The organism is Pseudomonas sp. 2,4-D, from assembly GCF_030418155.1.
GTDB classification, from domain to species: domain Bacteria; phylum Pseudomonadota; class Gammaproteobacteria; order Pseudomonadales; family Pseudomonadaceae; genus Aquipseudomonas; species Aquipseudomonas alloputida.
Genome location: NZ_JAUHUI010000016.1, coordinates 55112 through 110852, shown reverse-complemented (window position 1 = coordinate 110852; position 55741 = coordinate 55112). Strand labels below are relative to the sequence as shown.

Annotated in this window: 54 protein-coding genes and 3 pseudogenes (1 of these 57 only partly in view); 39 read left to right on the top strand and 18 right to left on the bottom strand. The window is 56.8% G+C overall.

The window, feature by feature from the left end:
- From QYE47_RS14075 to QYE47_RS14060, 4 genes are all read left to right on the top strand, one after another.
- On the top strand, nt 1-60 hold the 3' portion of the coding sequence (locus QYE47_RS14075) for a GFA family protein (protein WP_014590177.1). 348 nt of this gene lie to the left of the window's left edge; only the last 60 of its 408 coding nucleotides appear in the window; its start codon lies off the left edge, out of view; its stop codon occupies nt 58-60.
- 128 nt (nt 61-188) lie between these two features.
- The gene (locus QYE47_RS14070; protein ID WP_003254365.1) at nt 189-527 is read left to right on the top strand and encodes an FKBP-type peptidyl-prolyl cis-trans isomerase; all 339 of its coding nucleotides are present in this window, start codon (nt 189-191) and stop codon (nt 525-527) included.
- Nucleotides 528-759: 232 nt separating this feature from the next.
- Complete coding sequence (locus tag QYE47_RS14065; RefSeq protein ID WP_014590179.1) at nt 760-1422, top strand: histidine phosphatase family protein; 663 nt, start codon at nt 760-762, stop codon at nt 1420-1422.
- A 44-nt stretch (nt 1423-1466) separates the two neighbouring features.
- On the top strand, nt 1467-2660 hold the full coding sequence (locus tag QYE47_RS14060) for a D-amino acid dehydrogenase (protein WP_070383581.1): 1194 nt from the start codon (nt 1467-1469) through the stop codon (nt 2658-2660).
- Nucleotides 2661-2780: 120 nt separating this feature from the next.
- On the opposite strand, the gene QYE47_RS14055 is transcribed toward QYE47_RS14060, so the two are convergent.
- The 3 genes from QYE47_RS14055 to QYE47_RS14045 form a co-directional block, all read right to left on the bottom strand.
- Nucleotides 2781-3509: an aspartate/glutamate racemase family protein gene (locus QYE47_RS14055; protein ID WP_014590181.1), complete on the bottom strand. Its 729-nt coding sequence runs from the start codon at nt 3507-3509 to the stop codon at nt 2781-2783.
- A 16-nt stretch (nt 3510-3525) separates the two neighbouring features.
- The gene (locus tag QYE47_RS14050; RefSeq protein ID WP_110160108.1) at nt 3526-5058 is read right to left on the bottom strand and encodes an NCS1 family nucleobase:cation symporter-1; all 1533 of its coding nucleotides are present in this window, start codon (nt 5056-5058) and stop codon (nt 3526-3528) included.
- 495 nt (nt 5059-5553) lie between these two features.
- Nucleotides 5554-5991, bottom strand: coding sequence for an Lrp/AsnC family transcriptional regulator (locus QYE47_RS14045; protein WP_003254357.1), 438 nt, complete (start codon nt 5989-5991; stop codon nt 5554-5556).
- Between the two features lie 133 nt (nt 5992-6124).
- Between QYE47_RS14045 and QYE47_RS14040 the strand changes: the two genes are divergently transcribed.
- Nucleotides 6125-7048, top strand: coding sequence for a DMT family transporter (locus QYE47_RS14040; protein WP_070383583.1), 924 nt, complete (start codon nt 6125-6127; stop codon nt 7046-7048).
- A 1-nt stretch (nt 7049) separates the two neighbouring features.
- Nucleotides 7050-8006 (top strand): class I SAM-dependent methyltransferase, encoded by a 957-nt coding sequence (locus QYE47_RS14035; RefSeq protein ID WP_070383584.1) that lies wholly within the window; start codon nt 7050-7052, stop codon nt 8004-8006.
- 58 nt (nt 8007-8064) lie between these two features.
- Here QYE47_RS14035 and QYE47_RS14030 read toward each other — a convergent pair.
- A pseudogene (locus QYE47_RS14030) lies at nt 8065-8872 on the bottom strand (mechanosensitive ion channel family protein); the annotation flags it as partial.
- A gap of 90 nt (nt 8873-8962) precedes the next feature.
- Between QYE47_RS14030 and QYE47_RS14025 the strand changes: the two are divergent.
- Nucleotides 8963-9115 (top strand): annotated as a pseudogene (locus tag QYE47_RS14025) (class I SAM-dependent methyltransferase); the annotation flags it as partial.
- Nucleotides 9116-9326: 211 nt separating this feature from the next.
- Complete coding sequence (locus QYE47_RS14020; protein WP_070383586.1) at nt 9327-10838, top strand: MFS transporter; 1512 nt, start codon at nt 9327-9329, stop codon at nt 10836-10838.
- A 326-nt stretch (nt 10839-11164) separates the two neighbouring features.
- On the opposite strand, the gene QYE47_RS14015 is transcribed toward QYE47_RS14020, so the two are convergent.
- Nucleotides 11165-12163: a sulfate ABC transporter substrate-binding protein gene (locus tag QYE47_RS14015; protein WP_014590189.1), complete on the bottom strand. Its 999-nt coding sequence runs from the start codon at nt 12161-12163 to the stop codon at nt 11165-11167.
- A 217-nt stretch (nt 12164-12380) separates the two neighbouring features.
- Nucleotides 12381-13199 carry an ion transporter gene (locus QYE47_RS14010; RefSeq protein WP_014590190.1) on the bottom strand — a complete coding sequence of 273 codons (819 nt, stop codon included), beginning with the start codon at nt 13197-13199 and terminating at the stop codon, nt 12381-12383.
- Between the two features lie 154 nt (nt 13200-13353).
- On the opposite strand from QYE47_RS14010, the gene QYE47_RS14005 reads away from it, so the two are divergent.
- Complete coding sequence (locus QYE47_RS14005) at nt 13354-14283, top strand: RHS repeat-associated core domain-containing protein (RefSeq protein ID WP_080557773.1); 930 nt, start codon at nt 13354-13356, stop codon at nt 14281-14283.
- 72 nt (nt 14284-14355) lie between these two features.
- Here the strand turns inward: QYE47_RS14005 and QYE47_RS14000 are convergent, their stop codons facing one another.
- From QYE47_RS14000 to gcl, 6 genes are all read right to left on the bottom strand, one after another.
- On the bottom strand, nt 14356-15243 hold the full coding sequence (locus tag QYE47_RS14000) for an urea transporter (RefSeq protein WP_070383587.1): 888 nt from the start codon (nt 15241-15243) through the stop codon (nt 14356-14358).
- 113 nt (nt 15244-15356) lie between these two features.
- Nucleotides 15357-16772: a pyruvate kinase gene (pyk, locus tag QYE47_RS13995; RefSeq protein WP_014590192.1), complete on the bottom strand. Its 1416-nt coding sequence runs from the start codon at nt 16770-16772 to the stop codon at nt 15357-15359.
- Nucleotides 16769-18043 (bottom strand): glycerate kinase, encoded by a 1275-nt coding sequence (locus QYE47_RS13990; protein WP_014590193.1) that lies wholly within the window; start codon nt 18041-18043, stop codon nt 16769-16771. The genes pyk and QYE47_RS13990 overlap by 4 nt, the downstream gene beginning before the upstream one ends.
- Nucleotides 18044-18281: 238 nt before the next feature.
- Complete coding sequence (locus QYE47_RS13985; protein ID WP_014590194.1) at nt 18282-19175, bottom strand: 2-hydroxy-3-oxopropionate reductase; 894 nt, start codon at nt 19173-19175, stop codon at nt 18282-18284.
- Nucleotides 19176-19327: 152 nt separating this feature from the next.
- A complete protein-coding gene (gene hyi, locus QYE47_RS13980; RefSeq protein WP_010955039.1) occupies nt 19328-20110 on the bottom strand; it encodes a hydroxypyruvate isomerase in 783 nt (260 codons plus the stop codon).
- Nucleotides 20111-20164: 54 nt separating this feature from the next.
- The gene (gene gcl, locus QYE47_RS13975) at nt 20165-21940 is read right to left on the bottom strand and encodes a glyoxylate carboligase (RefSeq protein ID WP_014590196.1); all 1776 of its coding nucleotides are present in this window, start codon (nt 21938-21940) and stop codon (nt 20165-20167) included.
- Nucleotides 21941-22197: 257 nt separating this feature from the next.
- Here gcl and QYE47_RS13970 point away from each other — a divergent pair, with 257 nt between their 5' ends.
- Nucleotides 22198-22638, top strand: coding sequence for a heme-binding protein (locus QYE47_RS13970; protein ID WP_070383588.1), 441 nt, complete (start codon nt 22198-22200; stop codon nt 22636-22638).
- 100 nt (nt 22639-22738) lie between these two features.
- Here QYE47_RS13970 and QYE47_RS13965 read toward each other — a convergent pair whose 3' ends face one another.
- Nucleotides 22739-23350 (bottom strand): TetR/AcrR family transcriptional regulator, encoded by a 612-nt coding sequence (locus tag QYE47_RS13965; protein WP_014590197.1) that lies wholly within the window; start codon nt 23348-23350, stop codon nt 22739-22741.
- 132 nt (nt 23351-23482) lie between these two features.
- Between QYE47_RS13965 and QYE47_RS13960 the strand changes: the two are divergent.
- From QYE47_RS13960 to QYE47_RS13940, 5 genes and pseudogenes are all read left to right on the top strand, one after another.
- Nucleotides 23483-23941, top strand: a pseudogene (locus tag QYE47_RS13960) (DUF808 family protein); the annotation flags it as partial.
- 442 nt (nt 23942-24383) lie between these two features.
- The gene (locus QYE47_RS13955; RefSeq protein WP_081741864.1) at nt 24384-25487 is read left to right on the top strand and encodes a tyrosine-type recombinase/integrase; all 1104 of its coding nucleotides are present in this window, start codon (nt 24384-24386) and stop codon (nt 25485-25487) included.
- Between the two features lie 3 nt (nt 25488-25490).
- Nucleotides 25491-27308: a site-specific integrase gene (locus QYE47_RS13950; protein WP_301159091.1), complete on the top strand. Its 1818-nt coding sequence runs from the start codon at nt 25491-25493 to the stop codon at nt 27306-27308.
- Nucleotides 27295-29178 (top strand): hypothetical protein, encoded by a 1884-nt coding sequence (locus tag QYE47_RS13945; RefSeq protein ID WP_154211523.1) that lies wholly within the window; start codon nt 27295-27297, stop codon nt 29176-29178. The genes QYE47_RS13950 and QYE47_RS13945 overlap by 14 nt, the downstream gene beginning before the upstream one ends.
- A 4-nt stretch (nt 29179-29182) precedes the next feature.
- Nucleotides 29183-29650, top strand: a complete 468-nt coding sequence (locus QYE47_RS13940) for a hypothetical protein (protein WP_027615280.1) — start codon at nt 29183-29185, stop codon at nt 29648-29650.
- Nucleotides 29651-29920: 270 nt separating this feature from the next.
- Here the strand turns inward: QYE47_RS13940 and QYE47_RS13935 are convergent, their stop codons facing one another.
- Nucleotides 29921-30382 (bottom strand): helix-turn-helix domain-containing protein, encoded by a 462-nt coding sequence (locus QYE47_RS13935; protein ID WP_027615279.1) that lies wholly within the window; start codon nt 30380-30382, stop codon nt 29921-29923.
- A 119-nt stretch (nt 30383-30501) separates the two neighbouring features.
- Here QYE47_RS13935 and QYE47_RS13930 point away from each other — a divergent pair, with 119 nt between their 5' ends.
- The 14 genes from QYE47_RS13930 (at nt 30502) to QYE47_RS13865 (ending at nt 40634) form a co-directional block, all read left to right on the top strand.
- Complete coding sequence (locus QYE47_RS13930) at nt 30502-30906, top strand: hypothetical protein (protein WP_097156141.1); 405 nt, start codon at nt 30502-30504, stop codon at nt 30904-30906.
- A gap of 49 nt (nt 30907-30955) precedes the next feature.
- A complete protein-coding gene (locus tag QYE47_RS13925) occupies nt 30956-31423 on the top strand; it encodes a hypothetical protein (protein ID WP_206405760.1) in 468 nt (155 codons plus the stop codon).
- A gap of 2 nt (nt 31424-31425) precedes the next feature.
- Nucleotides 31426-31809 carry a hypothetical protein gene (locus QYE47_RS13920; protein ID WP_206405761.1) on the top strand — a complete coding sequence of 128 codons (384 nt, stop codon included), beginning with the start codon at nt 31426-31428 and terminating at the stop codon, nt 31807-31809.
- Nucleotides 31810-31980: 171 nt separating this feature from the next.
- On the top strand, nt 31981-32469 hold the full coding sequence (locus QYE47_RS13915) for a hypothetical protein (protein ID WP_143133043.1): 489 nt from the start codon (nt 31981-31983) through the stop codon (nt 32467-32469).
- A gap of 337 nt (nt 32470-32806) precedes the next feature.
- Nucleotides 32807-33172, top strand: a complete 366-nt coding sequence (locus QYE47_RS13910; protein WP_039612624.1) for a histone-like nucleoid-structuring protein, MvaT/MvaU family — start codon at nt 32807-32809, stop codon at nt 33170-33172.
- A 411-nt stretch (nt 33173-33583) separates the two neighbouring features.
- On the top strand, nt 33584-34369 hold the full coding sequence (locus QYE47_RS13905) for an SDR family NAD(P)-dependent oxidoreductase (RefSeq protein ID WP_039612625.1): 786 nt from the start codon (nt 33584-33586) through the stop codon (nt 34367-34369).
- Between the two features lie 58 nt (nt 34370-34427).
- On the top strand, nt 34428-34988 hold the full coding sequence (locus QYE47_RS13900; protein ID WP_009681454.1) for a TetR/AcrR family transcriptional regulator: 561 nt from the start codon (nt 34428-34430) through the stop codon (nt 34986-34988).
- 94 nt (nt 34989-35082) lie between these two features.
- The gene (locus tag QYE47_RS13895; RefSeq protein WP_009681453.1) at nt 35083-35415 is read left to right on the top strand and encodes a carboxymuconolactone decarboxylase family protein; all 333 of its coding nucleotides are present in this window, start codon (nt 35083-35085) and stop codon (nt 35413-35415) included.
- A 45-nt stretch (nt 35416-35460) separates the two neighbouring features.
- Nucleotides 35461-36132, top strand: a complete 672-nt coding sequence (locus tag QYE47_RS13890; protein WP_039612627.1) for a DsbA family oxidoreductase — start codon at nt 35461-35463, stop codon at nt 36130-36132.
- A 67-nt stretch (nt 36133-36199) separates the two neighbouring features.
- Nucleotides 36200-36766 (top strand): OsmC family protein, encoded by a 567-nt coding sequence (locus QYE47_RS13885; protein ID WP_046784311.1) that lies wholly within the window; start codon nt 36200-36202, stop codon nt 36764-36766.
- A 28-nt stretch (nt 36767-36794) separates the two neighbouring features.
- Nucleotides 36795-37892: an alkene reductase gene (locus QYE47_RS13880; protein ID WP_206405762.1), complete on the top strand. Its 1098-nt coding sequence runs from the start codon at nt 36795-36797 to the stop codon at nt 37890-37892.
- A gap of 48 nt (nt 37893-37940) precedes the next feature.
- Entirely contained in the window at nt 37941-38156 is a 216-nt protein-coding gene (locus QYE47_RS13875; RefSeq protein WP_206405763.1) for a 4-oxalocrotonate tautomerase family protein, read from the top strand.
- A 252-nt stretch (nt 38157-38408) separates the two neighbouring features.
- Nucleotides 38409-39248: a class II aldolase/adducin family protein gene (locus QYE47_RS13870; protein ID WP_009681448.1), complete on the top strand. Its 840-nt coding sequence runs from the start codon at nt 38409-38411 to the stop codon at nt 39246-39248.
- Between the two features lie 72 nt (nt 39249-39320).
- Nucleotides 39321-40634, top strand: coding sequence for an MFS transporter (locus tag QYE47_RS13865; RefSeq protein ID WP_206405764.1), 1314 nt, complete (start codon nt 39321-39323; stop codon nt 40632-40634).
- 28 nt (nt 40635-40662) lie between these two features.
- Here QYE47_RS13865 and QYE47_RS13860 read toward each other — a convergent pair whose 3' ends face one another.
- Complete coding sequence (locus QYE47_RS13860; RefSeq protein ID WP_206405765.1) at nt 40663-41550, bottom strand: LysR family transcriptional regulator; 888 nt, start codon at nt 41548-41550, stop codon at nt 40663-40665.
- A gap of 103 nt (nt 41551-41653) precedes the next feature.
- On the opposite strand from QYE47_RS13860, the gene QYE47_RS13855 reads away from it, so the two are divergent.
- A complete protein-coding gene (locus QYE47_RS13855; RefSeq protein WP_206405766.1) occupies nt 41654-42607 on the top strand; it encodes an AEC family transporter in 954 nt (317 codons plus the stop codon).
- Between the two features lie 43 nt (nt 42608-42650).
- Here the strand turns inward: QYE47_RS13855 and QYE47_RS13850 are convergent, their stop codons facing one another.
- Nucleotides 42651-43544: a LysR substrate-binding domain-containing protein gene (locus tag QYE47_RS13850; RefSeq protein WP_206405767.1), complete on the bottom strand. Its 894-nt coding sequence runs from the start codon at nt 43542-43544 to the stop codon at nt 42651-42653.
- Nucleotides 43545-43661: 117 nt separating this feature from the next.
- On the opposite strand from QYE47_RS13850, the gene QYE47_RS13845 reads away from it, so the two are divergent.
- The gene (locus QYE47_RS13845; protein WP_046784304.1) at nt 43662-44501 is read left to right on the top strand and encodes a class II aldolase/adducin family protein; all 840 of its coding nucleotides are present in this window, start codon (nt 43662-43664) and stop codon (nt 44499-44501) included.
- Nucleotides 44502-44587: 86 nt separating this feature from the next.
- Nucleotides 44588-45895: an MFS transporter gene (locus QYE47_RS13840; RefSeq protein WP_033690039.1), complete on the top strand. Its 1308-nt coding sequence runs from the start codon at nt 44588-44590 to the stop codon at nt 45893-45895.
- 49 nt (nt 45896-45944) lie between these two features.
- Here QYE47_RS13840 and QYE47_RS13835 read toward each other — a convergent pair whose 3' ends face one another.
- Both QYE47_RS13835 and QYE47_RS13830 read right to left on the bottom strand, forming a co-directional pair.
- Nucleotides 45945-47954, bottom strand: coding sequence for an AAA family ATPase (locus QYE47_RS13835; protein ID WP_301159090.1), 2010 nt, complete (start codon nt 47952-47954; stop codon nt 45945-45947).
- Nucleotides 47955-48279: 325 nt separating this feature from the next.
- The gene (locus tag QYE47_RS13830) at nt 48280-48945 is read right to left on the bottom strand and encodes a GntR family transcriptional regulator (RefSeq protein WP_033690048.1); all 666 of its coding nucleotides are present in this window, start codon (nt 48943-48945) and stop codon (nt 48280-48282) included.
- A 173-nt stretch (nt 48946-49118) separates the two neighbouring features.
- Between QYE47_RS13830 and ilvC the strand changes: the two genes are divergently transcribed.
- The 7 genes from ilvC (at nt 49119) to umuC (ending at nt 55447) form a co-directional block, all read left to right on the top strand.
- The gene (ilvC, locus tag QYE47_RS13825; RefSeq protein WP_301159089.1) at nt 49119-50135 is read left to right on the top strand and encodes a ketol-acid reductoisomerase; all 1017 of its coding nucleotides are present in this window, start codon (nt 49119-49121) and stop codon (nt 50133-50135) included.
- A gap of 109 nt (nt 50136-50244) precedes the next feature.
- Complete coding sequence (locus QYE47_RS13820; RefSeq protein ID WP_009681437.1) at nt 50245-51795, top strand: Rieske 2Fe-2S domain-containing protein; 1551 nt, start codon at nt 50245-50247, stop codon at nt 51793-51795.
- A gap of 54 nt (nt 51796-51849) precedes the next feature.
- Nucleotides 51850-52842 (top strand): PDR/VanB family oxidoreductase, encoded by a 993-nt coding sequence (locus tag QYE47_RS13815; protein ID WP_009681436.1) that lies wholly within the window; start codon nt 51850-51852, stop codon nt 52840-52842.
- 14 nt (nt 52843-52856) lie between these two features.
- Nucleotides 52857-53123: a LysR family transcriptional regulator gene (locus QYE47_RS13810; protein ID WP_021783614.1), complete on the top strand. Its 267-nt coding sequence runs from the start codon at nt 52857-52859 to the stop codon at nt 53121-53123.
- A gap of 267 nt (nt 53124-53390) precedes the next feature.
- Entirely contained in the window at nt 53391-53624 is a 234-nt protein-coding gene (locus tag QYE47_RS13805; RefSeq protein ID WP_301159088.1) for a hypothetical protein, read from the top strand.
- 127 nt (nt 53625-53751) lie between these two features.
- Complete coding sequence (locus tag QYE47_RS13800) at nt 53752-54180, top strand: LexA family transcriptional regulator (protein ID WP_301159087.1); 429 nt, start codon at nt 53752-53754, stop codon at nt 54178-54180.
- Nucleotides 54167-55447 carry a translesion error-prone DNA polymerase V subunit UmuC gene (gene umuC / locus QYE47_RS13795; RefSeq protein WP_301159086.1) on the top strand — a complete coding sequence of 427 codons (1281 nt, stop codon included), beginning with the start codon at nt 54167-54169 and terminating at the stop codon, nt 55445-55447. The genes QYE47_RS13800 and umuC overlap by 14 nt, the downstream gene beginning before the upstream one ends.
- Nucleotides 55448-55741: the final 294 nt, after the last annotated feature.

Genomic DNA, 55741 nt, shown 5'->3' with positions numbered 1-55741 from the left:
TGCTTCGCCAATCAGACCAAAGAGCTGTCCGGCCAAGAGGTGTTCGAGCAGAACAGCTGATTCAACGTCATGTCTGTACGGAGGCATTCCGTCGGCGAATGCCTCCGTACAATTCTGCGTGAACTTGCCAAACCGGTGCATTCCTGAGAAAAGGGCGGTCTTGTTTTTCAGCGTTTTGGAGTGTACCCGTGAGCCAAGAACTGCAGATCATCGACCTGGTCGAGGGAGACGGCAAAGCCGCCGTCAAAGGTGCCCTGATCACCACCCAGTACACCGGCTGGCTGGCCGATGGCAGCGAGTTCGACTCGTCCTGGTCGCGCGGTAAGCCGTTCCAGTGCGTGATCGGTACCGGCAGGGTAATCAAAGGCTGGGACCAAGGCCTGATGGGCATGCGCGTAGGCGGTAAGCGCAAGCTGCTGGTACCGGCGCACCTGGGGTATGGCGAACGCAGCGTGGGGGCGATCCCGCCAAATTCGGACCTGACCTTCGAGATTGAACTGCTGGAAGTGCTCACGCGGGATGATTGAGTGTTCGCGTTGCAACTCGAGGTTCTTGCACCTTACACAATTGCGCAACACCCAGCCCCTAACCTAGGCCTTGCCCAGGGAACGGCATTCACCTCCAGGGAGGAACCAAACGGGTTCAGGGCACTCTGACCCTCACTCGTGCCAAGGATGGCATTCACTACAAGGATGCCCTCTAGCGGATGGGCGATGTGGCGGGTAAACCCGATTTTCTCTGCCACACGAGCCTGCCTTTATGAAGTTGCCAACATTCTTTCGCCGTCGCCGTCACTTGCTGCTGAGCCTGGTGCTCACTGCCATCGCCGCGCCGCTGGCGCTGGAGGCTGTCGAAAGCCGGGCACAACCGGTGGATGGCACCCAGACCCTGGTGTTTCTGCGTCATGGCGAGAAGCCGGGCGAGGGGCTCGGGCAGTTGAACTGCCAAGGCCTCAACCGTGCGCTGGACCTGGCCACTGTACTGCCCGAGCGCTTCGGCAAGGCCGACTATGTGTTTGCCGCCAACCCCACGCGGCATGTCGAGGAAGGCAGCAGGGATGAAAGCTACAGCTACATCCGCCCATTGATGACCATCACCCCCAGTGCCATCCGCCTCGGCTTGCCGGTGAATATCGACTACGGCGCCAACGATACCGCTGAACTGGCCGATGAGTTGCTGAGCAACAAATACCGCAATGCGACCATCTATACCGCCTGGTCCCACGGCTACCTGCCGGAACTGATCAACACGGTGGCCGGCAAGGCCCTGGGGGAGGAGCGGGTGATCACCGAGGACTGGAGCGGCGAAGACTTCGACACCCTCTACGTACTGACCCTGACCTGGCACGATGGCAAGGCCAGCCTGCTGAGCCGCAATGTGCGTCAGGGCCTGAATGACGGTGCGCATAGCTGCCCGACCTGATCCGCTGGTACTGTTTGGCAAGGAAGCCGGAACAGGGATGAGCAATGAAGCAGCGGGTAACGGTGATCGGTGGCGGAGTGGTGGGCCTGGCGACGGCTTACGCGCTGGTGAGGGAAGGGGGGTCGGTTGATCTGATCGAGGCCCGCGACAGCCTGGCGTCGGCCACCAGCTTTGCCAATGGCGGGCAATTGTCTTATCGCTATGTGGCGCCGCTGGCTGATGCCGGGGTGCCGTGGCAGGCGCTGGGCTGGCTGTTGCAGGGCGAGTCGCCATTGCGCTTGCGCTTGCGCATGGACCCGGCCCAGTGGCGCTGGCTGCTGGCATTCACCCTGGCTTGCAGGCGTAGCGTCAATCGCCGTAATGCCGGGCAATTGCTTGAGCTCGCGCTTTACAGCCAGGCCGTTCTGGCGCAGTGGCGTGAACACCAGAACCTGGGGGATTTCGCCTGGCGGCGCAATGGCAAGTTGGTGGCTTTTCGCAGTGAACGGGCCTTTGCCCAAGGCCGGGAACAGTTGACGGACCCGTCCAGTCAACAGGTGCTGGCGGCTGCCGAGCTGCGCGGGTTGGAGCCTGCCCTGGATGGCGCACCGTTTGTGGGTGGCGTGTTCACGGCGGGCGAAGAGGTTGGCGATTGTCACCTGTTTTGCTTGCGGCTGGAGGCGCTATTGCGCGCGTCGGGCCAGTGCCGTTTCCTGCTTGGCCGGCCGGTGACGCAATTGGTTCAGCGCCAGGGCCAGGTCGTGGCACTGCAACTGGGTGATCAGCAGCTGGACGTGGAGCAGTTGGTGCTGTGTGCCGGGCATCGCGGTCCAGGCTTGGCATTACCGGGAGTGCATATACCGGTTTACCCGCTGAAGGGCTACAGCCTGACCGCACCGATCAGCGCCGGGCACCTGCCCCCGGAGGTGAGCCTTACCGACTATGAGCGCAAGATCGTCTATGCACGCCTGGGGCAGCAGCTGCGGGTAGCGGCGATGGTGGACATTGTCGGGTTCGACGAGTCGGTGGACATGCGCCGTTTGCAGAGCATGCGGCGGCTGGCGCTGGAGACGCTGCCGAGGGCGGCGGATTATGGCCAGGCGGTGGAGTGGGCGGGGATGCGACCAGCGACACCGACCGGGGTGCCGATCATAGGTGGGACGGTGTATCGCAACCTGTGGCTGAACCTGGGGCATGGGGCGTTGGGGTTCACCTTGGCCTGTGGCAGTGCGCAGCGTTTGGCCCGGATGATGCGTTAACCGGGCCGGCCTCTTCGCGGCTAAAGCCGCTCCTACGAGGACCCCAACGGTATTCAGGCGTGTGGGTGGTCCTGTAGGAGCGGCTTTAGCCGCGAAGAGGCCGGTACAGGCGAAGAATATCTAGCGGCCAAAGCGCATCGGCCAGCCCACCACTTTCTTCGCCCGTGGCGTCGCATAGGTGCGCACTTTGGACGTGCTCAAACCCATGCGCACCAGCGATTCGGCAATGGTCACCGCTGCACTCACACCATCCACCACCGGCACGCCGGTGCGTTGGCGAATCTGCTCGTCCAGCCCGGCCATGCCGCCACAACCCAGGCAAATCACCTCGGCCTTGTCGTCACGCACGGCGCGTTCGGCCTGCCCGACAATCGCCTCCACCGCCCGCAGCGGGTCGGCTTCCAGTTCCAGCACCGCCAGCCCGCTGGCTCGCACCGAGGCGCAGCGGTCATACAGGCCCGAGAGCTTCAGGCGGTCCTCGATCAGTGGCACGGTGCGGTCGAGCGTGGTTACTACGGAATAGGCGTGGCCCAAATACATTGCCGTGCTGGCGGCGGCGTCGGTAATGTCCACCACAGGCACGTTGAGCAGTTCCTGCAGGCCTTCGCGGCCATGTTCGCCATAACCGGCCTGGATCACGGCATCGTAGGGCCCTTCAAAGGCCAGGACCCGGTCCATCACCGCGATGGCCGCCAGGTAGCTCTCGAAGTTGCCCTCCACCGATTCGGCGCCGAACCAGGGTGTGAGGCCGACGATTTCGGTACCGGGTGCGGCCACCGCACGGGCCTGTTCGGCAATGGCGTGGGTGATGGCTTCGGTAGTGTTGACGTTGGCGATCAGAATGCGCATGGGCAGTCCTCCCTGACTAATGGCTGCTGTGGTCGACGGCGATGCACTCGCCGCTGATGTCGTGGTATTGGCGGTTGCGTGGGGCGATCAACAGATAGAGGGCGGCGGCGATGCCGGCACCGATCAGCCAGGAGAACGGCGCGATACCCTGGAAGTTGGGCACCAGTGCCAGCACGATGGCCAGCAGTGCGGCCGGCACGAAGGCGGCCACGGCACGCAGGTTGATGCCCTTGCTGTAGTGATAGGCGCCGGCCGGGTGCTCGGTATACAGCTCTGGCACGTTGATGCAGCCTTTGCGCAGCAACCAGTAGTCGGACATGATCACGCCGTACAGCGGGCCGAGCAGGGCGCCCAGGCCCGATAGGAAGTACACGATCACCAGCGGGCTGTTGTACAGGTTCCACGGCAAAATCAGCACCGCCAGGGTGGCGCTGATCAGCCCGGCACGGCGGAAGTTGAGATGGCGCGGCGCCAGGTTGCTGAGTACGAAGGCCGGGGCGACGAAGTTGGCCATGATGTTCACCGCCACGGTGACGATCAGGAAGGCCAGGCAGCCGAGCACCAGGAATGGCGTGCTGGGTATGGCGGCAACGATCTGCGTCGGGCTGTCGATGATCTGGCCGTTGATCTGGAATTGCGCGCCGCACAGCACCACGGTGATCACGGCGAACACCAGGATGTTCACCGGCAGGCCCCAGAAGTTGCCGACGCGGATGGTCTTGCGGCAAGGCGAGGAGCGGGCGAAGTCACAGAAGTTCAGCACCAGGGTGCCGTAGATCGCCAGCCACAGTGCGCCGCCGGCGAAGATGTTGCGCCACATCTCGTAGCCGGTCAGCGGGATAGCCACCGACCAGGCAATGCGCGCGTCGGCCTTGAAGTACATGAACACCGCCAGGGCGGCGACGGTCAGCAGGATCACTGGCCCGGCAAAGGCCTCGTAACGGCGCACCATCTCCATGCCGTAGGCCAGGATCACCAGCTGTACCAGCCAGATCGATACGAAACATACCCAGCCCAGGCTCGACAGGCCGAGGATGCTGTCGTGGTCGTAGGCTGCAAGTTGCGGCCACACGGCGGTGAGCAGCACCCGCAGCACCACCGATGCCAGGTAGGTCTGGATGCCGAACCAGGCGATGGCGATGACGGCACGGATCAGCGCCGGGATCTGCGCGCCGTGGATGCCGAAAGCAATGCGGCTGATGACCGGGAACGGTACCCCGGTTTTCTGCCCCATATAACCCGACAGGTTCATGAAGAAGTACACCAGTGCCGCGCCGATGGCCAGCGACAGCAGAATTTGCCAGCCGCCCAGGCCGAGGGCGAACAAGCCCATGGCGAACGAATAGTTGGCGATATTGTGCACATCGTTTGTCCACAACGCGAAGATGCTGTAGCCGCCCCAGCGACGGCCTTCCATACGCGTGGGCGCCAGGTCGCGGTTATGCAGGCGCGGGCTGAGAACAAGGTCCGGCTGGTGGCCGGCAAGCGTGGACGCGGGGTGTGTGCTGGCGACGGATTGTTCAGGGGCAAGGTCGAGGCTGCTACTCATTCCGGCGGGCTCCTGATGCACATGGACTGCGATGAGCGGGCATGCGCACGGGCTCGCCATCTCGTCGGTGCAGCGTTGGCATCACAGGGTTGTGGGCGCGGCGGCTGACATTGGGTCGGCGTCGCGGATTCTTGTGTACCTATGTTTTGTTTAAGTTGTATACAAAACACGAACACACAAAAGCGAGTTCCATGCCAAAGGAAGAGCAGGTTTCAACAGGCGATCATTTCTAACTTATCTTTTTGAAAGGTAAGTTGATGAAATACAGAGAATATAAGTTGACCAAACGAACAAGTTTAAATTTTTGAAAGATTGATTAGTTGATCATTTGGTCAAAATAACGGGTGGAAAGTGTGTAACGAATTGGGGCGCTACTGAAGAAAGTGCACACAAAAATGGCACCTATGGTTACGTTTTTGTGTACAAAAAATAGTCAACTTTTCTGTGTTGACCTCTTCGCGGGCACCCCTGCAAGGAGGCCAGTACAGAGGCCAATCAATCCATTGGCGGCAACCGCCGCTTGACCGGGGTCTTCTTGATGATCGCGGTATTGGTCTCAGCCAGCACATTCATGAGGTCGAGCAGCGTGTCCAGCTGCTCCATCGAGCGCACATGCAGTCGGGCGACGAAGCAGTCTTCGCCAATGACCTTGTCGCATTCGGTGAACTCAGGGATGGCAATGATCTGGCGCTCCACTTCTTGCAGCTTCCCCGGTAGCGGACGGATGCGCACGATCGCCTGCAACTGGTAGCCAAAGGCGCGTGGGTCGACCTCCACGGTATAGCCGCGCAGCACACCACGCTCTTCCAGCCGGCGCAGGCGCTCGCTGACGCTGGGTGCGGACAGCCCGCTGACCTGCGCCAGAGCCTTGAGCGAGCGGCGCGAGTCCTCCATCAGTGCGTTGATCAATAATTGGTCAATGGCATCGGTCATGCTCACCTCATCAGGTAATTCGTGTTATCTGCCTTGATAGTAAAGGTAGGTTGGCGAAAATGCCTTGGTTATCCGCTGGATGGCCAGCCTGCAGCCTTTGCATACTGTTGCCATTATCAAAGGGAGGTTTGAGATGGACAGTTCATTGCGCCGTGGCTCGCTGGAAATGGTGGCCGCCATGCTGATTTCCGGGACCATTGGCTGGTTCGTGCTGGTGTCCGGCCAGCCGGTGCTGGATGTGGTGTTCTGGCGCTGCGTGTTCGGTGCCGTGACCTTGCTGGCGATTTGCGCCGCGTTTGGCTTTCTGCGCCCAGGCGTGATCAGCCGCACGGCATTTTTGCTGGCGATTGCCAGCGGGGTGGCCATTGTCGGCAACTGGCTGCTGTTGTTCGCTTCGTACGCACGGGCGTCGATTGCCATCGGCACGGCGGTTTACAACGTGCAGCCATTCATTCTGGTGGGGCTGGCGGCGCTGTTTCTGGGCGAAAAGATCACCTTGGCCAAGGTGACCTGGCTGAGTGTGGCGTTCCTCGGCATGCTGGCCATCGTCAGTGCCCATGGTGCTGGGCAAAGTAATGGCGAGGACTATCTGCTGGGGATTGCCCTGGCGCTGGGGGCGGCGTTTCTGTATGCAATCGCGGCCTTGATCATCAAGCGCCTGAGTGGCACGCCCCCGCACCTGATTGCGCTGATTCAGGTAACCACGGGTGTGTTGCTGCTGGCGCCATGGGTCACGCTTGGCGGGTTGCCGGTCGAAGTGCCGGCGTTGGCCAGCTTGTTGACACTGGGGATGGTGCACACCGGCCTGATGTATGTGCTGTTGTACAGCGCCATCCAGCGTTTGCCCACGGCGTTGACCGGTGCGCTGTCGTTCATTTACCCGATTGCGGCAATTCTGGTGGACTGGGTGGCGTTCGGGCACCGCCTGGCGCCGCTGCAGTGGCTGGGCGTGGGGTTGATCCTGCTGGCGGCGGCGGGCATGCAGCAGGGGTGGTGGTTCCGCTCGGCGCGGCATCCTGTAGGCGCGGGTTTACCCGCGAAGAGGCCCGCAAGGTAGAATGCCGCTTTTTGCCAGCCTGCGATCCGCCATGACCTCGCCCATCGACACCCTTGAGCAACACCTGCTTGCCGCCCTCGACCCTGCCCCACAGGAAACCCGCCGCCTGTTTCACGGGCGCGGCCGCTGCTGGCAGGGCCTGGAGCAGGTCACCGTCGACTGGCTGCAGGGCGTGCTGTCGGTCGCCTTGTTCCGTGAGCCGCCCGAAGGCCAGCTCGCCGAACTGGAAGCCATGCTGCGCAGCTTGGCCGAGCGCCCGCAGTGGACGGGGCAGGCAGTCATCATCCAGCACCGCTACCTGCCCGACAGCCCGGGCCAGTGGCTGCTGGGCGAGCCGTGCCAGCAACGCGAAGTGATCGAGGACGGCCTGACCTACCTACTGGACTTGGGCGTGCGGCAAAACAACGGCCTGTTCCTCGACATGCGCTATGGCCGCCGCTGGGTGCGCGAGCAGGCGGCGGGCAAGCGCGTGCTCAACCTGTTCGCCTATACCTGCGGCTTTTCCGTGGCAGCGATTGCCGGTGGCGCTGAGCAGGTGGTGAACCTGGACATGGCCAAGTCGGCCCTGTCGCGGGGCCGGGACAACCATCGCCTCAATGGCCACGATGCATCGCGGGTGGCGTACCTGGGGCATGAACTATTCAAGTCGTGGGGCAAGGTGCGCAAGTACGGGCCTTATGACCTGATCATCATCGACCCGCCGACCTTCCAGCGTGGCAGCTTTGTGCTGACCCAGGATTACGCAAAGATCCTGCGGCGTTTGCCGGAGTTGTTGAGCGAAGGCGGGACGGTGCTGGCGTGTGTCAACGACCCGGGCATCGGGCCGGAATTCCTGATCGAGGGAATGGCAGAGCAGGCGCCTTCGCTGGCGTTTGTCGAGCGGTTGGAAAACCCGCCGGAGTTTCCGGATGTGGACCCGGCTGGCGGGCTGAAGGCCTTGGTATTCCGTCAGGTTTGATGCTGCCCTTGCTGGAAGCTTCGCGGGCGAGCCCGCGAAAGGGCCGGTGCAGGCGAATTCAAGCCCCCAGGGCCTGCAGCGGCAGCGGGTACACCTGGGCAAAGCGGTCCACCCCGGATACCTGTAACGGCCCTTGCAGGTTGATGCGCAGCAGCGGGTCTTCGCTGATCGACTTGCCCACCTCATGGATCAGCGCGAGTGACGCATCCACATCACTGTCGTAAGTGAACTGCACCGAGAAGAACGCATAGGCGAACTGCCGCGACTGGTTGGTAACCGCCTTGATCTGACCAAACGGCACCGAGTGCACGAAGCCTTTGCCATCGCGCAGCCGCTACGGATCGTCAGGCTTTCGACTGTACCGGTATGGCCGGAATCGAGCACTACCCAGTCGCCGATGGAAATGGAATCCTCGATGAGGATGAACAACCCGGTAATCACATCGTGCACCAGCTGCTGCGAGCCGAAGCCGATGGCCAGGCCGATCACCCCGGCACCGGCCAGGAACGGCGCGACGTTGGTGCCCAGGTTGGCCATGGTGGTGATGGTGTAGATGACGATCAGGACCACTTTGATCGCATTGTGCAGCATCGGCAGGATGGTCCGCACCCGGGTGCTCGGCTGACGCGCGCTGCGGCGGCCGACGGGGGCTTGAGTGCTTCCTGGATGTCCGTATCGAGTACCACCCACAGCAGCCAGGTGACCAGCAGGATCAAGGCAATGCTCGACAGCGAGTTGCTGATCGCCTGGCCCAGGCTGTTGCTCAGGGCGAAATCGACCACCGAGAAGCCCCAGATGCGCCCCAGCAGCTCGATGAAGGTAACGGCCATGTCGATGCGCAGTAGCGCGTGGGCGAGGCTGCGCAGCAGCTCCTTACAGGGGCGTACCCGCGCATCCCTTGTATGAGCCGAGGTGAACGGCACGCTGTTGTCCGGCAGGCGGGTTACCAGTTGTTCGGCACCTTACTGGCCTGTGCCAACGACCCAGGCATCGGGCTGCAGTTCCTAATCGAAGAGTTGTCCTTGCATGCCCCGGCGCTGGCGTTCGCCGAGCGGCTGGCGAATCCGCCGGTTTTTTCGGATGCGGGCGTGGAGGAGCACTCAAGGTGATGGAGTTCTATTATAAATACGTCATTATTCATCCGTTAATGTAGGATTTATCTTACGGGTATAATTTATTTATATTCATTGTGTGAGGATTAATTGTTTTTACAATTTTTAATATTTGCAATGAAGTTGGCCGTCTACTAGGATCCGAGTTCCTATTTGGATGCGGCGCCGACAATCAGTGATCGGCTTGATCAAGGCAGGGAGAATGCCAATGTTCAACACTTACCAGCGATGGCTCGTATTGGCCGTCCTGTCCTTCGCCTTGCTATTGGTTGCGATCGACATGACGGTCCTTTACATCGCCTTGCCCACACTTACCCATGCGCTCGGGGCATCTACCTCCGAAAAGCTGTGGATCATCAACATGTATCCCCTGGTCGTCGCCGGCTTGTTGCTGGGTGCTGGCACCTTGGGTGATCGCATCGGCCACCAGCGATTGTTCGTGATCGGCCTTGTGCTGTTCGGTGCGGCGTCGCTTCTGGCTGCATTCGCGCCATCTTCTGCGCTGCTAATCCTGGCTAGGGGCGCGCTGGGCGTCGGTGCGGCGGCCATGATGCCGGCCACGCTGGCGATCATCAGCCTGACCTTCGAGGATGAGCGTGAGCGTGGTTTTGCCATCGGCGTCTGGACGGCCGTGGCTTCCGGTGGTGCAGCGATTGGTCCGCTGATAGGGGGGGCGCTGCTCGAGCATTTCTGGTGGGGTTCCGTGTTTCTGATCAACGTGCCCATCGTGCTGGTGGCCCTGGTGTTGTCCTTGCTGCTGATCAGGAACACGCAACAGGCCAACGCCGGGCCATGGGACTTGCTTGGCTCCCTTCAGGCGATGGTAGGGCTCATCAGCCTGGCGTACCTGATCAAGGAATTCGCCAAGCCCGAGCCCTCGCTGGTGGCGGCGCTGGGGGCGTTGGCCATCTGCGCGGGCTTCGGCTGGATGTTCGTGCGCGGGCAGCGCAAGCGTGGTTTTCCGTTGATCGACCTGCAGATTTTCCGCAGCCCCGCGTTCTCCTCTGCGGTCATCGCCAGCCTGGCCGCGGCCGGCTGCCTGATGGGCATCAACCTGGTACTGAGCCAGCGCCTGCAACTGGTTGTCGGGCTATCCCCGCTCGAGACCGGCCTTTATTTCCTGCCCCTTTCCGTGGGAGCGATCGTGGCCGGTCCGTTAAGCGGCTGGTTGCTGCCCAAGGTCCGTTGTGATCGGTTCCTGGTGCTCGCACTGTTGATCTACGCCGGTGCCATTGGCCTGTTCATGTACAGTTTCAGCCAGTCGGTCGCCCTGCAACTGCTGCTGCTGTTCGTCATGGGTGCTTGCGTAGGGGCGAGTATGACCGGGGCGTCCACCACCATCATGGCCAGCGCGCCGCCGGAGCGAGCGGGGATGGCCGCTTCGGCCGAGGAAATTTCCTACGAGCTGGGAGGAGGGTTGGGCATCGCCTTCATGGGTAGCCTGATGTCGGTGGTGTACAGCCGCTCGCTGGTCGTGCCCGAGCAGGCCGCCGACGCGGCGCGCCTGCAGGACGGGATCGACAGCGCGCTAGCCGCTGCCGCGCAAATGCCCGCCCCGCTGGGGCAGGAAATCGCTGTGAATGCGCGATTGGCGTTCGACCAAGCGGTGTCCTCGGTAATGATGGCCACCATGGGGGTACTCGTGGTCATCGCACTGTTGGTGTTTGTGAACTTTCGAAGGTATTCGACAGTTTCTGCCGAACAGCAAGTTTCTTCTTAATTTAGTCAAATAATGCTCGGCCCGGAACTGTTTAGTTGAATAGTTTCGGGTCTGGATTTGTGCTGCTTTAAATTTGGAGAGGTGGCATGCGCCTATTATTGGGGCAATTGTATGATCAGCGTGCGGCCTTGCATCTGGAACAGCGTTATGTCGGCGAAGTCCTGATACCGCAGGAGCATCTAATGTGGTGTTTCAGAGAGAGGGCTTTTGACAGGCGCATAAAAAATCCGATGCTCGTTTCCAAGCGTCGGATTTTGCGGCCTACAGGCTAAAGGTCAATGAGTCTGTCTTAACTGACTGGCATTAGGCCAGATGCCCCCTTACGGCTATTGGTTGGTATAGATCTGGTCAAACACCCCACCATCATTGAAGTGGGTCTTCTGCACGGTGCGCCAGTCACCGAAGGTTTTCTCCACCGACAGGAAGTCCACTTTCGGGAAGCGGTCGGTGTACTTGGCCAGTACCGTCGCATCACGCGGGCGCAGGTAGTTGTTGGCGGCGATCTCCTGGGCTGCGGGTGACCACAGGTACTTCAGGTATTCCTCGGCTACGGCCTGGGTGCCTTTCCTGGCCACCACCTTGTCGACCACCGTCACCGGTGGCTCGGCTTCGGCCGATACGCTTGGGTAAACGACTTCGAACTGGTCGCGGCCGAACTCGCGGGCGATCATCTCGGCTTCGTTTTCGAAGGTGACCAGTACGTCACCGATCTGGTTGGTCATGAACGTGGTGGTGGCCGCACGGCCACCGGTGTCCAGCACGGGTGCCTGCTTGAACAGCTTGCCGACGAAGTCGCGGGCTTTGCTTTCATCGCCGCCTTGCTTGAGTACGTAGCCCCAGGCCGACAGGTAGGTATAGCGGCCATTACCCGAGGTTTTCGGGTTGGGCACGATCACCTGCACACCGTCCTTGAGCAGGTCGGGCCAGTCTTTCAGGGCTTTCGGGTTGCCCTTGCGCACGATGAACACAGTGGCCGAGGTGAACGGCGCGCTGTTGTTCGGCAGGCGGGTTACCCAGTTGTCGGGCACCAGCTTGCCGTTGTCTGCCAGGGCGTTGATGTCGGTGGCCATGTTCATGGTGATGACATCGGCCGGCAGGCCATCGATCACCGCACGGGCCTGCTTGCTCGAGCCGCCGAAGGACATCTGCACGTTGACCTTCTCGTTGTGCTCGGCTTCCCAGTGCTTCTGGAAGGCCGGGTTGTAGTCCTTGTAGAAGTCGCGCATCACGTCGTAGGAAACGTTGAGCAGGGTGGGGGCGGCCTGGGCGAGGTTGCCCAGGGCCAGGCCTGCGGCGAGCAGCGAGGCGGTGAAGAGTTTTTTCACGATGCTTCCTTGTTCTTGAAGGTTGTTGGGGCAGATTGCCAGCGACTATAGCGGGTGGGTTTATACGGGTTAAAGAACAAAAAATGCTTTGGTTATGCTTCTGCCCGTGCCGGCCTCTTCGCGGGTAAACCCGCTCCTACAGGGACCGCGCACGGTCCGGGCCTGTGGTTATCCTGTAGGGGCGCGTTTACCCGCGAAGAGCCCGGCGCAGGCGCTATCACGCTTTGGGAAACAACCCATTCCCACAGCGAGAGCAGAACGCCGCCCCAGGCTCGTGGGTCTTCTTGTGGCAGGTCGGGCAATCATGCTGCAGCTGCTCCCCGCGCATGGCATTGGCTAGCTCGGCAGTGAAGATGCCGGTCGGCACGGCGATGATCGAGTAACCGGTGATCATCACCAGCGACGACAGCACCTGCCCCAGCGGGGTCTTCGGCACGATGTCGCCAAAGCCCACTGTGGTCAGGGTGACGATGGCCCAGTAGATGCCTTTGGGGATGCTGGTAAAGCCATGCTCAGGCCCTTCGATCACGTACATCAGCGTGCCGAACACCGTCACCAGCGTCGATACCGTCACCAGGAACACGATGATCTTCTGCTTGCTGCCGCGCAGCGCTTCCAGCAGGTAGTTGGCCTGCTTCAGGTACTGGCCGAGCTTGAGCACGCGGAAGATCCGCAGCATCCGTATCACGCGGATGATCAACAGGTACTGGGCGTCGCTGTAGTACAGCGCGAGGATCCCCGGCACGATCGCCAGTAAATCGACCAGGCCGTAGAAACTGAAGGCGTAGCGCAGCGGCTTGGGCGAGCAGTACAGGCGGGTGATGTATTCGGCCAGGAATATCGCGGTAAAGCCCCACTCGATGCCAGCCAACAGGCCGGCGTAGCCTTGGTGCACCTCGTCGATGCTGTCGAGAATGACGGTGACCAGGCTGGCCAGGATGATCAGCAGGAGGATCTTGTCGAAGCGGCGACCGGCTACGGTGTCGGTCTGGAAGACCATGATGTAGAGGCGTTCGCGTAAAGATTGCGAAGACATGGGATACCTGATGCTTGACGTTGATGATCAACACTAAAGTGCGCGGGTGAGATGCACAAGCCGACGCAGAGCTGGCGAACTGGTAGAAATGCCAGTAGGCGGTGAGTGAAAAAACGCTAATCATGAGAACCGCAGGGTTGATCGGAGCGTGGCTATGTCAAATTCAAGGCAGCATCGTGCACGCGTTGGCTTGTTTTATCAGTTAGATCAGATGGTTTGTGTCTCTGGTCAAGATAATGAACGCCTGCTGCAGGCTGGAGGGCAGGCATTGTTTCAGAAAGACGCCTCTTCAGCTTTATTGCTGGTCGATGGTGCAAATACCGTGAGTGCGACTGTGCGGTGTGATCATTTTGTGAATGAAGCGTTTTCTGCCTATGGATATTCAGCGATAAGCAACGGCAGGCCAATGATCGGGTTCAACGGTCAGTGGCGTGACCTGGTCACTACAGCTTACCCGTTGGGTAATGGCCATCGATTCTACATCCCATCACTTCGGCGTTTCAGTCGTGCTGATAGCTTGAGCCCCTTTGGTGATGGCGGGATCAATGCCTACTGTTATTGCAGCGGTGACCCTGTGAATCGTGTGGATCCAACAGGACAGTCTTGGGCACTGCTAGGACGAATTGGAACTAAACTTTTGAGTTTTCTGCCCGGACGAATGGTAAATAGGGTTATGAGAGTTTTGCCCGGTCATGTAAGACAAGCGGCGGCCCTCGAGAATTCGGTCCAAGGCATAAACGTTAGCGCAAGCCTCTCAGAGCATTTATTGCCCCGCTCTTTGGCGCCTGTTGTCCAGGATGGGTTAAATCGGCATCAATCTGTATGGATCTATAAACCGGTTACTGATGGTAGGACCATGGTTGTGCATTACGGGGAGATGGGGCTCCGACAGAGCGTTTCGATGAGGCTTGAACCAAGGGCAATGGTCGAAGGTTGGATTAAGGATGGTGTGGTGGTGCAGGCTTCGGGTGTAAGAGCGGCGAACATGAGGGAGGCAGGTTTTACTTTCGGTGGATACAGACAGGATGTAAATGGGAGGTGGATTTTTCAGCCCTATAGAATACCGCGCTCTCCACGTGGGTGACACTAAGTTCTGGGTGTATCAATTCCCTTTCAGGTGGCGAGAGGCTCAATGAGCCTCCCTATCAGTTTATGGCTATCTCAATCGTCGCTTTATGTCTTGGCTTTGACTGCTGTCGAACAGTGAGTGTGAAGCACGGCTACCCAGGAGCATCAGCCAGCAAGCGACGACAAAGGGCGCGGTAAGTCCTGGTATGGGCAGGTGTGTGAACATCGAATGCAGCAGCAGTGCCAAAACTATCGCAGCCAGTGTTACCCAGGCTCTTTCATGCTGGCGGCTGAAGGCTAACGCCGCCAATGCCGCATTGAACCCGTACAGCCCCAGCCACGCCGCCTGTGCCTGATCGGCGAGCAACGCCACGCCGCCACCAATGGCTGAACCGATTACAGCCCACATCGCCGCATAGGGATTGGTAATGAACATGCCGACGATGATCAACAACCCGGCCAAGGGCTGGTCGAGCAGGAAGATCTGGCCTATGCCGCGGGCCAACGCGTACAGCGGGTCAGCTTCGACGAAGCCGCTGGGCGAGGGGCTGGCGATTAGCAGTGTGGCCCAGCCGAGCATGACGAAGGGGGCGGTGTAGGCGACCAGCAACTTGCCGCCGCGCTTGCGCCACTGGTGCGTGATGATGCTGGACAGGCCGCCGGCGGCGATGATCAGGGGGGGCAATATGGCCGACCAGGGCAGCACGGCGCTGATCAGGGTGCCGATCAGCACGCCGTTGTAGCAGTACAGCCCGGCCTGGCGGTCGGCACGGTCATAGCCGCGTGCCTGGGCGGTGAGCAGGCCGGCCAGGGCGCCAAGCAGCGCACCGCCGACCAGGTTGGGCGCCGTCAGCAGGATGGCCAGCAGGCAGCACAGGCCGCACAGGGGGTTGCGCAGCAGCAGCACCTGGCTGAAGCCGTTGAGTAACGCCGTGGCCCAGTCGGGGCACGGGTTGACGAAATTTTTGGTGTACATGGGGCAGTCAGTGAGGTTGATGGGGGAGCGGTGGGCCTCTTTGGGCCTCGGTTTTCCGCGGTCGGGTAGAGCGGCCTTGTGTCGCGAAAGGGGCGCAACGCGCCCCGGCAATCTCAGATCAAAGTCTCGATCCGCAGCGTGTTAGTCGTACCCGGCTTGCCGAAAGGCACGCCAGCGGTGATCAGCAGCGTGTCGCCACGGCTGGCCATGCCTTGCGCCTGGGCAATTTCCAGCGCAGTAGACACAACCTCATCCACCTGACGCAGGCGGTCGTTGACCACCGAATGCACACCCCAGGCCACGCTCAGGCGCCGCGCGGTGTTCAGGTTGGGCGTCAGATTGAGGATCGGTGCCCGTGGCCGCTCGCGCGCCGCGCGCAGGGTCGAGGCGCCCGACTCGCTGTAGTTGACCAGCACCGCCACCGGCAGAATGCCGCTGATTCGGCGGATGGCGCAGCTGATGGCATCCGACACGGTCGCTTCGGCCTTTGGCCGGCTGACGTCGAGCTGGGCCTGGTAGTCCGGGCCGTTTTCAACCTGGCGGATGATCTTGCTCATCATCTGCACGGCTTCCAGCGGGTAGTCGCCCGACGCCGTCTCGGCCGACAGCATCACAGCATCGGCACCTTCGGCCACCGCGTTGGCCACGTCGGTGACTTCGGCACGGGTTGGCGCTGGCGAGAAACGCATCGACTCGAGCATCTGCGTGGCCACCACCACGGGTTTGCCCAGCTGGCGGCAGGTGCCGATGATGCGCTTCTGGATCTGCGGCACGCTTTCGGCCGGTACTTCCACGCCCAGGTCACCACGGGCCACCATGATCGCGTCTGCCAGCTCGGCGATGGCTTGCAGTTGTTCTACTGCCGATGGCTTCTCGATCTTGGCCATCAGGTAGGCGCGGTCGCCAATCAGCTGGCGCGCTTCGACGATGTCTTCCGGGCGCTGCACGAACGACAGGGCGACCCAGTCCACACCCAGCTCCAGGCCAAAGGCCAGGTCGCGGCGGTCTTTTTCGGTGAGCGGGGAGAGGTCTAGCACCGCTTGCGGTACGTTGACGCCCTTGCGGTCGGAAAGCTCGCCACCGTTCAACACCTCGGTGTCGATGGCGTCGCTGTGCTTGGCGGTCACGCGCAGGCGCAGCTTGCCGTCGTCCAGCAGCAGGTCCATGCCGGGTTCGAGGGCGGCGATGATTTCGGGGTGCGGCAGGTTGACCCGGCGGCTGTCGCCCGGGGTTTTGTCCAGGTCCAGGCGCAGGGCCTGGCCGCGTTGCAGCTGCACCTTGCCTTCGGCAAAGCGACCAACGCGCAGCTTCGGCCCTTGCAGGTCCATGAGGATGCCCAGCGGGTAGTTCAGTTGTTGTTCGACTTCGCGGATCCACTGGTAGCGCAGGGCGTGGTCGGCATGCTCGCCATGGCTGAAGTTGAGGCGGAAGATGTTCACCCCGGCTTCGACCAGCTGGCGGATATCGTCGATGCCGTTGATCGCAGGGCCAAGGGTGGCAAGGATCTTTACTTTTTTATCAGGCGTCATGATTGGGCAGTCTCGAGGATCAGGATGGCGCGGAAGTCGTTGACGTTGGTGCGGGTCGGTTCGGTGACGATCAGCGCATCCAGCGCGGCGAAGTAGCCGTAGCCGTTGTTGTTGTCCAGCTCGTCGCTGGCCGACAGGCCCAATGCTTCGGCGCGGTCGTAGCTGGTTGGGGTCATCAAGGCGCCGGCGTTTTCTTCCGAGCCATCGATACCATCGGTGTCGCCGGCCAGGGCGTATACGCCCGGCAGGCCTTTCAGGCTTTCGGTGAGGCTGAGCAGGAACTCGGCGTTGCGCCCGCCACGGCCATTGCCGCGCACGGTCACAGTGGTTTCGCCGCCCGACAGGATCACGCAGGGCGCTTTGAGCGGCTGGCCGTGCTGAACGATTTGTCGGGCGATACCGGCATGCACCTTGGCCACTTCGCGTGATTCGCCTTCCAGGTCGCCGAGGATCAGCGGGCTGAAGCCGGCCTGACGGGCTTTGACCGCGGCGGCCTCGAGCGACTGCTGGGGTTTGGCGATCAACTGGAAGTGGCTGCGGGCCAAGGCCGGGTCATCGGCCTTGACGGTTTCCGAGGCCGGGTTGTTCAGCCAATCGATGACCGCTTTGGGCGCTTCGATGTTGTAGCGTTTGAGGATGGCCAGGGCGTCGGCCGAGGTGCTCGGGTCGGCCACGGTGGGGCCGGAGGCAATTACCGTGGCGAGGTCGCCCGGTACATCGGAAATGGCATAGGTGTAGACCGTGGCCGGCCAGCAGGCCTTGGCCAGGCGCCCGCCCTTGATCGCCGAGAGGTGCTTGCGCACGCAGTTCATCTCGCCGATGGTGGCGCCGGATTTCAGCAGTGCCTTGTTGATCTGCTGCTTGTCGGCCAGGGTCAGGCCTTCGGCAGGCAGGGCCAGCAGCGCCGAGCCACCGCCAGACAGCAGGAAGATGACGCGGTCTTCTTCGTTGAGGTTGCTGACCAGTTCCAGCACGCGCTTGGCCACCGCCAGGCCGGCAGCGTCCGGGACCGGGTGGGCGGCTTCGACCACCTCGATCTTCTGGCAGTTGGCGCCGTGGCCGTAACGGGTCACGACCAGGCCGGAGACTTCGCCCTGCCAGCTTTTCTCGACCACTTCGGCCATGGCGGCTGCGGCCTTGCCGGCGCCGATGACGATAACCCGGCCGCTGCGATCGGCGGGCAGGTAGGGTTCGAGGACTTGACGGGGGTGGGCGGCGGCGATGGCTGTGTCGAACAGCTCGCGGAGAAGTTTTTGCGGATCGACCGACATGGCAGGCTCCCAATTATTGTTGTTCTGCAGAATCAAAAACGCCCCTGGAACTGCCTCCGTGCAGGCCGAACCAGGGGCGGGTGTTGCTCGATGCCACCATTGGGCCTGTGGTCGCAGGTTCAACGGCGTTGGCTTCTTCGTGGGCAAGCACGCTCCTACATGCACAGCTTTGAGCGATTGTGCGGTCTTTGGTAGGAGCGGGTTTACCCGCGAAGAGGCCAGTGAGGCTAAAAACGATTTATTTGTCGTCGCGGATCGAGAAGTTGGCCATGTGCTCCAGGCCTTTGATCAGCGCCGAGTGGTCCCAGTTGCCGCCGCCCAGAGCCTGGCAGGTGTTGAACACTTGCTGGGCATTGGAGGTGTTGGGCAGGTTGATGCCCAGTTCCTTGGCGCCTTGCAGGGCCAGGTTCAGGTCCTTCTGGTGCAGATTGATGCGGAAGCCTGGGTCGAAGGTGCCCTTGATCATGCGCTCGGCGTGCACTTCGAGGATTTTCGACGAAGCAAAGCCGCCCATCAGTGCTTCACGCACCTTGGCAGGGTCGGCGCCGTTCTTGGCGGCGAACAGCAGGGCTTCGGCCACGGCCTGGATATTCAGGGCGACAATGATCTGGTTGGCGACCTTGGCGGTCTGGCCGTCACCGTTGCCACCGACGCGGGTGATGTTCTTGCCCATGGCTTCGAACAGCGGCAGGGTGCGCTCGAAGGCGTTCGGGCAGCCACCGACCATGATGCTCAGGGTCGCCGCCTTGGCACCGACTTCACCACCGGACACCGGGGCGTCCAGGTAGGCGGCGCCGGTGGCCTTGATCTTCTCGGCGAAGGCTTTGGTAGCGGTAGGGGAGATCGAGCTCATGTCGATCACCACCTTGTTCGGGCCAACGCCTTCGGCCACGCCGTTTTCACCGAACAGGACGCTTTCGACCTGCGGAGTGTCGGGAACCATGACGATGATGAATTCGGCTTCCTGGGCAACTTCTTTCGGGTTGGCCAGGGCCACGGCACCGGCGGCGATCAGGTCGGCTGGCGCGGCGTCGTGGTGGGTGGAAACGAAGATGCTGTGACCTGCCTTTTGCAGGTTCTGGGCCATGGGCTTGCCCATGATGCCGGTGCCGATGAAACCGATTTTAGCCATGAGAAATTACCTCTTTGTAATTGTGATATCTCAAGCAAGCTTTGGCCCCCTGTGGGAGCGGGCTCGCCCGCGAAGCAGACAACTCGGTGGATGGCACCGGCTTTGCCGGTGTTCGCGGGCGAGCCCGCTCCCACAGGGTCCCGAGTTGTTCCTCAGATTGCGTTATGGGTCTTCAGCCAGCCCAGGCCCGCTTCGGTGGTGGTCAGCGGCTTGTACTCCGCGCCCACCCAGCCCTGGTAGCCAATGCGGTCCAGGTGTTCGAACAGGAAGCGGTAGTTGATCTCGCCGGTGCCTGGTTCGTTGCGGCCGGGGTTGTCGGCCAGCTGGATGTGGTTGATCAGCTTCAGGTTGGCTTCCATGGTGCGAGCCAGGTCACCTTCCATGATCTGCATGTGGTAGATGTCGTACTGCAGGAACAGGTTGTCGCTGCCCACTTCGGCCTGGATTTCCAGGGCCTGTTGGGTGGTGTTCAGGTAGAAGCCCGGGATGTCGCGGGTGTTGATCATTTCCATGACCAGGCGGATCCCGGCGCCCTTGAGCTTGTCAGCGGCGTAGCGCAGGTTCTCGACGAAGGTCTTGCGCACGGTAGCGCAGTCCGGGCCTTGTGGGCGGATGCCGGCCAGGGCGTTGACCTGGGTATTGCCCAGCACCTTGGCGTACTCGATGGCCTTGTCGACACCGGCACGGAACTCTTCGATGCGGTCAGGGTGGCAGGTGATACCGCGCTCACCTTTGGCCCAGTCGCCGGCAGGCAGGTTGAACAGCACCTGGGTCAGGCCGTTGGCTTCCAGCTGCTGCTTGATGTCGGCAGCGCTGAAGTCGTATGGGAACAGGTATTCGACGCCGCTGAAACCAGCATCGGCGGCAGCCTTGAAGCGGGCCAGGAAGTCCTGTTCGGTGAACAGCATGGACAGGTTGGCAGCGAAGCGAGGCATGAGTTGTCTCCTTGCGATGAAGGCCCCCAGGGCGTGCCTGGGGGCGTCAGGCGATCAGTCCAGCAGCGAGATGGCGGTTGGCGCGTCGTTGCCGACCAGGGCCAGGTCTTCGAACTCGTTGACCGCGTTGATCTCGGTGCCCATGGAAATGTTGGTCACACGCTCGAGAATCACTTCAACCACCACCGGCACGCGGAACTCTTCGGCCATCTTCTGTGCCTTGAGCAGGGCAGGGGCGATTTCTGCTGGCTCGAACACACGGATGGCCTTGCAACCCAGGCCTTCGACCACGGCGACGTGGTCGACACCGTAGGTGGCAGCGTCGGTCGAGTTGATGTTCTCGAACGCCAGTTGTACACAGTAATCCATGTCGAAGCCACGCTGCGCCTGGCGGATCAGGCCCAGGTAGGCGTTGTTCACCAGTACGTGGACGTACGGCAGGTTGAACTGTGCGCCTACCGCCAGTTCTTCGATCATGAACTGGAAGTCGTAGTCACCTGACAGCGCCACAACCTTGCGCTTCGGATCGGCTTTCACCACGCCCAGCGCAGCAGGGATGGTCCAGCCCAGCGGGCCGGCCTGGCCGCAGTTGATCCAGTGGCGAGGCTTGTACACATGCAGGAACTGCGCGCCGGCAATCTGCGACAGGCCGATGGTGCTGACGTAGCAGGTGTCTTTGCCGAATACCTGGTTCATTTCTTCGTAGACGCGCTGCGGCTTGACCGGCACGTTGTCGAAGTGGGTCTTGCGCTGCAGGCTCGACTTGCGCTCCTGGCACTCTTCCAGCCAGGCCTTGCGGCACTTGAGCTTGCCGGCGGCTTTCCACTCGCGGGCCACTTCCAGGAACACGTCCAGTGCCTTGCCGGCATCGGAAACGATGCCCAGGTCCGGGGTGAACACGCGGCCGATCTGGGTCGGTTCGATGTCGACGTGTACGAACTTGCGGCCTTCGGTGTAGACATCGACGGAACCGGTGTGGCGGTTGGCCCAGCGGTTACCGATACCGAATACCAGGTCGGATTTCAGCAGGGTTGCGTTGCCATAGCGGTGCGAGGTCTGCAGGCCGACCATGCCGACCATCTGTGCGTGGTCGTCCGGGATGGTGCCCCAGCCCATCAGGGTCGGGATCACGGGTACGCCGGTCAGTTCGGCGAATTCGACCAGCTTGTCGCTGGCGTCGGCGTTGATGATGCCGCCACCGGCTACCAGCAGTGGGCGCTCGGCGTCATTGAGCAGGGCCAGGGCTTTTTCGGCCTGTACGCGTGTGGCGGACGGTTTGTGCACGGGCAGCGGTTCGTAGGCGTCGATGTCGAATTCGATTTCGGCCATCTGCACGTCGAAAGGCAGGTCGATCAGCACCGGGCCTGGGCGGCCGGTACGCATTTCATAGAAGGCCTTCTGGAAGGCGTAAGGCACCTGGCCTGGCTCCAGAACGGTGGTCGCCCACTTGGTCACTGGCTTGACGATGTTGGTGATGTCGACGGCCTGGAAGTCTTCCTTGTGCAGGCGCGCACGGGGCGCCTGGCCAGTGATGCACAGAATCGGGATGGAGTCGGCCGAGGCACTGTACAGGCCGGTGACCATGTCGGTGCCGGCAGGGCCGGAAGTGCCGATGCACACACCGATGTTGCCCGGGTTGGCGCGGGTGTAGCCCTCGGCCATGTGCGAGGCACCTTCGACGTGACGAGCGAGGACGTGATCGATGCCACCGACTTTCTTCAGGGCCGAATACAACGGGTTGATGGCAGCCCCCGGGATGCCGAACGCGGTATCTACACCTTCACGGCGCATGACCAGAACGGCTGCATCGATTGCTCTCATTTTGCTCATGGTTTGTGCCTCATCGATTTTGTAATTGTATACAACTTGCTTTGCGACAGAGTGTATTCACGCCTGGCGGCTTAGGTCAATGGGTTTTCATCGGCTAAGCTGGCTTTCGTCAGAGCGCCCGTGAAAACGGGGGTTTGCGCCATCGCATACGATCGTTTCAAAATATTGTATACAAAAAAATCTCTCGTTGTGTTCTATTTGTTCGATCGGTTTTCAACTGCCCTTAGGGCTTCTCACAACAAGAAGAGGACCTTTCCATGAACGTTCTTAACCTGAAAGTCGCCGTCAGCCTGGTGAATGCCGCGCTGGTGGCGGGCCGCAAGATCAATGCCGCGCCGCTGACCGTGGCGGTGCTGGATGCCGGCGGGCACCTGTTGGCGCTGCAGCGCGAAGATGGCGCGAGCCTGATTCGGCCTGAAGTGGCCACTGGCAAAGCCTGGGGTGCGATTGCCCTGGGCAAGGGGTCGCGCTTGCTGGCGCTGGATGCGCAGCAGCGGCCAGCTTTTTTTGCCGCCTTGAACGGGATGGGTGAGCGGCCGGTGGTGCCGGCGCCGGGTGGGGTGCTGATTCGTGATCAGGACGGCAAGTTGCTGGGTGCTGTGGGGATCAGCGGCGATACGTCGGATATTGACGAGCAGTGTGCGATCAGTGCGATCGAGGAGGTGGGGTTGCGGGCAGATGCCGGGGTAGCGGCGTAAGGCTCAAGTCAGCAGGGGCCGCTTTGCGGCCCATTCGCGACACAAGGCCGCTCCCACAGGGGCGTGCGACCCCAGTGGAATGCGGTCCCCATTGTCCATCTCAGGCCACCTCTGGCTCACATCCCTTGAGCACCATGCGGATAATGGTTTCGGCCGCCGCGTCATAATCACTGTCGGCCAGCTTGGCCTTGCCGGTCACCGCAGAAATCTGCCAGTCGAAGTCCGCATAGGTCTGGGTCGCCGCCCAGATGCTGAACATCAGGTGATGCGCGTCCACATGGGCGATCTGCCCGCGGTCGATCCAGCGCTGGATGCACTCGATGTTGTGTCGGGCCTGCTCGTTCAACTGCTCTACTTGGTTCGGTGACAGGTGCGGTGCGCCATGCATGATCTCGCTGGCGAACACCTTGGACGCATGGGGCAGATCACGCGAAATGCGAATCTTCGAACGAATGTACGCACTCAGCACTTCTTTCGGGTCGCCGTCTGCATTGAACGGCGTGGATGCCTGCATGATCGGCGCGATGATGCTTTCCAGGACCTCACGGTAAAGGTTGTCCTTGGACTTGAAGTAGTAATACACGTTCGGCTTGGGCAGGCCGGCCTTGGCCGCGATATCGCTGGTCTTGGTGGCGGCGAAGCCCTTGTCGGCGAATTCCTCGCTGGCCGCGCGCAGGATCAATTCCTTGTTGCGCTCGCGAATGGTGCTCATGGTCAGGGATCTTCCTCGTGTCTGGCCACCTCTAAGGGGGATCGGGCATGGTAGCACCGGCCTCGACGGGCGCTCAAGGCAGCGGCTTTGGGCTAGAATCCGGCACATTGACTTATTTGGATACAAGCAAACATGGCAGGAAGCAGTCTACTGGTACTGATCGACGATATCGCCACGCTGCTGGATGACGTCTCTCTGATGACCAAGGTGGCGGCAAAAAAAACCGCAGGCGTGCTGGGTGATGACCTGGCGTTGAATGCTCAGCAGGTCACCGGCGTGCGCGCCGATCGCGAACTTCCGGTTGTCTGGGCGGTGGCCAAGGGGTCGTTCGTCAACAAGGCGATCCTGGTACCGGCCGCGCTGCTGATCAGTGCGTTCATACCCTGGGCGGTTACGCCGTTGTTGATGCTGGGTGGCGCGTTCCTGTGCTTCGAGGGTTTCGAGAAGCTGGCGCACAAGTTCTTGCACAGCAAGGAAGAGGATGAGGCACAGCACGAGGCGCGCAAGGAGGCCGTTGCCGATGCCAGTGTTGACCTGGTGGCTTTTGAAAAAGCCAAGATCAAGGGGGCTGTGCGTACCGACTTCATCCTTTTTGTCTACCATCCTAAAGTGCACAATACGGCTTCCTTCCCTACCTTTTAAGCAGCTCCCCCGTTCCACACGGAGGCCATCCCTCACCGCCTTTCCAATGCTCCGCTGCTATAGCTAGGGCAAGGCTCGATGCTCAAATCTGCTGGCGTGTTAAGAGGCAGCTCGAAGCAACACACTCCAAATCCCTTCCTATCCTGCGCTTGGTGCGATTTTGCGAGAGCACCATGCTTGATGGCTGTTATCCATCTACCAACTGCTTGGAAGCGACCCCTCGTTGCGCTGATTACTTGTCTTTTATTTGCCTTGGGCAATATATGAATAATTAATCAATAATTAAATTAAAATTGCTGGTTATATTTATTGTTGTGTCAGTAAGAAAATGTTCTAAAGTTAGGTGAATTATTTCTTGCGATGGCGTAGGCTAATCTTTATCGTTTGCGCCATGAAGATTGTTAATATCAGAACGCAAGGTAAGTTAAAGTTATGTCCAGTGCTGTTTTCCAAAGATGGAAGTATTGCAGAGCTACCAAGTTCTTATTTAAAGGCTAAGGCTGAAACTAATAAGCATCCACTTCCGGTAATCCTTTTATATGCCGATCATATCAAGGGCTTTTGTGAGCATCTTGAGGGTTTAGGTGTTTATCAGGGGTATACTGTTGATGATATTTTGTGCGGTATTTCTCGCACTGTAATAAGTGCATATTTGGTCTTGCTTAAAGGTCAAGGGCTCGAAGCTGCCTATATTAGGCTGCGGGAAACAATTATAAAGGGGCTGTTTGTCTGGCTCGCGTCGAGCGAAGGTGGTCGAGTTAGGAAAAGTAGTGGCTTCGAAAATACAGGGCTAGACACGCCGAAACCGAAAAGGAAAAGGCCAAGGTATGTCACTCAAGAGCAAGTCTGTAAGTTACTTGAAGGGATGTATTGGGAATCGCACCGATGCGCCGTCCACACATTATATGATCTGGGTCTGCGTGTATCAGAATTAATAAGGATTACTAAGGATGACATAGATGAGTTAGAAGGGTTGCCAGCTGAATTGGCTTACCTTCCTCTTACGGTGCGAGGAAGTAAAGGGCGCGCGGGAGTTCCAAAGGAACGAACTGTAATAATTACTCGTGCGATGTATTCTAGAATCAAGAAGTACCATAGTTCTTCCCGTTATCGGTTTGCGTATTGTAAGGATGCTAAGCCTGCGTTTTTGAATTCTTTTGGAAAACCGATCACCGTCAAGGGAATTCAGAAGCTCATAGCCGACACTGCCAAAAGAGTTGGATTTAAACCAAGAACAGTGAGTCCTCACCGATTGAGGCATGGTACGGCTCTCACTTTCCTAACTGGAGAGCTTGGTGATGATCACGTTCAAAAGTTGATATTAATTAAGGAGCAGTTAGGTCATGAGTTTTTGTCCACGACCAATATTTATGCAGGCGTTTCTCCTATGCTGTTTGTTGATGAGCTAGGCGTTAAGTACGTAAAGCCGAGATATATTGAGGCCAGCAAAATTTATCAAGCGACCTATCTGTCGCGTAGCAAAGAGAAAAAATGAGCCGTGACCTACTCTGTATTTGAACATAGCCTGCCTATTGCAACTCAAGATAATCCTTTGGCTGAAGTTCACGCAATCTTCGATGCAAGTATAGCTAGGTACACTGTTCCAGCTACTAAATCAACGTACAAGGGGGCGAAAAGTCTAGTCATAAACTTTCTAGCTTCCGATGTCAGATTTGCAGGCAAAGTGATACGCGTAGGGCAGGAGATAGACCAATACTTTTTGGTTCATCTCAAAAACCACATGGATTTTCAGCCCTACTCTTCGTCATACCGGGCGACAGTTTTATCCGCTGTGCGCGGAGTTCTCTCATATGCAGTCGTGAATTCATTTTATGATTACCGGAGCTTTTTGGATGTAGTCCTTGATCCTACCTTCCGGGAAACTTCGACGCGGAATTCGTTCTCAGAGAGCGAGTTTCAGAGTTTCGATAGGGCGCTCGATGAAGAAATCACCTTTGTCGAAAGCAAGCTTATGTCGGGATACATACCTACCGGATGTGGACGGCCCCCGGATTTTGTCGGTACTCGTTTTGCTCCAGGATGGAGCGATGATGAAAACAATTTGAAATGGTGGTTCGAGAATAAGCTTGACTGTGAGCCTTTTGTTTACTCTAAAACCATGAGTCATGCTCAAAAGAAATTCTACATGGCTGCAAAGAAACATGGCGGAACAAGAGTTCTCTTCCTTCGATGGGGTGTGATTATGGGGCTTGATGCTTATGTGATTATGCCTTTTTTATTCAAGCTTGTAACTTGGACAGGCTTAAATGCAACCCCTGCGCAATCTCTTAAGACAACTGACTACATCAAATCTCATCCTCTAACCGGTAAGCCTTGTATCTATTACTGGAAAGGTAGGGGGCAGGGTGATACAGATCTGCATGAGGGTCTCTTGACCGGTAATTTAGATAAAGTCAGTGCTGAAAAGCAAGATGTCATGCCTCTTGAGGTTAAGCAGTCTAGTAAAATTGAAGAAATCTGGAATCGAGTTCTTGATATCACAGGGTCTATTCGACCTGAGGTTGTTGATGGTGAAGAAGACTACCTGTTCATTTATATGCCTACACATGGGCCTGCATCGGGGCAGGTAAGAAACTTGCTCCAGCCTAATAGGTATATGTTTGAATGGTGCCGATATATGGTTGATAAATATGACTTGCGAGATGATCATGGTGAGGCTCTTGAAATTAACATCTCCCGGTTGCGGCCATCATTAGTGTCCAGGCTTTTGGGGGCGGGAGTAGACATTTCCGTAATTCAAGCGATTCTTGGACATAGCGATGTTGTTACTACAATGAGATACATTGCTGCGCATAATTTTGCTCCGAAAGCTAGGCGAGAGCTCCACAAGTGCCTTTCTAATATTCGAAAGAATAGGGAGGAGCAAATTAGGCACCCCAAAGAAATTGCAATGAAGAAAACTAATAATCCGGCAATTATTTTTTCTACTGCAACAGCGCTTTGTCTCGATGTGTATAACCCGCCAGCCCGAATTAAGAAGGCAACAGGGTGGGTAGAAGGGCAGGCATGCACAAATTTCAATATGTGCTTGAGATGTTCGAAGGTTGTCATTTTGGAAGAGCACTTGCCTAGACTATTTGCAATGCAGCGGGGTTATAAGTTTGCATTAGAAAATGGTGCAGGTGCTACAACGCATCGCGCTGTACTCATCCAGAATCTTAGTGTTCTGGATGGAATTCTAGGGGAGAACAGTGACTTTTCTGAAGAGGTTCTTTGCATGGCAAATCAGCAGTCTAAAAATCTCGAAGTTTACACGGATCCTTTCTTGGTGAGGGGGAAACATGAAAGAGGCTGAAGTACAATTTCTACTTGATGAGGCCAAGAAGGGAGCTTGTTGCGAGCTCGTCGCAAATATCAGGGTTTCGTCGGTCTCGTTAGTCGGAGATCTTGTCTGGGATTTTGTAGCGGATACCAAAGAACGAGCGCGTTCTATTGATGCGACACGGTTGAGGATAAATTGGGGTGAGCGTCAAATCAGTCCTAGGATTGTTGCCGAGTTGCAGGCAATATTTTTATATTACCTCAAAATCCCATCATGGTTTCGTGGGAAAAGGAACTTGAAGGCACAAACAGTTGTTCCTCGGGCAAAAGTAATCCTTAGGCTGCTGGAAAAGTTTTTGGTTGCAAATGATATCCTTTCTTTGGATGTTTCTCTGGCTGATATCACAGAGGCGGATGTCGAGTCTGCTCTTATTGGTTATGGTGGGAATCGGAGTGAGCTCAAGCCAGTTTTGAACCTGGTCTTTAGTGCTGCCGCTGGTCAAATAATTGGTGGGGTCATGAAATTTGACGCCAAAACGAATCTTCGTATCAAGGAGATTCTATCTAAACCCAAGCAAGACGTAGTCCCTGAGGATACGGGTGATGGGAGGGAAGTACGATGGTTGACTGACGAGCAATTTGCTGAGGCTAGTTATTCGTCATTGGCGCGAGTGAAAGATTTTTTACTTCGAATGGGGTTGCCGCTACTGAATGAGGACGTATACGAATACGCACCTAGTGATGCAATCGCAAATCACGACATGAAGTACCTGTTCGGACAGTATGTGGAATATCGTGCTGCTTATGCCGGTGGTGGTCGAAAAAGCTATATTGAAAAGAGATTGAGGCGTCATGGTACTTCAATCGGTGAGATTGCCGGTTATTTGCAAGAGGTTAATATGGCCTCGCAATGTGTTGTCGGTTTATATACTGGTGGTCGCTTTTCAGAGCTCACGAGTTTGAGAATGGGGTGTCGGAGCAAAGCTGATGGTTATAATGTGGTCACTGGAAAAGTATTTAAGACTAAGTCTGCTGCAGATTTGAGTGATGAAAGCTGGGTGGCTATTGATGCAGTTATTGATGCGGTTGAGGCATTAGAGGCGCTCGCGCCTATTAAAGGTAGTAGCTACCTGTTTTCACAAAATAATCTGATGACAGGGGCTGATATGGACAATGGGGCAGAAGGGAAGAAAGGTTACTCATATTCAGGTTTTCATGTTGCCATGAAGAAGTATTTCACTAAAATTGATCGTGGTGAGACGTTCGCGGGTTGGGTTTTTAACTCCCATCAATTTAAGCATTCACTTACGCGGCAAATGATCAAAGCAAACCTAGGTATGCCGTATATTAGTTATCAGTTGAAACATGTGTATGATCAAGCGCTAAGTCTGCCATCAGAGGCTACTATGGTTTATGGTAACAGTGCTGCGTTACTTCAGTCTCAAATGGCAGGTTTCTTCCTGTCGGAATTTAAGAAGCAGAAGGTTGAGAAAATCTTCTCCCCTAAATCGGTTGTCTCAGGAGGCGGCGCTCGTGAATTCGCCCAGAGGAGGCAGGATTATTTCGAAGGAATGATGGGGGCTGGTTTTACAAAGCCTGAGATTATGGGTGAACTGGGCAGGCTGACTGACGCGGTTTTTGCGAATACTGCACTTGGCTATTGTTCAGGCCGGAAAGATGATCCAGGCGGATCAGAAGGTGCGCCATGTATAGGTCAGTTGCGGTGTAATCCAAACCAATGCAAAAATGCGGTGATTACTGATGAGCATATTCCTGGATGGAAGGCTGTGAGAGATCACAATATGGAAATGCTGAATGATCCTCGGTTTTTCTATGGTAAAGAACAGTTTGAAGCAGCTGTTGCAGAAGCCAACGGTGTAATCGCGTCGCTTACTGTGGGTTAACTTCATGTCAGCATTTGATTCAAAGAACTCTGAAGACTTCGAATTGGTGACTTTGGCAATCACAGCTGCTTTAGCGCAGATCGAGAAGGATGCCAAACTTCCTGCTACGCAATCCAGTCTAGCTAAGCAAGCGAAGGTTCACCGAAATACCATACGAAACCGATCTAAGGATAACAGTCTGATTGAGGGGGGGCTAGGGTGGCCGCTTTCAGAGCTCGAAAGGATCAAGCGGGAAAGGGCGGTCGGTGCGGTTGTTAGTGCTAATCTTGAAAAGTCTGATAAGGATCGTATTGCACATCTAGAAAGTCAGTTGGAGATTGCTCGTCGGAAGGCTGGGCATTGGTTTCATCGTGTAATTGATATGAAGCGAGATCTCGAAAATCTTGATGTCATGAGGCAGCGGAATGAAACCCGCATAAAAATTTTGACAGAAGAAAATAATCGGCTCAGGCAGCTCAAAGTGGTAAAGTGAGGCTGTTGTAAATAAGTAATGCCCCGGCAGGAGCGTGTCGACTGTTTAAGGTGGTAATGAACAGGTCTAGACTAGCGGGAGTAAAGCACCTATGGGCCTGCCACCACCCTTCACAAATGGCGGTCGCTTGGCTTGAAAATAAGCAACCCACTAAGACGGCCATTCGCAGTTCCCATCCCGGCTTCCTCACCTCGCAGTTGTATTACACTTGCATCTCTGTAGCTAGGGTAGGCACTAAGAGCGGTGGCTTCTCCTATGCTGCTCTGAACATCAGCCCTTTGATGCTTGGTGCCACAACCGACGCAACGTCGACTCAGGCATGCCCAGTTGCCTTGCAGCCTCAGCTTGGGTGAGTCCTTTTGCCTTCAGCTCTTGGACTGCTTCCAGCTTTTCCCTTGCTCCTGAAATGTTCAGAGGAGTCAGCCGTTCCGGCTCGGCAGGGACAGCGGCATCAGCGAGATCCAGCGCCTCTATCTCAGCGAGGGAAGCGAGAAGTATTTCTCGAGCCGTCCGTTGGTGGTGCGAAGCAATGGTGAGAGCGACCAAGGTCACTGCCTCAATCTCTAGTCCTGCGGCGAGCTTATAGCCCGTATCCAAGGTCACAGAGCTCTTGGCCAACTCCAGGTTACTAACAGTCCGCTGATCCACGTGCTTGGCCATCGCGGGCTGAGATATCCCTTTGCGCAGGCGCAGTACCTGTAGCGCTGCCGCGAAGGACTGACGGAGCGACATTACGAATCCCCAAAAACCAAGAGGTATGCCCCGTTTGCCTGCCGCCAAACAAACGTCTATAGTTGTTGTTTTGGCGGTCGCGCGGCTTAGCCAGCAATTTATGGGAAATAGAACCGGGGATGTGCTTGATGGATGACCCGTTCAGCGACGGTCTGATGGGGGAGGGAGGCATTGATCTGGTGGGCTCTGAACTGCCACTCGATGACTTGCTCCTCGCAGCTCGAGAACACTTCAAGTGGATGCCTCTTTGCGTTGTCGAGGAGTGGGTGATCTTGGATGCCATCCTCACGGAAGATGAGCAGGCCAAGGTATCTGCGGCAGGATGTCAGCCCATGTTCTTGTTTGCCCACAAGGTCGTGCATGACGAACAGCGCCGTTTCGAGCCTGGCGATTGGGTGCGGTCGACAATCGCTAGAACCTTCAATGAAGGCTACCTCTTCGAGACTAGAAACACCGTCTACGTGCTCAAAGGGCCAGGACAACGCAAGTCGTCTTCGCTGCAAGGCATCTTCTCAATCTTCTAGGTGTCGCGGCCCCCGCTTGTGACGACTCGACTGTTTCAGAGATCAAGATATGTTCCGTTCTCACCAAGCTGACATGGCAGGCATCCCCGGTATGTTCGGCGACGGGCTGATGCATTGGCATGGCGTTTCCCGAGCTCTCGCTACCCACTGGTACCACGTGAGCGTTCAGCGTCTCCATGAAGGTCAATTCAGGAATTATGAGGAGATGCTCAACGATGAGATGCGCCTCGTCGAGCTGCTGGTAGCGCAGGACGAGAGTCTGGTTGTGCAGGAAGTCCAAGCCGTCACCCCATCCTGGATGAACAAGGATGGCTGCTGGAAGATGGAGAAGCTCACGTCGCTTTCGATGGGACACAACCAGGCTGGTGTGGCCATCTGTGTTCTGGAAGTAGAAGGTGGTGCTGTGTATGTCGATACGCATGAGCCTGATCTCGGTGCCGACTCCCTGAGCGACGTCAAAGAGCTGTACCGACGCGGTATGGCTCAGGCCAATGCTTCAGAGCCTCGGAGGGCTTAGGCATGTCAGAGGTCAACACGGTGAAGGTGGACTACCACATGAAGCGCTACTCGGACTTCGATCTGTTGCGTATTGCTCGAGCTATAGGCCAGGGGTATGAGGACGAAGTCACTGCGTTTCTGGTGAATGTCCACATTCATCGGTTGAGCGCCGTTGGCGTCGTCTTCGGGCATGTGCGGCAAGGGCCTCATGGTCGTTTTGCCGATGGGCACCTGATCCAGACATCCGACATCGTGAATGTCAGGAAGGAAGGCAAGTTCTGGGTGATCACGACCATGAACTCCAAGTATGTCGTGGCTACCTTCCGCCGTGATGGTGGGCGCCGCAGCTTGAGGGATTTCTGCCGCTTGGTTGGAGACCGCTTCCCTAATACACAGCTGCACTGATTTAGATCGAGCCTGAGCATGCCGAGGTGTGCTCGAGGCCTTCCCCTGCCTGTCATTCAGGAATTGAGCAAGGAGCTGCAAGTGTTTATAAAGTTTGAATATCTGAAGTTTTCAGGGTGCCTACAGGACATACGAGTTTTTGAGAGCTTCTCAGATAATGTGCAAGTCATCATGAAAATCGACGACGTCCTCATTCCTAATTTTCGGATGCCTACTCGAATTTATGAGGAGTTGGAGAATGGTGGCCGGTATGACTTTTATGGCCTTGTGCAGAAATCGAGGAATAAGCAAAAAAATACAGGATTTGTAATGGCTGTAAAGGCCGAAAACGGGAAAATCCTAGAGCAGCCTAGCTTGAAGTACACAAGCCAGTTAGGTATTTGGGTGAACGGTGCGGTAATCGCGGGCGTGGCGTTTCTGCTATCCTGGATTGGGTTGTTTTTTGCAATCGGCGCGTTTGATACAAGTGGTGGATCGTACAATGGCTTTGCCCAATTTGTATCCGATCTGACTGGCTATTCACTTACCATTGCTGGTTTGGTGTTCGCTGGTTTCGTTGGCGTAGGTATCAACTTGTTCCGTAAGGCAACTTCGCTTGAGACCTGGAAGTCGATTGCTCCGGACAAGTTAGTACAGCGATTCAGCAAAATGCATCGCTGATACTTGAGCGTGCCCCTGTGGGGGACGGCTGTCGTAAACCGTGCCCGGCTTGCCGGTCACGGCCCTACGGGCTTCCATCCTCACGCCTTCAGCCATCGTGGCTTGCGCGCTCCGCTTGCGGTTTGGTCGCAAACCCAATGTTTATGGGGCTTGTAACGTGGTTTTGGGAATGTAACATTGACGCTGTTACATTCCAGAATGTGCGTTACAGCCTCGATTCTGAAGGATGGGCCGCTCCATGTAGTCACCTGGCTTGGGCGACCTGAGATTGCTATGACTTTCCTCAGCCGATTCTGTAATCTTGCTAAATAATTAGCCTCCTGAGGAATACGTCCCGATGTCCCGTCTCGCTGAATTTCGTCGTCTAGAGCAAAAACTCGCTCAGCAACTGGCAGAGCTCGAAGCCATGAAGGGTGACTCGGCCATTAAGGCTGAGATGGAGTTCGAAGAGAAGCTGCGAGCTCTCCTCGGTGAATACGGCTACAGCTTGCGCGACGTGATCAGCATTCTTGATCCCAAAGCCTCTGCACGTACTCCGGCCCCAGCCGCCCAGGAAAAGAGCAGCCGTAAGCCCCGCGAGCTGAAGATCTATAAAAACCCGCACAGTGGTGAAGTGGTTCAGACCAAGGGTGGTAATCATGCAATTCTGAAGGCATGGAAAACCGAGCATGGCGCTGAAACCGTCGAGTCCTGGCGTCAGTAAACATTGCGTCTTGACGCAATGAGTACACGATAGGTAGCCTCATCGTGTATGTGTCCGACACCAAAGCCTCTCTGAGGAAAAGACCTCTTCAGCGACAAATCAAACCCCGTCGCGGGGAGTTGGAGACCCCGAGCTACACCATTAAAAAAACCGCCTGTTGGCGGTTTTTTTGTTTCCGTCTCGACCTGGCTGGGGCAATCCAAGAACGATCAAATGAACGGTGTCTTCGTGCTGGTCATTGGCTGGTCTAGCTTCCTTGAGTTGTACCGGTTTCTAATCCGCCCGGGCTAGCGGCCCCTAGCGGTGTCATCCACTCCCTCTGGCCGATCACGACAGGCGGTAGCTTGACACTCAAATCACGCGGGTCTAATCTACCTACCAGTAGATAGACAAACCGAGGAGGTACTACTCATGCAGTTCAAAGGTCGCAAGCTTCTGGTTGTAGGTGGTACGAGCGGTATCGGTCTTGAAACCGCACGCATGGTTGCGGAACAAGGCGGCTCAGTCGTGATCGTGGGTAACCGTGCCGAAAAGGCCGAAGCGGCCCGTAAAGAGCTAGCAGCCCTGGTAGGTGAGGGTAGGGTCGTTGCCTATTCGGCTGACCTCACCGACTTCGCCAGCGTGAAGGGGTTGATCGAGAAGCTGGCTGCCGAGCACAAGGATATTGACCTGATGGTCAACTCCGCCGGCATCTATTACCCCAAGGCCTTCGTTGAGCACTCGTTGGAGGACTACGACAACTTCCTCAACCTCAACCGCGCCATTTTCTTCCTGACCCGTCATGTGGCTGCGGAGTTGATCGCGCAGAAGAAGCCAGGCTCTATTGTTAACGTAACGGCTGCGGCTGCTCGGCAGGCTGTTGAAGGCGTACCCGCATCGGCTTACTCGATGGCCAAGATCGGCCTGGACACTCTCACTCGCCATGCGGGTGCAGAGTTGGCAGAGCATGGTATCCGCGTCAACTCGGTAAGCCCCGGTATCGTGGAAACGAAGATCTTCGAACGCTTCATCCCTGGTGATCAGCTGGATGGTGCCCTGAAGGATTTCAACAATTTCCACCCGCTGGGTCGCAATGGCACACCACGTGATGTGGCTGACTCAATCGTCTTCTTGCTGTCGGACAAGGCGTCTTGGGTAACCGGCGCAGTCTGGGATGTGGACGGCGGAGTCATGGCCGGTCGTAAGCAAGGCAAGTAACATAGCGTGTAGTGGCCGGAATCGCTTTTCTGGTCGAGCGATTTTGGCAGGAGATTTTATGGCACTGGCGACACGGGACGCGTTAATTCAAACCGCTGAAGGGCTGATGCGTACCAAAGGTTACGCGGCATTTAGCTATGCGGATCTTGCCGATGCGGTTGGTATTCGAAAGGCGAGCATCCACTACCACTTCCCAACCAAGGAAGACCTGGGGATTGCAATCGTTGAAGAGTACGTATCGCGGGTGGAGGCTGAGTTCGAACGCATCGAAATCAATCATCCCACTGCATTGGACAGGCTTCATGCGTTCTTTGTGTTGTTCCATGCAAGCACCGAAGGTGGACTGCTGCCTCTGTGTGGCGCATTGGCTGCAGAGATGGCGGCTTTGCCTGACGGGCTTCAACGACAAACGCGCCGTTTCTTCGACGTGCAATTGTCCTGGTTGACCAAGGTCATGGATCAAGGAATTACCTCGGGTGAGATTACCGAGGGTCGTGGCGCCAGAGAAAAGTCGTATTTGCTGCTGAGCATCCTTGAAGGCTCAAGCTTCATCAATTGGGCCACCAACGAAGATGATCACGTGAATATGTCAGTCATTCGGATGGTTGCAGAGTATTGATCTCTGCTTGAGAACAGGGCCGAAACGGGTCACGTGTCGGCCTTTTTTTGAAATGTCTTACCTATCAACCAGTAGGGTGGTAACTATGTCTAGCATGCCAAATTGGGAACAAACCATCACCGACGTCAGCGCCCGCCTGAAGGAGTTCGGTGCGCATTCGCCTGACACCCTGCGGGGTGTGGCAATGCTCGGTAACGCCGGTAACAAAACCAATCACCTGGACGCGAAGACTCGCGAGCTGATCGCACTGGCGGTGGCAGTAACGACTCGCTGTGACGGCTGCATCGCGTTCCATGCAGCGGAAGCCAAGAAGCTTGGCATCACGACCGAGGAAGTGGCTGAGGCACTTGGAGTAGCGGTGAATCTGAATGCCGGCGCGGCGGTTGTTTACAGCACCCACGTGCTGGATGCCATGGATCGTAGCTGATAGCCCAGGCCGTTCTTTGTGACAGCAGAGGTGCAGAGGAAAGTTATGAAAAAGATCACGGTTGAAGTCTATTCCGACTTTGTCTGTCCCTGGTGCTGGATAGCAAAGAAGCGGTTGGAGCAGGCAATCGGCGCTCTTCCGAGCGACGTAGAGGTTGAAGTTGTACCCAGGGCCTACCGCTTGGCCAAAGGCATGCAGCCCATCGCATTCGAGAAGGCACTGGTGCTGAAGACAGGTAGCCAGGCTCGTGCACAGGTCTTCATGGAAGCTATTCAGGAAGTCGCCTCTCCTGAGGGCTTGGACTACCGCTTCGATGTGATGCGTTTCGGGGACACCAGTGCGGCGCATCAGTACGTGAAAGCCATTTCGAGTCCGACGCTACAGGCGAAATATGTAGAGCGACTCTACGCAGCTGGAACTACAGAGGGGCGCGACATTTTCGATGAGCGAACACTTAAAGATCTTGCAGCTGAAGTTGGTGCTGCTGACCTCTTTGGATTCGATTCTTCGGAAGCAGCGATTCTCAGCGATGAAGCAACCGTTAAGGGCCTTGGCACCGGCATCCCATTGTTCGTTGTCAATGGCAACCGCTATCTCTCAGGGGCCCAAGAGGTTGAGGTGTTCTCCAAGGTGCTGAAATCAGCTGTTGAGGATCTTTCGAACGATGGAGAGAGCGTGAGTGGAGCAAGTTGCTCAATTTCTGGTTGCGAGAGCTGACCAGGCCATCGCCTTCACCTGTTTTTTAATTCTGAGTTTTTATCCACGATTTTGAGAGGAACTGAAAATGGACAAGCATCTCAACGGTATCGATGTCGCTGCTCTGCAAGCCTTTGCACAGGGCGTCGCTGAAGATCCAGCCAAGCGTCACGCACGCTTCAAAATCAACACCAAGTGGGAACATCAGACCCGCACCGTGGCGACCATTGACCGCTTCCACCTGAGCGGCACCGACTACCCACGAAACGTCCAGATCGCGGCTGATGAGCCACTGGAGCTGCTGGGTACCAACTCTGCCCCCAACCCGCAGGAGTTACTTATCTCTGGCCTGAACGCCTGCCTCTCAGTTGGCTATGTGGTGAACGCATCGGCCATGGGCATCACTATCCACAGTCTGGAAATCGAAACCAGTGGTGAGCTGGATCTGCGTGGCTTCCTGGGCCTGGACGAGAGCGTCAACCCAGGCTTCGACGAGATGAGCTACGTGGTGCGCATCCACACCGATGCACCTGCAGAAAAAGTGGAAGAGCTACACCGCATTGTCACCAAGACTTCCGTGAACCTCGCCAACTTCTCGAAGGCCATCCGCATGGTGCCCAAGCTGGAAGTTATCGCCGGCCAACCAGCCGCCTGATTCACGAAGTCGTTTGCAGAGGTAGATCATGAAAAAGCTGTTTACTCCTTACGACCTGGAAGGCCTCAAACTCGCCAACCGCGTTGTGATGGCCCCAATGACCCGTACCCGGACGGAAGACAATGTGCCGTCCGAGCTGACCGCGCTGTACTACGCGCAGCGGGCCTCGGCGGGCCTAATTATCACTGAAGGCCTGCCGATCTCCGACGAGGGGCGCGGTTACCTGTACACCCCCGGCATTTACACCGACGAGCAGACCCGCGCTTGGCGCGAGGTAACTGATGCCGTTCATGCTAAAGGCGGCAAGATCTTCGCCCAGCTGTGGCATGTAGGCCGGATGTCTCACGAATCGCTGCAGCCTGGCAACGCAGCGCCTGTTTCGGCAAGTGCCGAGCCTGCTGTGGGCACTACGGTTTACGCCTGGACTGCACCCGGTGTGGCTGGCCCGGTCGCACCGAGTGTCCCGCGTGCTTTAACTGTGGATGAGATCCACCGCGTGACCGAAGACTTCGTTGCCGCCGCACTGCGAGCAGTGGATGCGGGCTTCGATGGTGTGGAGCTCATGGCGGCTAACGCATTCCTGTTCGACCAGTTCCTGAGCAGCCAAATCAACACGCGTACCGATGAGTACGGCGGCTCGATTCAAAACCGACAGCGCTTCTTGCTGGAAACGGTCGACGCGATTGCTGATGCCATTGGCAGCTTCCGTGTCGGTGTTCGTATCTCGCCGTTTGGGCGCCTGTATGACCTTCGCCCGTACCCGGAAGAGGAAGCAACCTGGAACAGTGTTGCTGCCGAATTGAACGAGCGCGAATTGGCCTTCGTCCATCTGAACTACCAGCCAACACTGGACGCGGTTCCATTCCCGGATGGTTTCTACAAGCAGTTCCGCTCGCTCTACAAGGGCACGGTCATTGGTGCAGGTGGCTTTACCGCTGAGCTGGCAGAAGCGGAGCTGCAGAACGGCAATCACGATCTGATCGCCTTTGGCACCCCCTACATCGCCAACCCCGATCTGGTTGAGCGGATGCAAAACGGTTGGCCTCTGGCCCCCAGCGATCATTCCACGTTCTACGGTGTGATCGGGGCAAAAGGCTACACGGACTACGCGCCTTACCAGGCTTAATCAGGCGTATTGATCATCGCAATAACCCAATAACTGAAGGAGTATGTTATGCCATTGGTAACTGTGAAAGGCATCGAAGGTGTTTTCTCTACCGAGCAGAAGGCAGAGATCATCAGCAAGATCACCGACGCCATGGTCTCGGTTGAAGGCGAGAAAATGCGTGGTGTGACCTGGGTCATCTTTGAAGAAGTGAAGAGCGGTGAGTGGGGCATCGGTGGTGAGCTCATTACCACTGACAAAGTCAGAGCTATGCAAAACGCCTGACACCCTTCCGACGCTACATCGCAGCATCAGTGCAATGTGCCCTGGCGTTTACTCGCTCCAGGGCATTTTGCGTTTCAAGGGCTGAATTGCGATCAGGCCCTCGAGAGTTTTCGTAACGCCAGCTTCATGCCGTAGATGCCAAACAGCCAAGACTGAATTTTATTGAGCCTTGCTTGAAAACGGATCGTTTGTCACCCCCACGCCAGATCGAGACCATGACGTCACCCCAAACAATAACCAGAGGTGGTAATCGTGGAATCGGTACTCAAACTTGACCCAACCGCAGGCGGTAAGAAGCGCATTTCGATTTATCAGCCTGAACAGGAAGGGCTCATCTTCCCCGAGATCCCTGAGTTCAAGAACTTCGAAGAAGAGCGTCAGTACCGCAAGAAGCACTTGGTGGCAGCGTGCCGCGCATTCGCTGAGCACAGCCTCGATTACGGCTTTGCCGGTCACCTGACCGTCCGTGATCCAGAGTTTCCTGAGCTGTACTGGACGAACCCGATGGCCGTTCACTTCTCACAAGTCAAGATGTCCAACCTGATCCTGGCCGACCACAAGGGCAAAGTAGTTCAGGGTGATTACGCCATCAACCGTGCCGGTTTCGTGTTGCACGCTGCCGTCCACGAAGCGCATCCAGACATCGTTGCGATGTGCCACGCTCACACCATCTACGGTGGCGCATGGGCATCCACCGGGCGTCCGCTGCTGCCGATCACCCAAGATGCTGCCGTTTTCTTTGAAGACCACGTCGTCATCACAGCAGAGGCTGGTGCCGTTGCGGTGGAGACCAAGGCCGGTAACGCCGTCTGCGATTACTTCAAGGACGTGCGCGCTGCTATTCACCAAAACCACGGCCTGCTGACCGCGAGCCGTCACAGCATCGATGAAGCCGCATTCTGGTTCATTGCCCTGGAGCGTTGCTGCCAGCAGCAGTTGCTGATCGAAGCCTCTGGCATCACACCGAAACTGGTCTCGCCAGAGCGTTGCCGCTACAGCCGTGAAAACGTGGGCAGCCCCTTCATTGGCTGGCTGCACTTCCAGGCGCTGTACGACAAGATCGCGGCTGAGCAGCCTGACATGTTCTCGTAACGCCCTCTGGCGCTGTCCGTCCGGGCGGCGCCTCTTCCTTACCGCACAATAACAATGACTGGAGATAGGCAGATGCCTAATGCTCTTGATGCTGCCTGCGTCCCCGATTCGCGTTCCATTCCGGACGAGTCAAAGCTGTACGCGCGCTTAACCCTGCGACTGATTCCCTTTCTCTTTCTTTGCTACGTGTTCGCTTACCTGGATCGGGTGAACGTCGGCTTCGCCAAGTTGCAGATGCTCGACGAACTCAAGTTCAGCGAGACTGTGTACGGCCTTGGGGCCGGGATCTTCTTCTTCGGTTACTTCATCTTTGAGGTGCCGAGCAACATGATGCTGCACAAGATCGGCGCTCGTCGTTGGATCGCCCGCATCATGGTCAGCTGGGGTGTACTGTCAGCCTGTATGGTGTTCGTACAAACGCCCGCCATGTTCTACATGCTGAGATTCCTGCTGGGGGTTGCTGAGGCCGGATTCTTCCCCGGTATCATCCTTTACCTGACCTACTGGTTCCCGTCTTCCCGGCGCGGGAAAATCACTGCGATGTTCCTCACTGGCATCCCCATGGCGGGTGTGCTTGGCGGGCCACTCTCGGGGTGGATCATGTCGACCACTCACGGGTGGCATGGCTATTCAGCCTGGCAGTGGCTGTTCGCCCTCGAAGCAATACCTTCGATCATTGCCGGCTTCGTCGTCCTCTTCTACCTGCGTGACAATCCGGACGATGCCAAGTGGCTCACCACGGAAGAGAAAGCCGTCCTAAAGCGTAATCTTCAGGGAGAAGACCAGTCGCACCATGGACACTCTGCTTTCAGCGCCTTCACCAACCCCAAGGTGTGGCTGCTGAGTGCAGGTTACTTCGGCGTGATGATGGGCCTGAACGGCATCACCTTCTGGCTACCATCGCTGATCAAGAACTCGGGTATTCAGAGTGCGGCGGAAGTCTCGCTGCTGACCACTATCCCGTATGCCCTGGCGACGATTGCCATGGTCATGACCGGGCGGCATTCGGACAATGTGCTTGAGCGTCGCTGGCATGCGGCGGTGCCTGCGGTGATCGGCGCCTTGGGGTTGGTGCTCGCCACCACCACAGAGCAAAACCCCATGTTGACGGTGGCATTTCTCTCGGTGGGGGCCATGGGCGTGATGACTGCTATGAGCCAGTTTTGGTGCTATCCGCCTGCATTCCTAGGCGGTGTAGCGGCGGCGGCAGGGATCGCGATGATCAACTCCATCGGCAACTTGGCTGGGTTCATTAGCCCCTACTTGATCGGCTGGGTGAAAGACACCACTGGCTCTACCAGCATCGCGCTCTACTGCATCGCGGCTGCGCTGCTGTGTGCTGCGGTGGTCTGCCTGGCGATGCCCAAATCGGTGGTGAACCGCTAGCAATCGAGTATCGATGCCCGCCGAGCTATCATGGCTGATCAAGGCGGGCGCCGACCGATTGAATGAAGGCGGAAAGGCATGGGTTGGAGTTCTCCATGTTCCAGACCATCCCCAAGGTGATCTCGGGTGCGTTGGTAATTGGAATGAACCGAACCGAGTCTGGATTCGATTTCGACATGGACGTCGGAATGATCGAGACGCCAAGACCTTCACCAACCAGATTGACTATCGTCCCTTGCAGCTGGGTGTACATCCGCACGCGGGGTTCGAATCCACTGTCTCGACATAGTTTGAAGATTGTGTCGTGCAGGGCGGAGGCGGTATCGCGAGGGCTCAAGATGAAGGGCTCATCAGTAAGGTCTTGGACTGTTACCGACTTTTTGCCCGCCAGCGGATGATCAGCCGGTAATGCGATACTGAGGGACTCACGTTGCAATTCCCGAAATTGGTACGGTGGCTGAACCGTGGCTGTGAAGGTAAGCCCAATGTCGCATTCTCCCGTCTCTACCGCTTTCATCAGCGCACTCGGTATCAACTCGCTCAATTCCAGGTTCACACCAGGCGCGCTAGCGGCGTAGTCCTTGATCATCTTGGGTAGGCCTGACCAGGCGATCATGGACGTAAACGCGATACGCAACTCTCCCTTCTCGCCCCGAGCGACAGCTTGAGTGGAGCGAATCGCCGAGTCCATAGCCTGTATGACCAGCTGCGCGCTTCGTTGAAATTCGTAACCTGCTGAGGTGAGCTCCACCGACCGGGAGGTGCGAGCGAACAGCCGGCAGCCTAGCTGGGATTCAAGATCGGCAATCTGCCGACTCAGCGAGGGCTGCGCTACGTTTACCTGCGCTGATGCTTTGCCGTAGTGCAGGTGGTCGGCTAAGGCAAGAAAGTAGCGTAGATGGCGATGTTCGATCATTGATGCTCCAGAGGTATCGATTTACTACTTTATAGTCATTGGACTGCATTGGTCGGCGATTTTAATCTATACAGGCCTAAAATCCCCTCCAAACGTGGAAGTCATGTACACCGTCCTTGCAATCGTTTTGCCCATCTTTGCCCTCATCCTCGCAGGCTTCATCTGCCGCAAGACCAACCGACTCGGAGACCAGGCCGCCTCCGAGATCAACAAGATGGTGGTATGGCTCTGCCTACCCGCGCTGCTGTTCAAGGTGACCGCGACCGCGTCGTGGGCTGAAATTTGGCAGCCGGGCTTCATCATTTCCTTCGGTGCCGGCACGCTGGCCATTTTCGTCGCAACTTTGGTGTGGCGGTTGTGCACCGGCCATAGCCTTGCCACTTCAAGCATCGACGGCTTGAGCGCTGGTTATGCGAACACTGGCTACATCGGCATTCCGCTGTGTGCGATTGTATTCGGCCATCCAGGTCTTCAACCGGCGCTCATTTCGACGATCATCGTTGTGTGCCTGCTCTTCGCCATTGCGGTGATCTGCATCGAAATCGGCTTGCAGGAAGAGCGGCATCTCGGCCGAGCAGTAGGGGTCGTAGTGAAGGCGCTGTCCAAGAACCCTCTGGTGATTGCGCCCATCGCTGGGGCTGTCTGGGCGATGACAGGTATTCCGCTGGCTCACCCAGTCATGAGCTTCCTCGACATGCTCGCTACGGCTACCACGCCTTGTGCTCTCGTTTCGCTTGGCCTGTTCCTGGGCCAGAAAACGGTCAAGTCGACTGGAGGGAAGAGCAACCCTTGGCCGCTGGTCACCATCAAGCTCGTGGGACAGCCGCTGCTGACCTGGTTCCTGGCGTTCAAAGTCTTCGCGCTGCAGTCGATGTGGGCCAATTCCGCGCTGTTGCTCAGCGCCTTGCCCACCGGTACTGGGCCCTTCATGCTGGCTGAGTTCTATCGTCGGGAGGCAGGGCTTATCTCCCGCACCATCCTGATCTCTACCCTGGGTTCCCTGGCTACCCTAACCGGGCTGATGATCTGGATGAATACGGGTATTGCAGGGGCCTAGGGTTAGCCGTTGCTGCTGACAGTGGAGCGGTGAAGGGCGAGCATCAAGCTTCATGGATCTGGTTCATGATCCATTCCTTGAACCGCTCAATTTTGCGGCTCCCTTTCATCGAGCCACGGTAGCAGAGGAAATGCATCTCCCGCTGCAAGGGAGGCTGATGTCCATTCAGTACGACCAGAGAGCCTTGGCGCAACTCTGTCTCTGCCAGACGGGTGGACTCCAGGGCAATACCCAGCCCATCCGCTGCGGCGGAGAGGACGAGCGCGGCACGGTCGAACGACAAACCGCCCAAGTCTGCGCGTTCGGCAACCCCTTCATGGCGGAACCAGTCGCTCCAGCGCACTGGGCTCAGTTGGGAGTCGATAAGTGAGCCAGGCTTAAGCAGGTGCGGTTCGAGCGTCTGGGAAGCGTCGAAGAACTGCTTCGAGCTCATTGGGGCGATAGTCTCCAACCCCAGAGGTTCGGCAATCACGCCCACCCGCTGGATCGGCGCCCCGTAGGTGATCGCAATGTCGATCTCCTCGTGTCGGGTGAGCTCAGGCGGCGTGGCGCTGGAAGTGAGGCGGATATGAAGCGGATTGGGTTCACTGACGAGGCGAGCGAGGCGTGGTGAAAGCCATTTGGAAGCAAAGCTTGGCGAGCAATGAACGGCCAGGTGCAGTTGCTCGGCGCTCGGCATCCACATAGAAAGTGCAGACTCCAGGCCGTCGAGCGCGACGGTCAAGCGCTGGGCAAGCGCCCGCCCCTGGATCGTCAACTCCACCGAGCGAGGCTGACGTTTGAACAGCTCCATGCCCAGAGTGGCCTCCAGCTTTCTGACCTGGTGGCTAACTGCCGAGGCGGATAGATGGAGCTCATCGGCGGCGGCAACGAAGCTTTCCAGGCGCGCAGCAGCTTCAAATGCTTTGATTGCGGCGAAGTTAGGAATCTTTCTCATTATTATTAGGTTAGGCTAAATTTAATTCAACCTTGGGTGAAAAGCCTTCGTTTGTCAATCCATACGCCTAAAGTCAACTATGGGTCTCCAAAAACAATAAAAGATGAGGTTGGCACTATGGATCCCTTGCTGCGGATTGAACCAGCATCTAACGGAAAGCGCCGCATTTCGGTTTATCAACCTGAACAGCAGGGTCTGATCTTTCCGGAAATTCCCGACTTTAAAAGTTACGAAGAAGAGCGGCAGTATCGTAAGAAACATCTCGTTGCAGCCTGCCGTGCATTCGCGAAACACAGTCTCGATTACGGTTTCGCTGGTCACCTGACAGTACGCGACCCGGAATTCCCGGAGTTGTACTGGACGAACCCAATGGCCGTCCACTTCTCCCAGGTCAAGCTGTCCAATCTGATCCTCGCGGATCACGAGGGTAAGGTGGTACAGGGCACCTACGCGATCAACCGGGCCGGCTTCGTTCTGCACGCCGCCGTTCACGAAGCGCATCCTGACATCGTCGCCATGTGCCATGCCCATACGATCTATGGTGGGGCGTGGGCTGCAACCGGGCGACCACTTCCGCCTATCACCCAGGATGCGGCAGTTTTCTTTGAAGACCACGTCGTCATCACTGCAGAGGCCGGCGCCGTTGCAGTCGAGGCCAAGGCCGGCAAGTCGGTCAGCGAATACTTCAAGGATGTGCGTGCGGCCATTCACCAGAACCACGGCCTGCTCACCGCCAGCCGGCATAGCATCGACGAAGCCGCATTCTGGTTCATTGCGCTGGAGCGGTGCTGCCAGCAGCAACTGCTGATCGAAGCCAGCGGCATCACGCCGAAGCTGGTATCGCCTGAGCGCTGCCGTTACAGCCGTGAAAACGTGGGAAGCCCTTTCATTGGCTGGCTCCATTTCCAACCCATCTACGACCAACTCGTGGCAGAACAGCCGGACATGTTCTCCTGACCCTCCCTGCAGCAGCGCCGAACCTGGAAAGGCGCTGCTGCACAATTCGACGCCTACAACTACAAAATCATTCGGAGATTGGCATCATGTCTAATACTCTAGAGGCACCCTATGCCGTCCAGGATTCAGCAGCTGAGTCCCAATTGTATACCCGTGTGGCCTTGCGACTTATTCCGTTTCTCTTTATCTGCTATGTGTTTGCCTACCTTGATCGAGTGAATATTGGCTTCGCTAAACTTCAAATGTTAGATGAGTTGAAGTTCAGTGAAACAATTTATGGTCTGGGTGCCGGGATATTCTTTCTTGGTTATTTCATCTTTGAAGTTCCGAGCAACATCATTCTGCACCGGGTAGGTGCGAGACGCTGGATCGCCCGGATCATGATCAGCTGGGGCATCCTTTCGGCCAGCATGATCTTCGTTCAAACGCCGACGCAATTTTACGTGTTGCGCTTCCTGCTCGGGCTAGCAGAAGCTGGCTTCTTCCCCGGCATCATTCTGTATCTGACCTACTGGTTCCCGCCGTCCCGCAGGGGCAAGATCACCGCAATGTTCATGACCGGCATACCGATGGCGGGCGTCATTGGTGGCCCTCTGTCTGGATGGATCATGGCTTCTACGCATGGTTTGATGGGGCACTCGGCTTGGCAATGGCTGTTCTTCCTGGAGGCGCTGCCATCGATCATTGCAGGTGTCGTCGTGCTGTTCTATCTGCAGGACAAGATCGACGATGCCAAGTGGCTGTCTGCGAGCGAGAAAGAAACGCTGAAGCGTAACTTGGAGAAAGAGGGTGGGACGAAGGAAGTGCACTCGGTGTTCGGCGCATTCCGCAACAAGCGGGTATGGGTGCTGAGCTCAGGCTACTTCGGCTTCATGATGGGGCTATACGGTGTCAGCTTCTGGCTGCCATCGCTGATCAAAAGCTCGGGCATTCAGGAAGCCTCCACGGTGTCGCTGCTCACCACCATCCCTTATGCGTTCGCTACCGCAGCGATGATCTTCACCGGTCGTAGCGCTGACCGCAGCAAGGAGCGTCGTTGGCATGCCGCTGTGCCGGCAGTGCTCGGCGCGACAGGACTGGTGCTCAGCACCCTGACGTCGGGTAACCCTGCGGTTTCGCTTGTCTTCCTGTCGTTGGCAACCATGGGAATCATGACCGGGCTTTGCCAGTTCTGGTGCCTGCCTCCCGCATTTTTGGGTGGTGCTGCGGCTGCGGCGGGTATCGCCATGATCAACTCGGTCGGTAACCTGGCTGGCTTCATCAGCCCCTACATGATCGGCTGGGTGAAAGATGTCACCTCATCCACTGACCTGGCGCTGTACTGCATCGCAGGCTCGCTGATTTTCGCGGCGTTCATCTGCCTCATCATGCCGAAGTCCATCGTCAATCGATAACTACTTTGCCAAGGGCACCCGGTCGACGGGCGCCCTTTGTTATCCGTGGTTATTTGAGCGCAGCGTTGATAGCGGTTATGAGGTTTGTACAGCCTTCGATCTCATGTGGTGCCAGGTCAGATAAAGAGTGGTCGCGCGACCATTTGAGGAAGGCTTTTGCCAGCTTGTATTTGGAAAAGTCCTTGCCGATTGTTCTCTGGAAAACGTCAATGATGGGTTTGTCGGAAGCTTTAGCCAAGGCACTGTCAATGTCCCAATTGAGGTCGGTTTTAGCGACCGCTGGCAATGTCTCTCGCAATAAGTCCTCGATCTCTGCATGTTCGATCTTGGGTACTGCGTAGTCTGACGTTCGGAGAATCCTTTTACTGCCAAGGCGATGTACCAACGTTTCCTGACGGGCAGCCTGATCCCCCGCATTGTCTGAATCGAGCAGCGCCGCCACTTTAAGGTTATGTGAGGTTAGGATGGTTGCGAAGTATACGATCTTGCTCGCGGTATTAGCTGGCACTAGCGAGATCTTGTCATGCAGAGCCGCTTTTCCGCCCTCCTTGAGCAGATTGGCAATCGCTTCGACGTACCAGTAATCTGTGAGCCCCTCAAGAATTAGGTTCCTTTGGCTAGCAAAAAGACTTTGAGCTAAGTCATAACCTAGCGCTTCTTGTAGCGGCAGCAGGGCCGCAGGATCGCTGGAGGAAACAGTTGTGTGAACCTGAGTGCCGACAGCTCTATCTGTCAGCTCTACCACTCTTACTAAGTCGAGTTCGTCCGGGCCAACCAGGAACGGGGAGTGAGTTGAGTATATCGTCTGGTTTTCATCGGCGAGCAACGAAATGGTTTTTCTAAATTCTCTCTGTTTCAGCGCATGAAGGCTCACGCCAGGCTCGTCCAAGAGTAGGACGGTGTTCTTGTGTTTACCCTTCGCTTCCGCAAAGAATACAATGAAGAACGAGACCAGCCATTGGAAGCCCTCGGAACGTTGGTCGAGCTCCACCTCTACTCCGATATTGTCCTCTACTACAACCTTCAGGTACTGGCCATCTGCATTCAGCTTAAGTCTACTGGCCTCGGCTTTTGTATCATCAGGATTCCATACCTTAACGATTTGCTGGGTCAGTTCTACGCTCGCGGCATTCAGTTCATACCCCCGCTGATCAAGTTTTGCCCGGTAAGCTTCAAGGTCAGTAGTGGTATGGCTGGGGTCAGATGCTTTGCCGAGGTCAGAGAGCTCTTGGGCTGTGAATCCAAGTAGCTTTAGCAAGCAGACATTGCCGTAGTCATAGGCTTCGTCATCTAAGTTATTGGTTTCCAGCCGTTTAGCTAGATTTCCCAGGTGGATGATCGGTTTAACGCGGAAGTAGTTGCTGTAAAGCACAAAAACTGGGCGGTTTTTCTGGAGGTGTAAGCGGAATTTGTTAATCTCTACATCATCATCCAGGGCGGTGACGATGCTTTCCCAGCGGGCAACCTCTTTTTCGTTGTCCTCATCTACGTAGGGTAGCATCTCGTCAAGCCACGGCTTCAAGATCTCGGCCACAGACCATAAGTACCTGAACTGAGACACGTTATTGATTAATTTGTTGAGTGCTTCTGTTCGGGCCTTAGGCGAGCCCTCTGCAATATCCCGATCCAGATGGGCAGCCAGCCGGAGCAGGTCATTCTTGATGTCTTTCAAATAGGGGGTGGCGACTCCAATTAAGCTGTGCCGCCAGCTATTGTCCAAGTACCTTGTGAAAGTGTAGCTGAGTGGCTGTCCTTTGATTTTTTCGGGGGCGTGATCTAATTCGGTCTTTTCCAATGCAAAGGTCGCTTTTACTACTTCGATGTTTTCGGCGCTTAGCTCGCCTCGACTAATCTGTGTGTAGTTTGCTCTTGGGTAGTCGCGAAGTGGATTAAATCCTTTAACACCCTCTGGTGCGTTGATTTGCTGGATCGCTTGTAGAATTGCAGTTTTACCTGCTTCGTTTGGGCCAACCAAAATCGTTTTTAACCGCTCGATCTCAAATTCGCCGGTATCGATAATGCTTCGATAATTCTGAACTCGTACCTTACTCAAACGCATGGTCAGTCCCTTTGCAACTCATGGATTTAGGTTTCCATGGACGATAGCCCAGTGCCATTAAAGATGGAAGGCCAAGATCATCAGTTTTAGGGACTCATTTTGTAAAATAAGCAGGCGTTGGATTCCCCAGATGGGAGACCATTCCACAACGGATCCGGTGTGCGGGCACAGCTATACAGACGGAGCGATTGCTATCGAGTAAAGCAGGTAGGAATGGCTGAAGCCGACAGGCCCGAGGACTGAGCTATAACTCAGTATTCGAACCCCTATAGACCCGTCATTAGAAAACCTACCTTGGTGCCCGAGAGCTTGGGCACCTTTGCAGTCATGCCATTAGTAGGTGGCTGAGGCGCTCAAGGAGGTTTTTTCTAGCATGGGTCGTGTGTACGTCGGTCAATTCGCCTGCGGCTACTACATCTCCGGCAGCAATAGCTTTCGCTATCGCCTCATGCTCGTTCCAAATCGCCTCACGCTGCTCTGATGACTGCAGCACAGCGCCCATGGCGCGGCGCAAGTGTACCCAGTAGACCTGGGCGCTTTGAGCTATCAGCGGATTGCCAGAAGCTTCGTAAATTGCCGTATGAAACGCCATGTCAGCATCAATCATTGCCTTGATATCTCTGCCCTGCGAGGCTTTGCGGCCTCGTTTGATCAACGTTTGATCCATCTGAAATTTCTGCTCTGCAGCCATTTTCGCTGCGAGGTTATCTAGTGCTCCTCGAATCTGGTAGAGGTTACGAATCGAGTCCGTCGTCAAGGGGGTCACCAGCAGGCCTCGCCCTGGAGCATCCTGAACAAGGCCATCCTTCTTGAGCAACCTCAGCGCCTGCAGCACAGGTGACCGGGAGATGTTCATCTGCTCGGCGATTTCTTCCTGCGTCAGGCGTGCGCCGGGTGCCAGCGAGCCGTCGCTGATGGCATCGAGCAGAGCCTTGTAAACCTCATCCACGTAGTCCGTGCGCGACTGGATACGCTTGAGCGTGCTTGTCATTGATAGACCTCGCCGAAGATCGGCTTCCCCCACTGAAAGCTGCATTGTCCACTTTCTCCCGTGTCATTCAAATTTTCCTTGACTCCCGTTCAGTGTAGGTCAAGACTGTGAACTCTGTATACAGAGTACAGAGCACGAAATCCCGAACACAAAAACAAGAAGGTCTGACTGACATGAAGCTGTTCTACGATAAAGATGCTGATTTGAGCCTGCTGCAGGGGCTCTGCGTGGCGATCATCGGCTATGGCGCTCAGGGGCATGCTCACGCCCAGAACCTCCGTGACAGTGGCATTGATGTCATCGTCGGTTTGCGTCAGGGTTCGGCGTCGTCGAAGAAGGCGCTGAATGCCGGTCTCGCGGTGAGCACTGTTGCTGAGGCCGTTGCCCAGGCAGACCTGGTCATGATGCTGATTCCTGATGAGCTGATCGCGGATGTCTACCGCAGCGACGTCGAGCCGCATCTGCGCCGCAACGCCACCCTGGCCTTCGCCCACGGTTTCAACATTCACTACGGTCAGGTAAAGCCTCGCGCCGACCTTGATGTGATCATGATCGCGCCTAAAGCGCCCGGTCACACCGTGCGTTCGACTTATCAAGCAGGCCATGGTGTCCCGGCACTGATCGCCGTGGAGCAGAACACCTCCGGCCATGCAGTCGAACTGGCCCTGGCCTACGCCTCTGCCATTGGTTGCGGCAAGGCCGGCATCATCGAAACCAACTTCCGCGAGGAGACCGAGACTGACCTCTTTGGTGAGCAAGCCGTGCTCTGCGGTGGCACCGTCGAGTTGATCAAGCTCGGTTTCGAAACATTGGTGGAAGGCGGCTATTCGCCTGAGCTCGCCTATTTCGAATGCCTGCACGAACTCAAGCTGATCGTCGACCTGATCTATGAAGGCGGCATCGGCAACATGAACTACAGCATCTCCAACAACGCCGAATTCGGCGAGTACGTCAGCGGGCCGAGGATCGTGCCGGCTGAGACCAAGGACAGAATGCGTGAACTGCTCACCAGTATTCAAAATGGCGAATACGCCAAGGACTTCATCCTGGAAAACAAGGCAGGCAATCCCACGCTCACTGCCCGGCGTAGCCTGCTGCAACGTCACCAGATCGAAGTGGTCGGTGAGCGCCTGCGCGGCATGATGCCGTGGATCCAGGCAGGCGCTCTGGTCGACAAAGCCATCAACTGATACCCCAAGGAACACAAGCAGTACCCGTAGCAACATTGCGTTCGAACAATATGTATACAGAGTACGAATACCGTATCCCGTATCTAACAATAAGCCTGAGGCAATGAAAATGACTGAGAAATTCGATAAGCATGATGATCAACGTGGTGCAGGCGGCAACGGCGCTGCCGTTCCCAAGAAGCTGATCGCTTACGGTGGCTACTACACCAACAACACTCCGAACCATGACCCAGAGCTGACCGAAACCGGCCCCGGCACGCCAGCTGGCGAGTACCTGCGTCGCTTCTGGCACCCGGTCTGCATGTCGTTGGAGCTCACCGATACGCCTCGCTTCCTGAAGATCATGGGCGAAGAGTTGGTGGCATTTCGCGACGGTAGCGGCCAAGTAGGTGTGCTGCATGCCCACTGCTGCCACCGTGGTGCTTCGCTGGAGTACGGTGCCATTCAGGAGAAGGGCATCAAGTGCTGCTATCACGGTATGGTCTTCGATGTGGATGGTGCCTGCCTCCATGTCCCGTTCCCTGCCGGCGAGGAAAAGGAAGGCGAGAAATATGCCTGCTCTATCCGCCAGGGTGCCTATAAGGCGTTCGAGCGTCACGGGTTGGTGTTCGCCTACATGGGCCCGCCTGATGAAGAGCCACCGTTCCCAGAATGGGAGCAGAATTTCACTGTGATGGAAGGCGACGAGCTGGTTCCATACAGCAACTTCCAGCACTGCAACTGGCTGCAGGTGCAGGACAACGCGGCTGACAACTTCCACCCCACGGCCCTGCACTCTGCGAAAAACGTTGTGGGCGGTCAGTTCCAGGGCACCACTTTCGACGAAGTCGGCGCCGCCTCGATGGAAGTCGCTCCGGACATGCAGTTCATCCCGGTTCACCAGGGTCGTAGTCTGGCTTGTGCCGGCGCTCGTCGCGTGAACGACGACCGCATGTTCCTGCGCATTCAGCACCAGGTGCTGCCGAACCTCAGCCTGCATGCCTACACGTCGGAAGACGGTTCGGCGAAGAAGCTGTTCAGCCGCTTCCACATCGTCCGCTGGACTGTCCCTGTGGATGACGAAAACTCCAAGATGATTGGTTGGCGCGTCATGGGCCCAGGCATCGACACCCGTGGCGTCGGTGACAAGAGCATGGTCGGGTACGAGACCATCGACTTCTTGGAAGGCCAGGTGGCCATGCGTCGTCCAGAGCGCTTCGGCAAATACAAGCTCGAAGACATTCCACCGATTCCGTCCAACCACCGTGAACGTCACAATTACAAGGAAGCTCAGTACGCTCCAGGGGACTACGAGGCCATCATCAGCCAACGTCCAATTGCGGTGCACTCGCTGGAGAACCCGACCAAGTTCGACGCCGGCCTGTATGCGTTCCGCAAAATGCTGCGCGATGGCATCCGTGGCACCAACCCGCAAGCTGCGGCAGCTGGTTTCGCCCAGTGGCTGCGTGACATGGGCGGTGAGCCGAACAGCTACTGCACCGGCAACGTGTTCAACATGCCCAGAGCCGCGACTCCGGAACAAGAGGTTATCAATCGCCGCAAGCTCGCAAGGGAGGCAGTGGCCATCCTCACCGAAGCTGACAAGCTCAAGGGCAAGGAGCGTGCGGATTTCGTCACGGCACGGTTCGAGCAGTTGGAACAGAGCTTCAAAGAACAATAAGAAGAAAGCGCGGGCCCTGGGCTACCTGGGGCTCCCGTGCCTTGGTGAGAGGTGATGACGATGACATCTTTAGCAAATCCCAACCCAGCGTTGCTGGAACTGTTGATCCGTCGCGTTACCCGCGAAGCCCAGGGGATCAACTCATACGAGCTCGTTGATCCGAATGGTGGTGCGCTTCCACCATTTACAGCCGGCTCACACATCGACATCCATCTGCCCAATGGAATGGTCAGGCAATATTCGCTGAGCAATTCGCCCGCCGAGCCTCATCGCTACGTGATTGGTGTACTGCGTGATGAGCGAGGGACTGGCGGCTCCATCGCGGTTCATCAGCTGCATGTCGGCGAAACCGTGAGGGTCAGTGTGCCGCGTAACAACTTCATGCTGAGCAAGGAAGCTCGCAAGTCCATCCTCTTGGCCGGTGGCATCGGCGTCACGCCCATGAAATCGATGATGCATGCACTGGAGTCGGCGAAGCAGGAGTATGAGCTCCACTACTGTTGCAAAGGCCCCGAATTCGCTGCGTTTTCAGAGGAGATGGAAGAGCTGATCGGGGAAGGAAAGGTCGTCCTTCATTTCGATGGCGGGGATCCCTCCAAGAGCTTCGACCTACAGTCATTCCTGAAAGACGCCCCCGAAGGTTGCCACGTGTATTACTGCGGGCCTGCAGGCTTCATGAACGCGTGCAAGGAAGCCGCTGCTCATTGGCCTGCTGGCACAGTTCACTTTGAGCACTTCAAGGCACCCGTGAAAGCACCTGAGCCGGCAAGCGCGGAGCAGAGCAATGGTTCGTTCGTCGCTCGCATAGCCAGCACTGGCGAAGAGATCGTCGTCCAGGCCCACGAGAATCTCGCGCAGGTGCTCCAGGATGCGGGTTACCCAGTCGAGACTTCATGCCAGTCGGGGCTGTGTGGCACCTGCAAGATTCGTTATCTGGAAGGAGAAGTCGACCATCAGGACTACATCCTCGACGACTCCGAAAAAGGTAGCTGTCTGACGGCGTGCGTTTCGCGTGCGAAGTCCAAGCTTCTCGTGCTCGACCTGTAGGCCTGGTGAAACACATGAACGTCACCAAGCTGGAAAGCTTTCTGGCGACTGTTGACCTGGGAACAGTGAGCGCCGCTGCGGCACAGCTCGGCATTGGTCAGCCGGCTGTCACCAAGCATCTGAACGCGCTGGAGGCAGAACTGGGCGTCGAGTTGTTCGTTAGTGCATCACGGCGAACGCTGCTCAGTCCTGCAGGCGCGAAAGTGTTATCCACAGCGCGAGTGATCGTCGCGGCAGTGGATTCGCTGCGAGCCGAGCTGGAAACGGCACGGAGCCATTAAAGGTTGCATATGGAACTTGGCCCCGGTGAGGTACTGCCGGGGCATTTTTTTGCCTTGCATCCATGGGTATGAACAACCCCGTTCAGCACGTTGTGCCTATTGTTCGCGACACCCACCCATCCTGTTGAATATCCAATCAACAAGCCTAGCTCGGCAGGTCTGGGTTGCCGCCTGTAGATGATTCCCGGTATGTCCGGCAGCCACAGTATGAGCGGTCTTGATGCTTTCACATATCGGTACTAATACTAAGATACTGCCGGAAGAGGGATGATCATGCAGACACGATTTGTTGTGGTTCCTGCTGTACCAGTGGAGAAAGAAATCTTCCCTCGTCGCACCGGCCTTCCCACCGCTCTTGGAGCAGGCTACGACCTTTACGATACCCATCAGAAAACTCGGCTCACCTGCAATTTCTCAACACGCGCCGAAGCTGATTACGAATGTTCCTGCAGAAACAATCAGCAGGCCGCGCGTGGTGCGAGCTATGCAGGGCATGGCTGAAACCATCACAGATCCCCTCAGAAAATCGCCCTGAATTTTCCTCAGCTTTCATGAGCTGACCAGGTGACGTTGACCAGGTGCCATCAAAACGCTTAACTGTACGCATATACAGTAAGGCGTTTTCGTCATGATCACTTTCCTTGGCTCGCTCAACCCCAGCACCACAGAGCTCCCTTTGTACTCATTTCAAGTGCCGGCAGGCTTTCCGTCTCCTGCTGCAGACCACATGGAGAAGCGGCTCTCCCTGGACGAGCTCTTCGACATTCGAGCCCCACACATCTACCTCGTCAGGGTTGAAGGCGACAGCATGATCGGTGCTGGAATCTACCCTGGAGATCTTGTGCTGGTCGACCGCTCCATACCGCCAGAGCCAGGCCACATCGTGATCGCTGCGGTGAACTGTGAGCCTCTGTGCAAGCGCCTTGCTCGAGAGGGCAGCCAAGTCGTGTTGCGTTCGGAGAACCCGCGCTATCCCTCCAAGTATTTGTTGGAGGGTGAAGAGCTCGAGATCTGGGGTGTGGTGACGTACAGCGTGCGCAGCCATGCCAAGCTCTGATCGCGTATTCGCCCTGATCGACTGCAACAGCTTTTACGCCAGCTGTGAGCGGGTGTTCCGGCTCGAACTGCGGCACAAGCCCGTCGTCGTTCTGAGCAACAACGACGGCTGTGTAATCGCTCGCTCAGCTGACGCCAAGCCCTGGATCAAAATGGGTGAGCCCTTTTTTCAGATCAAGGACAAGCTCCGCAAGCACGGTATCGTGGCGTGCTCGTCCAATTACCAGTTATACGGTGACATGTCCGAGCGCGTCATGACCGTCATCGAGTCCATGGTGCCGGCATCTGAGGTCTACAGCATCGACGAAGCCTTTGCCGATCTTACCAGCATGCCTGGAGATCTCGAGCTGCTTGGCAGGAAGATCCGAGCGGAGGTGTATCGTCGTACCGGCATACCGGTGGGTGTAGGCATCGCATCAACAAAGACCTTGGCCAAGCTGGCTAACCATGCGGCGAAACAATGGCAGAGCTACACGGGTGGCGTCGTCAATCTTCGTGACAAGATCAAGCGCGACTGGGTGCTCAAAAAGTGCGATGTGTCTGACGTCTGGGGTATTGGTCGACGTATGTCGGCGCACCTGGAGGCGATGGGCATCCGTACCGCCTGGGAGTTGGCCCATGCAGACGCCTGGACGCTGAGGAAGAAATTCAGTGTCGTGGTCGAAAAGACAGCCCGAGAACTCGCAGGCACCACGTGCTTGGATTTGGATGAACCGAACCCGCCTAAACAGGAAATCTGCTGCAGTCGAATGTTCGGCCAGCGACTGACAGACCTGGCTCCGATCCGGGAGGCTGTCTCCACATACGCATCACGTGCCGCTGAAAAATTGCGGGCCCAGAAGTCGATGTGCAAGCGCGTTCGGGTCAGCATCCGTACCGGCATGTTCAATCCAGACGAGGCGAAGTATGCGAACGGGGTGATTGTAGAGTTGCCGTATCCCACCGACGACACTCGTCTTCTCACCAAGGCAGCCCTAGAGGGTGTGGAGCGTGTTTATCGTGAAGGCTTCCGATACAGCAAGGCCGAGGTGCTGCTGCTCGACCTGAGCCAGCGTGGGGAGATCACAGGTGACCTCTTCACAGCCTCACAGCCTGAGGCGAGTGAAAAACTCATGGGTGTCCTGGACACCGTGAATGCCCGTTGGGGGCGCGGCACCATGCGCCTGGCAAGCGTGCCAATCAATCCTTCTTGGGGCATGCGGCGAGAAATGATGAGCCAGAGCTTCACCACCAAGATGGATGAGCTTTGGACGGTTTACTGTAAGTAGCGTTCACTGATGAGCGATGGTGCGTGGGCTATTCCAGGTCTTCAAAGGCGAAGCTCAGGGGCAAATGTTATGGGCGATTTGAAGAAGTCAGCACTTGGTCGAAGCAGGTTCCATGAGCTACAAAATGGGTATGAAAATGATCAAAAATCAACCAAAATACGATCTTATGAACTGATTTACCTTTTCGGAATACCGATTTATTCGTTTGTAACATATTGATTTTACTGATAAAAAATTAAAATTTGTTGATAATTTTGGGACACCTGTTTCTAGAAACACGTGTGAAGGAGGATC

What these genes read in the sequence shown, in the direction of transcription:
- QYE47_RS13810 (WP_021783614.1), top strand. Translation starts at nt 52,857, where the DNA reads ATGAACGTCACCAAGCTGGAAAGCTTTCTGGCGACTGTTGACCTGGGA.
- ilvC (WP_301159089.1), top strand. Translation starts at nt 49,119, where the DNA reads ATGAAGCTGTTCTACGATAAAGATGCTGATTTGAGCCTGCTGCAGGGG.
- QYE47_RS13970 (WP_070383588.1), top strand. Translation starts at nt 22,198, where the DNA reads ATGAACGTTCTTAACCTGAAAGTCGCCGTCAGCCTGGTGAATGCCGCG.
- QYE47_RS14000 (WP_070383587.1), bottom strand. Translation starts at nt 15,243, where the DNA reads ATGTACACCAAAAATTTCGTCAACCCGTGCCCCGACTGGGCCACGGCG.
- QYE47_RS14035 (WP_070383584.1), top strand. Translation starts at nt 7,050, where the DNA reads ATGCCGCTTTTTGCCAGCCTGCGATCCGCCATGACCTCGCCCATCGAC.
- QYE47_RS13920 (WP_206405761.1), top strand. Translation starts at nt 31,426, where the DNA reads ATGTCAGAGGTCAACACGGTGAAGGTGGACTACCACATGAAGCGCTAC.
- QYE47_RS13845 (WP_046784304.1), top strand. Translation starts at nt 43,662, where the DNA reads ATGGATCCCTTGCTGCGGATTGAACCAGCATCTAACGGAAAGCGCCGC.
- QYE47_RS13880 (WP_206405762.1), top strand. Translation starts at nt 36,795, where the DNA reads ATGAAAAAGCTGTTTACTCCTTACGACCTGGAAGGCCTCAAACTCGCC.
- QYE47_RS13805 (WP_301159088.1), top strand. Translation starts at nt 53,391, where the DNA reads ATGATCATGCAGACACGATTTGTTGTGGTTCCTGCTGTACCAGTGGAG.
- QYE47_RS13935 (WP_027615279.1), bottom strand. Translation starts at nt 30,382, where the DNA reads ATGTCGCTCCGTCAGTCCTTCGCGGCAGCGCTACAGGTACTGCGCCTG.
- QYE47_RS13990 (WP_014590193.1), bottom strand. Translation starts at nt 18,043, where the DNA reads ATGTCGGTCGATCCGCAAAAACTTCTCCGCGAGCTGTTCGACACAGCC.
- QYE47_RS14005 (WP_080557773.1), top strand. Translation starts at nt 13,354, where the DNA reads ATGTCAAATTCAAGGCAGCATCGTGCACGCGTTGGCTTGTTTTATCAG.
- QYE47_RS13915 (WP_143133043.1), top strand. Translation starts at nt 31,981, where the DNA reads ATGAAAATCGACGACGTCCTCATTCCTAATTTTCGGATGCCTACTCGA.
- QYE47_RS13895 (WP_009681453.1), top strand. Translation starts at nt 35,083, where the DNA reads ATGCCAAATTGGGAACAAACCATCACCGACGTCAGCGCCCGCCTGAAG.
- gcl (WP_014590196.1), bottom strand. Translation starts at nt 21,940, where the DNA reads ATGAGCAAAATGAGAGCAATCGATGCAGCCGTTCTGGTCATGCGCCGT.
- QYE47_RS13925 (WP_206405760.1), top strand. Translation starts at nt 30,956, where the DNA reads ATGTTCCGTTCTCACCAAGCTGACATGGCAGGCATCCCCGGTATGTTC.
- QYE47_RS13905 (WP_039612625.1), top strand. Translation starts at nt 33,584, where the DNA reads ATGCAGTTCAAAGGTCGCAAGCTTCTGGTTGTAGGTGGTACGAGCGGT.
- QYE47_RS13985 (WP_014590194.1), bottom strand. Translation starts at nt 19,175, where the DNA reads ATGGCTAAAATCGGTTTCATCGGCACCGGCATCATGGGCAAGCCCATG.
- QYE47_RS14010 (WP_014590190.1), bottom strand. Translation starts at nt 13,199, where the DNA reads ATGTCTTCGCAATCTTTACGCGAACGCCTCTACATCATGGTCTTCCAG.
- hyi (WP_010955039.1), bottom strand. Translation starts at nt 20,110, where the DNA reads ATGCCTCGCTTCGCTGCCAACCTGTCCATGCTGTTCACCGAACAGGAC.
- QYE47_RS13945 (WP_154211523.1), top strand. Translation starts at nt 27,295, where the DNA reads ATGAAAGAGGCTGAAGTACAATTTCTACTTGATGAGGCCAAGAAGGGA.
- QYE47_RS13865 (WP_206405764.1), top strand. Translation starts at nt 39,321, where the DNA reads ATGCCTAATGCTCTTGATGCTGCCTGCGTCCCCGATTCGCGTTCCATT.
- QYE47_RS13910 (WP_039612624.1), top strand. Translation starts at nt 32,807, where the DNA reads ATGTCCCGTCTCGCTGAATTTCGTCGTCTAGAGCAAAAACTCGCTCAG.
- QYE47_RS13890 (WP_039612627.1), top strand. Translation starts at nt 35,461, where the DNA reads ATGAAAAAGATCACGGTTGAAGTCTATTCCGACTTTGTCTGTCCCTGG.
- umuC (WP_301159086.1), top strand. Translation starts at nt 54,167, where the DNA reads ATGCCAAGCTCTGATCGCGTATTCGCCCTGATCGACTGCAACAGCTTT.
- QYE47_RS14040 (WP_070383583.1), top strand. Translation starts at nt 6,125, where the DNA reads ATGGACAGTTCATTGCGCCGTGGCTCGCTGGAAATGGTGGCCGCCATG.
- pyk (WP_014590192.1), bottom strand. Translation starts at nt 16,772, where the DNA reads ATGACGCCTGATAAAAAAGTAAAGATCCTTGCCACCCTTGGCCCTGCG.
- QYE47_RS14060 (WP_070383581.1), top strand. Translation starts at nt 1,467, where the DNA reads ATGAAGCAGCGGGTAACGGTGATCGGTGGCGGAGTGGTGGGCCTGGCG.
- QYE47_RS13820 (WP_009681437.1), top strand. Translation starts at nt 50,245, where the DNA reads ATGACTGAGAAATTCGATAAGCATGATGATCAACGTGGTGCAGGCGGC.
- QYE47_RS13875 (WP_206405763.1), top strand. Translation starts at nt 37,941, where the DNA reads ATGCCATTGGTAACTGTGAAAGGCATCGAAGGTGTTTTCTCTACCGAG.
- QYE47_RS13850 (WP_206405767.1), bottom strand. Translation starts at nt 43,544, where the DNA reads ATGAGAAAGATTCCTAACTTCGCCGCAATCAAAGCATTTGAAGCTGCT.
- QYE47_RS13930 (WP_097156141.1), top strand. Translation starts at nt 30,502, where the DNA reads ATGTGCTTGATGGATGACCCGTTCAGCGACGGTCTGATGGGGGAGGGA.
- QYE47_RS13900 (WP_009681454.1), top strand. Translation starts at nt 34,428, where the DNA reads ATGGCACTGGCGACACGGGACGCGTTAATTCAAACCGCTGAAGGGCTG.
- QYE47_RS14050 (WP_110160108.1), bottom strand. Translation starts at nt 5,058, where the DNA reads ATGAGTAGCAGCCTCGACCTTGCCCCTGAACAATCCGTCGCCAGCACA.
- QYE47_RS13855 (WP_206405766.1), top strand. Translation starts at nt 41,654, where the DNA reads ATGTACACCGTCCTTGCAATCGTTTTGCCCATCTTTGCCCTCATCCTC.
- QYE47_RS13940 (WP_027615280.1), top strand. Translation starts at nt 29,183, where the DNA reads ATGTCAGCATTTGATTCAAAGAACTCTGAAGACTTCGAATTGGTGACT.
- QYE47_RS14055 (WP_014590181.1), bottom strand. Translation starts at nt 3,509, where the DNA reads ATGCGCATTCTGATCGCCAACGTCAACACTACCGAAGCCATCACCCAC.
- QYE47_RS13965 (WP_014590197.1), bottom strand. Translation starts at nt 23,350, where the DNA reads ATGAGCACCATTCGCGAGCGCAACAAGGAATTGATCCTGCGCGCGGCC.
- QYE47_RS13840 (WP_033690039.1), top strand. Translation starts at nt 44,588, where the DNA reads ATGTCTAATACTCTAGAGGCACCCTATGCCGTCCAGGATTCAGCAGCT.
- QYE47_RS13835 (WP_301159090.1), bottom strand. Translation starts at nt 47,954, where the DNA reads ATGCGTTTGAGTAAGGTACGAGTTCAGAATTATCGAAGCATTATCGAT.
- QYE47_RS14020 (WP_070383586.1), top strand. Translation starts at nt 9,327, where the DNA reads ATGTTCAACACTTACCAGCGATGGCTCGTATTGGCCGTCCTGTCCTTC.
- QYE47_RS13955 (WP_081741864.1), top strand. Translation starts at nt 24,384, where the DNA reads ATGAAGATTGTTAATATCAGAACGCAAGGTAAGTTAAAGTTATGTCCA.
- QYE47_RS14065 (WP_014590179.1), top strand. Translation starts at nt 760, where the DNA reads ATGAAGTTGCCAACATTCTTTCGCCGTCGCCGTCACTTGCTGCTGAGC.
- QYE47_RS13800 (WP_301159087.1), top strand. Translation starts at nt 53,752, where the DNA reads ATGATCACTTTCCTTGGCTCGCTCAACCCCAGCACCACAGAGCTCCCT.
- QYE47_RS13860 (WP_206405765.1), bottom strand. Translation starts at nt 41,550, where the DNA reads ATGATCGAACATCGCCATCTACGCTACTTTCTTGCCTTAGCCGACCAC.
- QYE47_RS14045 (WP_003254357.1), bottom strand. Translation starts at nt 5,991, where the DNA reads ATGACCGATGCCATTGACCAATTATTGATCAACGCACTGATGGAGGAC.
- QYE47_RS13830 (WP_033690048.1), bottom strand. Translation starts at nt 48,945, where the DNA reads ATGACAAGCACGCTCAAGCGTATCCAGTCGCGCACGGACTACGTGGAT.
- QYE47_RS13815 (WP_009681436.1), top strand. Translation starts at nt 51,850, where the DNA reads ATGACGATGACATCTTTAGCAAATCCCAACCCAGCGTTGCTGGAACTG.
- QYE47_RS13885 (WP_046784311.1), top strand. Translation starts at nt 36,200, where the DNA reads ATGGACAAGCATCTCAACGGTATCGATGTCGCTGCTCTGCAAGCCTTT.